A 56,243-nucleotide genomic window follows, 5' to 3' on the forward strand; every position below is an offset into this window, starting at 1 on the left:
TTTTCCAAGTTCTTTTTTCGCTTCTTCCCAAGCTGCAGCCGCTTTTTTAGGATTTGGTTTCAAACCGTTTTTAAACGTTTCTTGGAAATCTTTACCATCCGGTCCAGTTGCTAATCCTTTTGGCACTAAGAAGTCAGCTTCTTTTGATCCATCATTTAAAATTACATTTGCTAAATTCTTTTTATCAATTGATAACGCAATTGCTTCACGTAATTTTTTGCTCTTTAATGGCGTGTCTTGTCCATCACGTTTTTGGTTCATACGAATGAAATACGTACTTACTTGTGAATATGTGCCAAATTCATCTTTCTTGCTTCTATATTTATCAACGAACTCTCCATTTAATAAAGCAAAGTCAACTTGACCGCTATCATATAGATTGACTAAAGTCGCAGCCTCTTTAACAACACTAAAGTTAACTTCTTCCAGTTTCACAGTCTTTTTATCCCAATATTGATCATTTTTCTTTAATTGCCATCCTTGTTCATGCTTCCAATCTTTAAGAACGAACGGTCCGTTATAGACAGTTGTATCAGACTCTAAACCGAACTTCTCGCCCTTTTCTTTAACGAACTTTTCGTTTAATGGATAATATGATGGGAATGCTACTAAGTTTAAGAAGTACGGTACTGCTTGCTCTAACTCAACTTCAAGCGTAAGATCATCTACTGCTTTTACTCCTAATTCAGTTACAGGTTTTTCTCCTTTATTTACTACTTCTGCATTTTTAATCGGGAATGCGATAAATGCATACTCAGCAGCTGTTTTTGGATCTAATAGACGTTGCCAAGCGTATACGAAATCTTTCGCAGTTACTGGATCTCCATTTGACCATTTTGCATCTTTGCGTAGTTTGAACGTATATTTTTTACCATCTTCACTTTTCGTGCTAGATTCTGCTGCTGCTGGAATCGGCTTATTGTCTTTATCAAGACGATATAACCCTTCCATCGTATTACCTAGCATTTGTGAAGATACTGTATCAGTTGATTTTGAAGAGTCCATCGTCGGAATCTCTTGTGTTACTGTTCGATTTAGCACTTGTTTTGCTGCTAATTTTTCCCCTGACTTACTATCTCCACTAGAGCTAGAATTTGTGCTTGTCTTCTTATCTCCACCTGATGTAGAACATGCTGTTAATGCCATGCTCATTGCTAAAACCGGTGCTACAACTGCTGTTAGTTTTTTCATTTGTTTCTTTTTCATTTTGTACCCTCCCTAATTCTTAACGATAGCTATTAAAGAATTTTCTGATAATTCTGTTTTTCTCTATATATTTATCAGACGATTCTTACTAATTCTTATTCTACTAATTTTTTAATTTTTGTAAAGTATTATTATTAAAAATTTTTAAAAAATTATTTTTTTACAGTAATATTCATAAAAATGCCATATGTTGTTCAAACCTTATTTCGCATTCATACACATTTGTTGTTTTAATCACTTTCATCTCATTTACCACTTGAATACTTGTTAATTATTGCTAATAAATAATGCATATATCTAAAAACATCTTTTCTACAAAAATAAAAAAGCAGACATTTCGTCTGCTTTAATTCTCCTCAATTTGCTTTTCACTTAATCCTAGATGTGTTCTAAGAGTATTACTCAAACTCTGTAGATCTTTTTTATTAGGATTATAATAATATACACGTTGCCCGTTTGGGCCATTAGGTAAGTATAAATCATCACCAGCTAATTGTATTTTTTCAACTGAACCGTTTAAACCGTATTTATAAAAAGATAAAATATCATCCATTACTAAATTTGTTTTAAAATCACCATCAACCGCCTCAACTATTTTTTCTAACTTCGTAATCGATCCTACACTTTTTAATTTACTTAAAATCGCTTCAATAACAAGTTGTTGGCGTTGTCCTCTCATTGCATCACTATCAATATGGCGCGTTCTTGCTAGTGCAAGTGCTTCTTCCCCATTTAATTTTTGTAATCCTTTTTTCAAATGAATCGCATCAGGTTCATCTTTACTATTTTGCTCCGTAAATTCAACTGGGACATCCACTTCAATACCATCTAACCCATCAACAATTTTAGTAAAGGAACCAAAATTAAATTTCACAAAATAATCAACAGGCACCTGTAACAATTTTTCTACCGCTTCCACAGAAGCTTGCGGTCCTCCATCTTTACCATTTTTAACGAAACCACTTCCATATGCATGGGTTATTTTATCTTTTTTCTTTTCAACTGGAACATATGTATATGTATCACGCGGTATGCTCGTTAATTTCACTGTTTTATCGTCTTTATTAAAAGTCGCTAACAATAATGCATCTGTATGAAATGCACCATTATATTCCTTTTGTCGTTCTTGATTTTCATCAATTCCCATAATTAAAAGTGAAACATGATTTGCAATTGGCTTTACAGATTTCTCACGTAAATTGGATTTTTCGCCTCGTGCTAAATTCAAATTAGATTTTTGTACGAGACTAGAAGTTTTCATATATACATAGGCTCCATAGCCAATTCCACCAAATAGTAATACCGCCAGTAGTAAACTTACTATCGTTTTCTTTTTATATTTTTGCTTATTTTTCTCTTCTCTTAAAGATGAATGATTCCCCATTTACTCTCCTCCTGTTTCTATTCACCCAATATGTTTTTCATTTTTTCATATTTAGCGCTATCCTTTTGAAACATACTTTCTTTCAATCCCTTATCTATTTGTATCCATTCAGTCGTAACTGAATATTGAATCAAGCCTTCTTGAAAACTAAGAAATTTCAACATAATCCCTGTATTTTTCTCCACAACCATTTCGAATTTCCCTCTTAAATCTTCAGAGGTGCTAACAGGCACCTCTATGTTGATAACTCCTTCAATTTTGTAACAATCTAATCCAAGATATTTCGTTTCTTTATAATTCCAATCTTTATATCGAATTAACAAATCTGCGAATTCTGATTGAATACTATATTTAGCTAGCCCTACATATTCATCATCATATCTCTTTTTCTCATCTGATTTTCTCACTAACCTTTCCGTAGGATTTAATTTTAATAGTTCATTGTTTCTTCCTTTCGGGTTCCATTTTGTCTCTTTATAGGTATACTTCTCATCATCAAACTCTTTTTTCTTGCCCTCGTTATATATAATTGTTCGTTTTTTCGCTAGTTTATCTTCTTTCGAAGAGATACCTCTTTGTTTCTCCGTATCAATCGCATACTTATATGTTGTAGCAATTCTTGATGAGCTAGAATATTCCTCAAATTGTCCTGAAATATTTTTAAAATAATCAATAGAATCTAGCATTTTTTGATGAATCTTTTCTTTATCTGGATAATGTACATTCGATTTTATTTCTTCTTCATTTTCATAATCAGAAAACGCTTTTTTCTTTACATATTCAAATACTCCACCATTTTGCGCAAAACTTTGTATAGAAAACTCAGACATAGATACCACTGAAAGTATACAAACCGCTGCACTAATTATCATCATATGAATTTTGTAACTCTTCTTTTTTACCTTAAGATTATGTAGCGTGCCATTAATTTTTTCATTTAACTCTGGAGGTACTATAACATTTTCATCTTTTATTCTCTTTTTTAATTTCTCATCAAATAATTTTTCATTATCCATCCTTTACACCCCCTATTCCATCTTTAATCGTTTTTGTAGTTGTTCCCTCGCGCGTGACAATCTTGATTTCACTGTTCCTTTCGGTATTTCTAACAGCTTTGCTATACTCTCTTGATTCATGTCTTCATAGTAATAAAGCACCGTAACAGCTCTTAATTCTTCATGTAACGATTGAATCGCATTACACAAATCTATATCTTCATACTGATCACACGCACTCATATTGTAATCATTCTCTTCTGTCACAATTACATTTTTATACGCTCTAATAATATTGTTACACTCATTTATTAGTATTCGAATTAACCAAGTTTGAAAAAATTCTTCTTTTTTTAATTTTTTTATATTTTCATAGGCTTTTAAAATTGTTGTCTGTATCGCATCCTCTATATTTGTCTCATCACGTAACATCGCCTTTGCTATTCGATACATCTTCACTTTTTCTGTATGTATAAGCGCTATAAAGGCTTCATGATCACCTTTTTTCGCTAAAGAAACATCCGTTTCTTCTTTTATAATCATTTTATATAAAGGGATTACTTTCACAATCGCTCCTCCTGTTTCATCCTCACTTCATCACTTCCAATTTAACTTTACATATATTAGACGTATGAACCTAGAAAAAGGTTCACTTTTTTGAATATTTTTTTAATTAAAAAGATAAATATCCTTTATAAGGATGCAATAAACATACTAGTTTAAATTTACAAATAAAAAAAGCCCACTTTCTCAGTGGACTTTCTACTCTATAACGGTAAATCCCTCTTCCTAAATACTACAATCGCTACGATAAAAATACAAAGCGCTACAGCAGTTAAACTTATACTTACCGGCCATATATTATATGATCCTTCAGCAATTTCTTTCGGACGAAACAGCGTGAATAATGATAGGTTTTTCATCCATTCTAACTTATCACTTAACTTCCCTACCATATCCAATACGAAAAATAAGATAGTTAAACTCGCTGAATAACTTAGTGCTTTTCTTTCGTCATTACATATACAAGAAAAGAAAAATGAATAGGCACTAACGACTAAAAATATGAGCCCTCCGACTACATTTATCTTCAAAAATAATTCTTTATTTAAGTTATTATCCTCTAAAAACCATTCAGCACCTACTATACCCGCTACATACGTAACCGCTACAATAATCAGTAGTCCTAATATAAGAATAGCCGCTTGCGTAATTGCGATTCGTACTCTAGATACAGGCGTTGCTAGCAAGTATGCCATTGCTCCTTTATCTACATGACGAGCAATTAAATGTGTCGCAACTGTTACGCAAAAAATTGTTAAAATGATAATAAACAATAGACTATAGTATTCGCCCGCTAGAAAATCCATTACGTTTTGAATCGGACTTTCCATACCAACGATTTTTTTCACACTATCAGGCATGGCACCTATTAATTCATTTAGCCCTTTTGCTGATACCATTGACGGGAATATCCAAATTAATAACCACAGATATAAAGCTGCACCAGACGCATAACTCAAAATACTTTTTTGTGTTTCTTTCAAACTAGCTAAAAATAATTGCTTATTCATGCGTTATCCCTTCTTTCTTATCGTAATAATGCATAAATAAATGTTCTAAATCCATCGCTCTCGTTTGAAGTGCCGTTACATTGTAGTTTGAAAGTGTTTGTAAAACAGTTTGATAGTTTCCTTGTACAATGATAGATGCCTCTCTGCCTTTTACCGCTTCAAATTGCAAATTACACTTTGTAAGAGACTCAATCTCTTCTTGTGATGATACTGTTACATCTATCACCTGTCTTCTCATACTTTGTAAATCGTGAATATTTTCAACCGTTACGAGTCGACCATCTTTAATAATAGCTACTCTGTCACAAGTTCTCTCAATTTCAGTGAAAATATGCGAAGACATAAGAATTGTTTTTCCTCTTTGCTTTTCCTCTAATATTAAATCTATAAACACTTGCTGCATAAGTGGATCAAGTCCAGATGTTGGCTCATCTAAAATTAACACCTCTGGATCGTGCATAAATGCAGCGACTATCCCTACTTTTTGCTTCATTCCTTTAGACATTTTGCGAATCGGTGTTTTCACATCAAATTGCAGACGCTCTATCAGTTCATCTCGTCTTTTCGTATCCTTTAATCCACGCATTCCTTGCATTAATTTTAAAAACTCTAATCCGTTCATTCCTTCAATAAAAGAAATTTCACCCGGTAGATAACCAACTTCCCTTTGAATTTTCGCTGCTTCATTCCAACAATCTAATCCAAAAATTGTCGCTTTACCAGCTGTCGGTTTTATAAATCCCATTAAATTACGAATCGTCGTTGATTTTCCGGCACCATTCGGTCCTAAATAACCAAATACTTCTCCCTCTTTTACATCAAATGTAATATGAAACAAACCTTTTCCATTCGAAAACTGTTTTGTGACATCTTGAACTGAAATCATAATTCCACCTCATTTTTTGAAATATTTAATGTGTGATATTTCAAAATCATTGTACTCCTCATCTTTCATATTCGCAACAACTTTTTGAAATATTTATCAGTCCATATTTCAAAATTATTGTTTTCCATTATTTTTTCTTGTATATTTTAAGTGAGGTGATTGCATTGAACGGCTTTGAAAGAGTAAAAGAAAAGAAAAAGCGTGCCATTAAAGAAGCAGCATTCTTATTATTTTCAGAACGTGGATTTAATGAAGTGAAAATAGAACATATCGCAAAAGAAGCAAACGTTTCTCAAGTTACAATTTATAATCATTTCGGAAGTAAAGATGCGTTATTTAGGGAGCTTATACAAGAATTTATCATATCTGAATTTCAATATTATAAAGAGCTTGCAGAAGAAAAATTACCTTTTCATGATATGATGCAAAAAATGATTGTAAGAAAAATGAATACTGGCGGATTATTTCAACCTGATATGTTACTACAAATGATGCAAAGGGACGAAGAACTCCGTAAGTTTATTTATAGTTATCAAAATGAAAAAATCCTACCCTGGTATTTAGAAATATTAGAACGAGCTCAGCGCAAAAACGAAATTAATCCACACCTTACTAAAGAAATGATGTTACTTTACATTCAAATGTTTACAAAATTAGGTGATGATTTTGGGGCACAACTTCTTGAAGGAAATCGCGAAAAACATATACAAGATATAGTCACTATGTTCTTCTATGGTCTTTCTGTTCCACAAAAATAAAAAAGACACGAATTTCGTGTCTTTTTATTTTATAGAAATGACTCTACCTTTTTCACTGCTTTCAATCGCTAATTGAATCAGTTTAATAACATCTAAACCTTCTTTTGCTGTTACAGGTAGTTTCTCACCATTTAATATACTATCTCGCACACCTTTATAATAATTGTCATAACAACCGACTTCTGTTGGAATACGCTCTAAGTTTTCTTCTGTTTCTAAAGTAGCAAAATTCTCTTCATCGTCTACTCCATAACCGTTATCACCTGGCTTCATTCCATTTTTTAATTGCTCTTCCTGCGAATCCATACCGTACTTCACGATAGAACCTTTCTCTCCATGCACTATAAAATGCGGTCCAGCTTTTTTCACATAACTGCTACTACGTAAAATGACACGTTTAACTCCGTAATGAAGTACTATGTGGAAATAATCATCCACCTCTGCACCTGGTCGTTGTTTTATTACATCTGCACTTATCGCATCTGGTTTCCCGAATATTGATAACGCTTGGTCAATTAAATGCGATCCTAAATCGTATAATATACCGGAGCCTGGTAGATTTTTTTCTCTCCATCGATCACGTACATGTGGACGGAAACGATCAAAATTCGATTCATATGCGTATATATTCCCTACTCTGTTTTCTCCTAACAATTTCTTAATTGTTAAGAAATCATTATCAAAACGACGATTATGATATACGCTTAACATTACATTATGCTGCTCTGCTAATGAAATAAGCTTTTCCCCTTCTTCAATTGAGACAACAAATGGTTTTTCTACAACAACATGCTTACCGTTTAAAATTGCTTCTTTTACATATGGAAAATGAGTTGTATTAGGTGATGTAATAACAACTAAGTCAACATCAGCTCGCTTCACCAATTCATCAATTGTACTAACAACATTAGCATTTGGTAATGTTTCTTTTACTACCTCTTCTTTTGAGGATAATACAGCACGAATATCATATTCTTCTATCGTTTGTAATAGTGGGATATGAAATGTCGTACTAGAAAAACCAAATCCTACAATCCCTACACCTATTTTTTTCATGTTGCCCCTCCATTTGTCCCGCTTTAACAGGCAGTAAGATTCCTAACCAAAAATTCAGCGAAAGCTAAGGAATTAGGTGAGAAATCAACTGCTTGTTAAAGCCCGATTGGTTCAACTAATAATCAGTGTGGATAAAGAAAATCCCCATTGATTAAAGTTTCACTTTATGAGAACGATTTCATTGAGTTATTATAACAAGATTATTATTATTTACATAATAAATTGCCTAGAAAAAAGCATCTTGCTATTATTCATAGCAAGATGCCCTCTTTATTCTGGTCTTTTCTTCGTCCACGTTTCTACTACTTCACCAGTATCATTAACATCTAGCACTAGGCTACCATTACTATACCGGTCTTTATTTCGATACGCTTTCGGATCAATCTCTTCTACAATGTTTTTCTCTGTCTTCATGTAAACTAATTCATCGTCCCGAACAATTTCAATACCGACAATGCGGTACGGATTACGTTTTAATTCTTTGAAAATAACAAGACCTCGTTTCGCCCTCGTTGATTTTTCAATTTCTGATGCTTTTAGACGTTTTACAGCACCGCGCTGTGTTACGAGAATAAGTTGATCTTTGTCACCATTTAACGGTTTACCAGAAGCGACATAGTCATCTTCTTTTAAATTAATTGCTTTCACGCCAGCAGCTCTTACACCGACTGGACTTACTTCATCTTCATGGAAAATAAGTGCATATGCACCGTGTGTAGCAAGAACGATATCACTCGTTCCATCTGTCGCAAATATATCGACAACTTCATCATCTTTTTTCAAGTTTACAGCAACGAATGCCCTTGAATAACGCTGAACTTTATATTGATTTAATTCTGTTTTCTTTATCATACCATTTCTTGTTACAAATACGATAAATCGTTTTTCTTCCTCAAAGTTCTGTACAACCGTTGCCCAAATGATTGTTTCATCCCGGTCGAGTGAAACGATATTAGCAACGTGCTGACCTAAATCTTTCCAACGAATATCTGGCATTTCGTATACTGGCAGATATATATAGTTTCCTTTATTCGTAAATAAGAGGACTGTCTCTGTCGTATTCGTATCGAATCGTTCAAGTAAGATGTCACCCTCTTTCATACCGAAGTCTTTGCCGTTTGAGGCATTGTGTGAGCGCCATCCAGTACGTTTCACATATCCTTCTTTCGTTACAGTAACGATGACATCTTCTTGTGGGATCATAACTTCTACATCGATTTTAATTTCCTCGATTTGATCTTCAATAATCGCGCGTCGATCATCACTATATGTTTTCTTAACTCTCTTTAAATCTGTTTTAATTACTTGAAGTAATCTTTTTTCACTTTGTAAAATTGCCTGTAGCTCAATAATTTTCTTATTAAGCTCATCTGCTTCTTCTTGTAACGCCGTAATGTCTGTATTCGTTAAGCGATATAATTGCAAGGAAACAATTGCTTCTGCCTGTGCTTCTGTAAAGCCAAATTTTGCACTTAAATTATCTTTCGCGTTACGTTTATCTTTTGAAGCTCGAATTGTTTCAATTACTTGGTCTAAAATCGATAATGCTTTCTTTAAACCTTCTACAATATGTTGACGATTTTCTGCTTTTCTTAATTCATATTGCGAACGTCTCGTAATAACCTCTTTTTGATGTCCAATATAAGCATCTAAAATTTTCGGTAATGTCATAAGTGTTGGACGACGATTATTGATCGCTACCATATTAAAGTTATATGGAATTTGCAAATCTGTATTTTTATATAAATAATTTAAAATACCTTCGGCGTTTGCTTCTTTCTTTAATTCAACAACAATCCGTAAACCAGTACGATCTGTCTCATCACGCACTTCAGCAATACCATCTAACTTTTTATCTAGACGTAATTCATCCATTTTCTTCACAAGATTTGCCTTATTCACTTCGTAAGGAATTTCAGTGATTACAATTTGTTGTTTCCCACCGCGCACTGTTTCAACTTCTGCTTTTCCGCGAATAATAATTTTACCTTTACCTGTTTCATACGCCTTTTTAATACCATCAATCCCCTGAATAATACCGCCTGTTGGGAAATCTGGTCCTTTCATAACTGTTAATAAATCATCAACAGTACTATTTGGCTTATCAATACGCATCATTGTAGCATCAATAACTTCTCCAAGATGATGCGGAGGAATTTCTGTTGCATAACCAGCGGAAATCCCTGTAGATCCGTTCACTAATAAATTCGGGAACGCTGCTGGTAATACAACCGGTTCTTCACTCGTATCATCAAAGTTTGACACGAATTCAACTGTTTCTTTATCAAGATCACGTAATAATTCAGATGCGATTGGTGATAAACGAGCTTCCGTATAACGCATCGCTGCCGCTGGGTCCCCATCAACACTACCGTTATTACCATGCATTTCAACTAAAACATTACGTACTTTCCAAGTTTGGCTTAAGCGTACCATTGCTTCATATACAGAGGAATCTCCATGTGGATGATAATTACCGATAACATTACCTACTGTTTTAGCTGATTTACGAAACGCTTTATCATGTACATTACCTTCTACATACATAGAATATAAAATACGTCTTTGTACTGGCTTTAAGCCATCACGTGCATCTGGAAGTGCACGATCTTGAATAATATATTTACTATAACGTGCAAAGCGATCACCTAACACGTCTTCAAGCGGGAGGTCATGAAACTTCTCTGCTTGCATGTTATTCCACCTCCGTCTCCATAATCATTTCATTTTCTAAAATATTTCCTTCTTCTTGCATACCAAACTGTACATTACGTTCAATCCATTTACGGCGCGGTTCTACTTTATCGCCCATTAATGTTGTAACGCGACGCTCTGCTCTTGCTGCATCATCAATTTTCACGCGAATTAATGTACGCGTTTCAGGATTCATTGTTGTTTCCCATAATTGATCCGCATTCATTTCACCAAGTCCTTTATAACGTTGTAACATATAGCCTTTTCCAACTTTTTTCGTTACACCGTCTAATTCCTCATCTGACCAAGCGTATTCAATTACCTCACTCTTACCTTTTCCTTTACTTACTTTGTATAAAGGAGGAAGTGCGATAAACACTTTACCAGCTTCGATAAGTGGCTTCATATATCTGTAGAAGAACGTTAATAACAATACTTGAATATGAGCCCCATCCGTATCGGCATCGGTCATAATTACAACTTTATCGTAGTTAATATCTTCAACATCAAATTCATTTCCTACACCGCCACCAATCGCATAAATGATTGTATTAATCTCTTCATTTTTAAAGATATCAGCAAGCTTTGCTTTTTCTGTATTAATTACTTTACCACGTAACGGTAATACGGCCTGGAAACGTCGGTCTCGTCCTTGTTTCGCAGAACCACCGGCAGAGTCACCCTCTACTAGGTACAGTTCATTTTTTTGCGGGTTACGTGATTGTGCAGGTGTTAATTTCCCGCTTAACGTACCTTCTGATTTTTTCTTTTTCTTACCACTACGCGCTTCTTCTCTTGCTTTACGGGCTGCTTCACGGGCTTGTGCTGCTTTAATTGCTTTTCTCACAAGAAGTGTAGCTACATCAGGATTTTCTTCTAAAAAGTATGCTAAATGCTCAGATACAATGGCATCAATTGAAGAACGCGCTTCACTTGTACCTAGTTTCCCTTTCGTTTGCCCTTCAAACTGAAGCACTTCTTCTGGTACACGTACCGAAACGATAGCCGCTACACCTTCACGAATATCTGTGCCTTCTAAGTTTTTATCTTTTTCTTTTAATAGTGCTACTTTACGAGCATACTCGTTAAACACACGCGTCATCGCTGTTTTAAATCCAGCTTCGTGTGTTCCACCATCTTTTGTACGTACGTTATTTACAAACGATAAAATGTTTTCTGAGTAGCCATCGTTAAATTGAAATGCTAGTTCTGCTTCAATTCCATTTTGTTCACCAGTGAAATATACAACTGGATGAATGGAATCTTTTTCTTCGTTTAAATATGAAACGAAAGCTTCAATTCCCGTTTCATAATGAAATACATCCTCTAAATCATTTCGTTCATCTTTTATTGAGATTTTCATTCCTTTTAATAAGAATGCAGATTCACGTAATCTCTCACATAATGTTTCATAATTATAATTTGTTGTGCTGAAAATCGTTGTATCTGGTTTGAAATGCATCGTAGTACCAGACTCTTTCGTCTTCCCGATTTTCTCAAGCGTCGTTACAGGAACACCGCCATTTTCAAAGCGTTGTTCGTAAATATTTCCGTCACGCTTAATCGTTACGACTAACCATTCTGATAAGGCATTTACAACCGATGCCCCAACACCGTGCAAACCACCACTCGTTTTGTAACCACCTTGACCAAACTTACCACCGGCATGAAGTACAGTTAAAATAACTTCAGGTGTAGGTTTCCCAAGTTTATGCATTCCCGTAGGCATTCCTCGCCCTTTATCTATAACGCTAATACTATTATCTTTATGTATTACGACTGAAATTTCGTCGCCAAATCCCGCTAACGCTTCGTCAACGGAGTTATCTACTATTTCATATACTAAATGATGCAATCCACGGCTGTCCGTGCTCCCGATATACATACCCGGGCGTTTTCGAACGGCTTCAAGTCCTTCTAACACTTGAATCGCATCTTCATTATATTGGAACTGATGCTTCGCCAAACTCCTTGCCCCTTTCCTAATTCAAAATCAGAACATATGTTTCTATTATAGAATAACGCCTCGACTATAGTTTTGGCAAGTTATCTTATCTCTTTTATATACCATTTTCAATAGAAAAATCCTTGTTTTCTCACAAGGATTCCTCTAGGCTACTATTTCAGAAAAATAATCGTTTGTCAACGAGAAATGGATATGTATTCCAAGATTACACATTCCAAACCTTTATTATGATCCAAATGATCAAGATCCAAAATGGGATTACAAATAACAATCCCCAAAAACAGCCTTTAAAAAATCTCATGATGAACACCTCGTTCATCGGCCCTACTTATCTATAATGAGGGCTGAATCAATCTTTCTACCTTTAAATCTATACTATTTTGTCATCGCATGTTCTACTTTAATACAACGATCCATTATTACAGTATAGTCTTTTTCTTTTAAAAGTTTATATGTATCCTCATCTTGTACTCCTAATTGTGCCCAAAAAACATCTGCATCAATCTCTACGAATTCTTTTGCAACATCCATTAAAAACTCTGAGCGACGAAATACATTTACTATGTCAACGTGTTCCTTAATATCCTTTAGTGAAGAAACTGCCTTTTCTCCAAGCACCTCATCTACTGTTGGATTAACTGGAATAATGCGGTATCCAGCATCTTGCATTGCTTTTGAAACCATATACGATGTACGTTCTGGCTTATCTGATAATCCAACAACCGCAATTGTTTTGCTTTTCTTTAACACTTCACCAATTTCCGTACGAGTTGGGTTTTCAATTGTCATAATTAATCCCTCCTATTCCTTTAGTATAGCCGATAAAGAAAGTCTCTTTCAATATGAAAGAGACTTTCTTTTATTTCGATTATTGATTCTTTGTAGCTGAATTATCTGCTAAAGTAGCCGATTTCGTCATTTTTTGACCGTTACGGTAGAATGTAACTTCTACTTTCTCGCCTACTTTTTTCTTTTCATATAAATATTTACGGAATTGAAGAGCATTCTCTACTTTTTGATTATCTAATGCTATTACAATATCATATTGCTCTAAACCAGCTTTTTCAGCCGGTGATATTGGGTAAATTTTACCTAATACAACACCATTAGTTACTTCTTTCGGTACTTTCAATTGATTGACTGCATAAGCTTGCACGTCTTCTAATGAAACGACACCTACTCCAAGGGCTGGACGTTTCACTACTCCGTCTTTTTCAAGTGATTCAATAACTGGCTTTGCGATATTAATTGGAATAGCAAAACCAATTCCTTCAACTTCTTGTTGTGCAATTTTACTTGAGTTAATCCCAATTATTTCACCATTTTGGTTAAATAATGCACCACCACTGTTACCAGGGTTAATCGCTGCATCTGTTTGAATAACTTGTGCTTGCCAATCTGGTCGTTTATCGCCATCAATATCAACTGGAATTTCACGTTCTTTACTACTAATTATACCTTCCGTTACACTTCCATCAAACCCTAGTGGGTTACCGATTGCAATGGCTTTTTCACCCGCACGGATTTTACTAGAATCACCTAAAGTTGCAACTTTATTTACATTAGATCCATCAATTTCAACAACCGCTAAGTCTAACCAAGGGTCCTTACCAACTAATTTCGCATCAACTTGCTTTCCGTCGCTCAGCTTCACAGCAAGTTTATTTGCTCCATCCACTACATGGTTGTTTGTTACGATATATGCTTTATTCCCTGCTTTTTTATAAATAACACCTGATCCTGAACCAGCTTGTTGTTCTTGACCTGTCGGTTGCATTGCAAATGGATCAACACTTTGTTGCATATTAATAACACCTACAACAACATCTTTCGCCCCTTCAATCATACCAGGTAAATCAGTTTCATTTTTCGCTTTATTTACAACAGGAACTACAGTACCTTCTACTTTTGAATCCGAACTAAATGATGATACTGGCGCTCCATTATTTTGAGCCCATGGCATATATGGTGCTGCAAAACTAATCGAAACCGCTCCGACTACAGCCCCCACTAAACCTGTGAAGAAATAGCCTTTTTTACTACCTGATTTTCTCACTTCTCTCGTTTCACTATGCTCTTCATTTAAATTTGGTCCGTCGTAATATCCCATGTTTTATTTCCCCTCTCTGGTGAATTCGTATTTTCAGTATAGTCACGTTTTGTGTCCTTCTTGTGAACTCATCGTGAAATCTAATTAAAAAAATACTCCTATCTAACATTGTAGACAAAAAAAGTATTTTTTGTACATTCTACCTTCAAAAGAGAGTATAAAATCGCCATTTCCCTAGGCTAAATTACACAAATCGTTCTAGATTATTCTTCAAATTTATAACCAACTCGAATAACAGTACCGATATGCTTCGCTTTATCTCCTAGCTTATTTCGAAGTTTTTTAATATGGGTATCAACCGTTCTGTCATCACCGTAATAGTCATATCCCCATAACTGATCTAATAAATGTTGACGTGATAACACGATTCCTTTGTTCTCCATTAAATACACAAGAAGTTCAAATTCTTTATGTGTCAATATAATTTCTTCTCCATCTACTAAAACAGTTCTAGATAGACGATTTACTTCTATTCCAGCTAAAGACATAGCATTTTCTTCCGCTACTCCTACCGCACCATCCGCACGTTTCAATAACGTCTTTGCGCGAGCTACTAATACTTTCGGGCTAAATGGTTTCGTTACATACTCGTCTGCACCTAATTCGAAACCTAGCAATGTATCATCCTCATCCGAACGTGCTGTCAACATAATAATTGGTACTGCTGATTCTTTTCTAATTCTTCTACAAACAGACCATCCATCTATTTCCGGTAACATAATATCTAACATAATTAAATCAATTTCATGCTCTGCAAATAACTCTAACGCTTTTTTTCCATCTTCTGCTTCGATTACTTCAAAGCCTTCATTACGAAAATAATCACTAACAATTTCACGTAATCTTCTTTCATCTTCAACAAGCAATACTGTTTTGTTCATATAATCTATCCCGCCTTTTTACTCTTTCAATCGAATAATACGTTGATTGGAGCTTCCGCGAAATGGAAGTGTTAAATCTTTTTTCTCAATTTCAAACCTTCCATCGACTAAAACATCCCCATAATGTAACAACTCTATCATATCATTATTTTGAGAACTCTGTATCTCTTCTAACGTATAACCTGTATACATCCATAGGTTTTTTTTCAAATCTTTCACGATTTTTGCTACCTTTTTCACTTCAGCAGCTTGAAAAAATGGATCTCCACCTGAAAATGTTACATCAGTTAATGGATTACTTGCAATCTCTTTCACAATTTCTTCTACTGTCATTTCCGTTCCATTGCAAATATTCCACGATTTCGGATTATGGCAACCAACGCAACGATGCGGACAGCCCGCAAAAAACACGACTGTCCGCAATCCTTCTCCATCTACTACACTATCATGAATAATATTCATCACTTTCATTTATGTTTCACCCGATCTATCTCTTCACTACGTTTCGCACTATTCCACTTCGACATATCTCCTACAAGATAGCCTGTTATACGGCGAATTCTTTCTATATTAGCCTCATCTTTATTCCCGCAACTTGGACATTCATTCCCAATAACCCCGTGATAACTACAGCACTTACAACGGTCAACAGGATGATTAATTGAACCGTATCCAATGCCATGTTCTGCCATGGCTTGTACAATTTGTTTTAATGCCTTTTTGTTATGCATTGCTGCTCCATCTAGTTCAATATAAGTAATGTGTCCTCCATTACAGAGAGCATGGAACGGGCCTTCTAAACGGATTTTATTTATCGCTTGAATGTTATAATAAACTGGAATATGGAATGAATTCGTATAGTAATTATGGTTCGTTATACCGCTAATCACGCCAAATTCTTCTCTATCTTTTTTCACAAACTTTCCTGATAATCCTTCTGCTGGAGTTGCAATTACTGAGAAATTCAGTTGATGTTCTTCTGTCGCTTTATCCATTCTATCTCTCATAAAGGAAATAATTTCATACCCAAGTTTCCATGATTCTCCATCTTCCCCATGATGCTTTCCTGTTAAAGCTACTAAACATTCCGCAAGACCGATAAAACCAATACTTAACGTCCCTTGTTTTAAAATCGAGGCTACGGAGTCTTCAGGCTGCAACGTTTCTCCACCACGCCATACACCTTGTGAATATAAAAACTGAAAATCTCTTGCTCGCTTCGTACATTGATACGCATATCTTTCTAATAGCTGCTTAATTCCTAAATCTAAATAATAGTTTAGCGCTTCAAAAAACGCTTCTTTTGAACCACTAATTAACGCTAATTTCACTAAATTAATAGACGTAAATGATAAATTCCCTCTACCAATCGCTGTTTCTTCTCCATGTATATTAGACATAACACGGGTACGACATCCCATGTAACATACTTCACTTTCCGGTCTTCCATCATAATGCACTGCATTAAACGGAGCATCTAAAAATGAAAAGTTAGGGAATAATCGCTCTGCCGTTGTCTCTAATGCTAATTCAAATAAATCGTAGTTCGGATCACTTTCTTCAAAATTCACACCTTTTTTCATCTTGAAAATTTGAATCGGAAAAATCGGTGTCTCTCCTTTACCAAGTCCAGCTTGTGTCGCTTTTAAAAGTTGTTTAATTAACATTCTTCCTTCTTTTGATGTATCGGTTCCATAATTAATAGAAATAAACGGTACTTGTCCTCCGCCCCTACTATGCATACTATTCGAATTATGAACGAAAGCCTCACACGCTTGATACGTATCATTTTCCGTTTCTTTCCATGCAAATTCTTCTATTTGTTCTTTCGTAAGCGGATATGATTGTAATCGTTTTTTATGTCTCTCAATTGTTTTTCGTACATAAGGTGCTAAATCAATATCAAAGAGTGCAAACGATTGACCACCATGCTGCATATTTTGATTCGCTTGAAAAATAATAGACGAAAGAGCCAATGCACTTTTAATGTCTTGCGGTTGTCTCATATGTCCATGTCCAGTATGAAAACCGTTAGCAAGCATTTGTGCTAACGGAATTTGTGAACAAGTCGTCGTTCCTGTCGCATAAAAATCTAAATCATGTGGATATAATATATTTTCATTTATCGCTTTTTTCACTTGATCTGACAATAAATTCTCAACAGCATAATATTTTGCACTCTCAGATGCGAACGTTCCCATTACGCCCATTGGAGAGCGGCCGTCTACATTTGCATTTTCTTGCATTAAATCTTGTTCATTGCCGTGGACTATTGTCTCGAACACTTTCATTAATTCTTCTTCTCCACGTGTATTATTTTGTAACATTTATAACCCTCCACCAATATGTTGTTATCTTTTGATTAAAATGTTACTACATATAGTCTTACTGTTTCTGTGAGAAATGTAACATTACTGTGAAATTTTTTTCACGAAATAATGAATTTTTCATTTACAAAAAAGAAATGTGCTCTTTACAAATGTATGGTACAATATACGGGAAAAACTCTTTTTACCCTTTATCAACACATTTGAATAAAGGAGACTGAACTTATGGTTACTACATATCTTTTATTTATCGTTGCCTACTTACTTGGCTCGATTCCATTTGCACTAGTTGTTGGAAAAATCGGCTACGGAATCGATATTCGTGAGCACGGAAGCGGTAATCTAGGCGGAACAAACACATTCCGCACATTAGGGAAAAAAGCAGGTTTTACCGTTACAATTGCTGACATTTTAAAAGGGACATTAGCAACAAGTCTACCAATGATTTTCGGATTAGATATTCATCCACTATGGTTCGGGTTAGCGGCTGTTCTTGGACATGTCTATCCAATCTTCGCGAAATTCCGCGGTGGTAAAGCAGTTGCAACTTCTGCTGGGGTGCTATTATGCTATTCACCAGTTGTTTTTGCAATATTGGCTGTTGTATTTTTCACCCTTTTATTTACAACAAGATACGTATCACTTTCTTCTATGGTAACAGCAGTTGTTGCTGTTATTGCATCCATTGTTAGCGGGGATAAAATCTTCATTATTGCGATGTGTTTATTAGCAGGTATGGTTATTTATAAACACCGTGCAAATATCGGACGAATTATAAATAAAACTGAACCAAAAGCAAACTTTTCAAAAAAGCAAAAATAAGATCGTAACCCACATAACGCAAAAAGAAAACGTGAAGCATATTAATAGCGTCTTTTTGCGTTATTTTTTATACTAAAGAAAAAGCAACATAATTTGGAGGAACTATACATGAATCTTTCCGTAACAAAAGAAGCAGCACAATGGTATAAAAATGAATTAAACTTACAATCAAATGAAACACTACGCTTTTTCGTACAATACGGTGGTTGCAGTACTGTGCAAAAAGGACTTTCTTTAGGGATTCGTAAAGATGATCCTGCACATCCTGCTGTTCAAATTCAAGAAGAAGGTATTAACTTCTTTATTGAAGGCGATGATGAATGGTTCTTCGATGGACATAATTTATCTGTTACACTTAACGAAGGTGACGACTTCCCACAATTTAATTATGAAAAATAAAAAAACGTGGCTTCTGCCACGCTTTTTTATTTTTTCTTAATTTCCTCATATTTCGCATACCACTCAGGATATAACTTTTTAAATGATACAGGGCGGAACCCTTCTTTTTTCGCACAAATATTCGTCGTACTTGCAGTAATACAAAGTTCACCATCACCATTATATATTTCATATCCATATACAACGCGAAGTGGGCTCACAGTATCTACCCATGTTTTTACGATTGCTTTTTCTCCGTAACGCATCGCTTTACGGTATGAAATTTGTAAATCTAACACAGGAGAAATAATTCCTTCTTTCTCCATTTCAACATATGAAAAACCTAAATCTTGTATAAGTTTCGTGCGACCTAACTCAAGCCACACTAAGTAGTTTGAATGGTAAACAACACCCATTTGATCTGTTTCCGCATAACGGATTTCAACTTCATGTTCTGCTACAAACATATGTATATTCGCCTTCTTTCACTTCTGCTACCTTGCATACATTTAATCATAATACAGTGACATCAAAAATAAAATAAAAATAGTGAATCTTTTCCCGAAAGGAGCAAGCATATGATTCAAATTGTAACGGTTCGTAGCGGTGATAGCGTATATAGCTTGGCATCAAAATATGGATCAACACCTGACGAAATAGTAAAAGACAATGGACTAAATCCCGCTGAAACGCTCGTTGTTGGTCAGGCACTTATCGTTAATACGAAAGGAAATAATTATTATGTACAGCCTGGTGACAGCCTCTATCGGATTTCTCAAACATATAATGTCCCCCTCGCTAGTTTAGCTAAAGTTAATAATTTATCTTTAAAATCTATTCTCCATGTCGGACAACAATTATATGTACCAAAAGGCACAAAACGAGCTGTAGAATCCATCGCTTATTTACAACCTTCCACTATACCGATTAAAGAGAGTTTAGTTAATGCTACACGTGCCATCAATCCATTTTTAACATATTTAGCTTATTTTAGTTTTGAGGCAAAAAGAGATGGCACATTAAAAGAACCTACTGAAACAGCTAAAATTGCTAATATTGCAACGCAAGGACAAACAATCCCTATGCTCGTTATTACAAATATTGAAAATGGTAATTTCAGTGCCGATCTAACATCGGTTATTTTACGCGATGCAACGATTCAAAACAAATTTATTACTAACATTTTGCAAACAGCTGAAAAATATGGCATGCGAGACATTCATTTCGATTTCGAGAGTGTAGCACCCGAAGACCGCGAGGCGTATAATCGCTTTTTACGAAATGTAAAAACACGCTTACCTAGCGGGTACACATTAAGCACAACTCTCGTACCGAAAACAAGTTCAAATCAAAAGGGAAAATTTTTCGAAGCCCATGATTATAAAGCGCAAGGGCAAATTGTTGATTTCGTCGTCATTATGACATATGACTGGGGTTGGCAGGGCGGGCCACCAATGGCAATCTCTCCTATCGGTCCTGTAAAAGAAGTACTTCAATACGCAAAATCTCAAATGCCTCCCCAAAAAATTATGATGGGGCAAAACTTATACGGATTCGATTGGAAACTTCCGTTCAAACAAGGGAATCCACCAGCAAAAGCAGTTAGCTCTGTCGCAGCTGTTGCACTTGCTCGTAAATATAATGTTCCTATCCGCTATGATTTCACAGCTCAAGCTCCACATTTTAATTACTTTGACGAAAATGGCGTACAACATGAAGTTTGGTTTGAAGATGCGAGGTCTATTCAAAGTAAATTCAATTTAATGAAAGAGCAGGGCATTGGCGGTATTAGTTATTGGAAGATTGGCTTGCCATTTCCACAAAATTGGCGTTTACTTGTTGAAAACTTTACGATTACGAAAAAGGGCTGACAAAAGTCAGCCCTTTTTGTACATTTTGTTAAGATTCATCTTTGATTTCACTTTTTAATGAGTCAATACTTTCTAAACGTCTTTGATTTTTTGCTTCAATAGCAGCACGATCTTTTTCATTAGAAAGTTCCGCTGTTTCTTTTGCTTCATTAAAGTTATCAACTGTATTTTGCACCATTTCTTGTAACTTTTCAGCGTTGTCACTTCGATTATCTGGATTTGGCATGTACTTCCCTCCTAATATTGTATATACACACCATCTTAAATTACCTATCTTTCCTCAAATTTATACATAAAAAAGGAGAATGTAATATTCTCCTTTTCTTTAACCATTATCAACAATCGGTTGTTTACCTGTTTGATCTTGCATTTGCTTTCCTTTATTTCCACCAGCTTTTTTTGATTGTGTTCCAATATGATTCGGTGCAAAGTCTTTTGAATTTTTTTTCGGATTACCCATTACTATCGCCTCCTTAACACTAGTATCGTACTAGTGTTAAGAATTATTCAGCTTGCTTAAAAAGTTTCATTTCATAACGTTTTTCAATGCGCTCTTCAATGCGATCAATTGCCTCACGATCGCTTAATAATTGTTGTTTATTTTCATTTACAAGTTCTTCAAACGATTTACGGCGACTTCTTCTCATGTTGTTCACCCTCTCTCCTTCGCTTTCTTATTACATAGTATGAGCAAACAAAAAACTCTTTAATCAGATTTGCAAGAAAATTTTATGTTTTAGTACTCCTAAAAAACTCCGTGTACAATATATTGCACACGGAGTTTTTTATACCATAATATTTAAATACTCTTTCAACTTTTCATCTGCATTCATTTCATTTTCTTTATAATCATGAAGCGCCTGTAATACAAAATCATACTGCTCTAAAATATAACTTTCTAATTTCATAACATCCTCTAAGCTATTAAGCATAATTCTCGTATTACCAACTTCACTTTTTAACGCCGGTTCACATTTTAAACTTGTACATATTTCTTTCACATCTTCTTCTAATATCTCTGTTAATACATATTTCTTTCGCCCTTTTACCTTTAATCTCATAACTGGATAAAAAGCTTTTATATCTAAATAACTTCCTACGTTCATACAACGTAGCCATTCTACATTACGTTTATTACATGCAAGTATTTCTTTCACCGCTTCATATACCGCAGTTTCATCAAGCATAGCCTTATTTACTTTTCGTTTCCCTTCTTCTTCAATAGCTGCACACTTTTGATAAACAGCAGCACACGTAATGCAATCGTCAAATGCATTATGAGAGCTTAAACGAATTCCAAGCATTCGTTTTAACGTTTCAAGTTTATGATTAGGCGCATGCTTCATGTATTTCTTTGCTAAAAATACAGTATCAATTACTTTATTTTTAGGTTCAAGCAATCCAAGCATATTTACATTACTTTTCAAAAAGCGCATATCAAAAGAAGCATTATGGGCCACAATAACATTTGTATGTAAAAATGCTAAAAATAAAGGTAACACTTCTTCAATCGTCGGTGCATCTGAAACGCGATAATTAGTAATACCTGTTAAACTCGTTATTCGGTCCGGAATTGGCCGCTCTGGATTCACGTATGAAACAAATTGATCTACTAATTCATGATTACGATATTTCACTGCTGCAACTTGAATAATTTTATCATTATAAGGGTTAAATCCTGTTGTTTCAAAATCAATTACAACATAATCTAACGGTAAGGATACATTCCCCACTCCATACACTCCTTTATCTCTAAACGGTTATATTTCTTACATCATATCATGAAGTGATTACTACTTGAAAAAGAAAAGGCAGAAATGGGAACTCTCCATCTCTACCTTTTCACCATTATTTTAATTTAGCAACTCTTTTCTCCATCTCTTTTTGTGTCATCGGCCCAATAAACTTATCTTGAATGACACCTTTTGTATCTATAAAATACGAAGTTGGAATCGTAATTACTTTATAAGCTGTTGTCACATCAATGTTCTTGTCCAATAAAATAGGAAAAGTAATTCCTTTTTCTTTAGCAAAATTGCTTACCTTCTCTTCCCCCCCACCTTTTTCTGAAGGCGTATAATTGACCGCTAAAATTTCTACGTTCTCTTTATGTTCTTTATAGAAAGCCTCCATATCAGGCATTTCTTGCTGACATGGTCCACACCACGTAGCCCAAAAGTTTAAAATTACTTTCTTTCCTTTTAAATCCGATAACTTTACATTTGTCCCATCTAACTTCGTTAATGTAAAGTCCGGTGCACTCTTCCCTATCTCAATACCATTCCTTGCGATAATCTCTTTCATCGCAGCTTCACTTTTTTCTTGCTTCACTTTTACCGCCTGCTCTTTATGACCAAACTGTTCATAAGCTGCATATCCCGCTAAACAAAGTAACACTACAATAATCGTAAGCTTCCGCCACATTTTATATCACCCTAACGTATTATCTTCTTTTAACACATTCATCAAAATACTATATACCTTATTTTAGCTTATACGGACAAGCTTGGAAATATTCACATTCTAAATAATCAGAATTTTTATAACTAAGATGAAATATTTACCTTTTAATCATATAATTAGAAATACATAGAACATTTTACAATGAAAGGAGCTCTCATGAATTTATTTAAAAAAATACTTCTATATATTCTTAGTTTTATATTTTCCCCAATCGGAATTATCACATGGATTATCTCACTATTTAGTAAAGATCCTGAAAAAAAACAAGTTGGACATATTTGTCTCTATATCGCATTAATCTCATTTATCCTTTTGGCAGGCCTCGGCATTATTACTTTTTTCACGATGACTACCATTACTACTATAGAATAGCTATAGAAAGGATGATTGTTTTGGGAGAACACCCTATCACCAAAGAGCTACGCTATATACGAATATGCTTAGTTATTTTAGTAATCGTTCTTTTATTTTTCAACAGTGAAAAAGTCGTTGAAATTTCTACAAATCATGATTCCATAGAAAATGTTCCCACCAGTAATATGACACAAATCGCGGAAAATACATTCGCTATTCAAGAATATAATCCATTACTAAGTAGCGAACATACAATTAAGATTTTCAAATATAATCCAGATACAAATCAACTTACTCTCGTCAAAGAAGTTAATTCTAGTGATTCGAATTCTTATACTTATCAACTTAATGAGACCGAATAAAGTGAAACTTTAATCAGCCCTCACCAATCGGGCTGCCCGGCAAATAGCGGAATAAAGATAAGAGCATTACATATCTCTTATCTTTTTGTTTGCAACTCTTTGTACAATGAGTTGCAATTTAATAATTCTCTAGGATTCCCCCATTCCACAATAGTCCCATTCTTTATGACAACAACACAATCTGCTATCATCACTCTCTCTACATCATGTGTTGCCACAATTCTCGTTACATCTCTTCCTATCCCTTCAATCATATTCCAAACCAGTTCTTGATTGCCCGGATCTAACCCAGCCGTCGGTTCATCTAAAATAATAAGAGTTGGATTTGATACAATCGCGCGCAATAATGCAAGACGTTTTCTTTCGCCTCCCGAAAACTCTTCACCGCTTTTATGTAGCACAGTTTGACTCCCTTCAGGTAACCCTCTAATAATCGGCGTTGCATTTATAAGTTCACTATTTTTTTCTAACTGATTTTCTAAACCCTCTTCCCCGAAATACATATTCTCTGTTACCGTCGTTCGGAAAAAACGTGGTTCTTGCCACACTGTAGTCATACGAGCTTCATTACCATAATAAGCAATGCTACCGTTAGATGGTTTATACAAGCCCGTTATTAACTTTAAAAGCGTTGTTTTTCCTGCACCGCTTTCTCCCACAATCATAACGAGTTCACCAGGACGAATTTGCAAATCAATATTATGAATTCTGCATTTCTCTTCGTCATTCTCCTGAAATGAAACATTTGTTATCCTGATCCCCATCGCTCTTTCTACATTGCTATCTGCTGCTCGTTTATTTAAAAAGCAAAAAGCTCTATTTGCCGAAGCGACTGCAACTTGTGTCATTATTAATAAATCGCCCACATAACGGACAGGGAAAAAGAGCATCTCAATTGTCGCTAACACTGCAATGAGTGAACCAACTTCTATTTCTCCCCTCATTATTTTTTGTGCACCTATAATGAGAACAACAATATATGCTCCTGTTTCAATCACCGTTCCAACTACTCCAATGCAATGTTGCATCATCGTCTTCTTTACTTCTGATTTATACGATTGTGCCGTTACTTCTTTAAATAAGCGAATTGCCCATTTTTCTTTTTGTAAACTCCGCAAATCTTGTATCCCCTTTACAAACTGTGACACCATCTCTACAACACTTGAGTGATTTTTTTGAGAAACGCTTGCAATATCTCTTACCTTTTCTCCCATCAGTATTGGAACAATTGTACTTAAAAATAAAAACGGAGTTACCCACAATATAAACTGTATATCTATATGTTGTAGTGCTATGAAAGCTCCAATAAATTGGGCAATAGCGTGTATATATTCTATTAATATAGAGCCATATAATCTGACCCAGTTCGGAATATCAGACACGACCAAAGTTTCTAACTCTCCTTGCTTAATCTTCTCACTCTCTTCAAACGGTAATGAGAAATAGTGACGCAATAATTCTATACGTTTCGTTTGTAATATACGTTGACTCGCTTTTGAACTTATATAATCAAATAAAAGATTGTTCGCCCACATTAAAAAGTGACTACCCGCAAACAAAGCTATATATACATACGCACCTTTTAGCTCCCTTTGAATAAGATTGTCTACAATTAATCCCATGAAAATTGGGCGAGATAAATTTAAAATGGCAGCAATTATCCCACTACATACAGCTGCTATTACTAATATTTTTTCTTTCTGTAACGGTAACAGAATTCTTTTATATTCTTTCATGACGTTTCCTCCATTTTTCGTAGTAAAAAAGAAAGGGATGAAACCATATGGTTTCATCCCTTTCCATAAAATAAGGAAGCTAACTATTGTTAGCTTCCTTATTATTCATTTCAATTATTTAGTTCGACACTTTAGACTCTTCAATTTTCTCACGAAGAACCATTTGCAGAATACCACCGTGACGGTAGTAGTCAATTTCTACTTCACTATCGAAACGAGCTACTACTTCAAATTGTTTTTCATTGCCATCTGCATCAGTTGCAACTACTTTCACAAGATCGCGTGGTCTAACTGTTTTGTCGATTTGAATTTCAAATGACTCGTTACCAACAAGACCTAACGTTTCAGCACTTTCGCCATCTTTAAATTGAAGTGGTAGTACACCCATTAACACTAAGTTACTGCGGTGAATACGCTCAAAGCTTTCTGCAATTACTGCTTTAATACCTAGTAAGTTTGTTCCTTTCGCAGCCCAGTCACGAGAACTTCCCATACCGTAATCTTTACCAGCAACAACTAGAAGGCCTGTGCCATCTTCTTTATATTTCATAGCAGCATCATAGATAGACGTTACTTCACCTGTTGGCCAATATGTTGTATATCCGCCTTCTGTTCCTGGTGCGATTTGGTTTTTAATACGGATGTTCGCGAATGTACCACGCATCATAACTTCATGGTTACCACGACGAGAACCGTAAGAATTGAAGTCAACTGGTTGTACGCCGTTTTCTAATAAGTAGCGTCCAGCTGGTGTATGCTTACCGATTGAACCTGCTGGTGAAATGTGGTCTGTCGTTACAGAGTCACCAAATTTACCAACTACGCGTAGGCCTGATAATGTTTCAACTTCACCTGGCTCTTTAGATAATCCTTCAAAGAATGGTGGGTTTTGAATGTATGTTGAATCATTATCCCAAGTATATAACGCTTCATTTGAAGTTTGGATTTCATTCCAACGCTCATTGCTGTTAAATACTTGTGCATATTCTTTCTTGAACAGTTCAGATGTAACAACACTTTGAACTACATCTTCAATTTCTTTAGCTGATGGCCAAATATCGTTGAAGTAAACAGCATTGCCATTTGCATCTTTACCGATTTCATCATTTTTCAGGTCAATATCAACAGTACCTGCAAGTGCATATGCCACAACTAGTGGTGGTGATGCTAAGTAGTTTGCTTTTACAAGTGGGTGGATACGCCCTTCAAAGTTACGGTTACCAGATAAAACAGATGTTACTAGTAAGTCGTTTGCTGCGATTGCTTCTTCTAATTCTGGCGCTAATGGACCAGAGTTACCGATACAAGTCGTACAACCGTAACCAACTGTTTGGAAACCTAATTGATCTAAATATGTTGTTAAACCAGACTTATCTAAGTACTCTGTAACAACTTTAGATCCTGGTGCTAATGATGTTTTTACATACTCAGGTACTACAAGTCCTTTTTCAATTGCTTTCTTCGCAACTAGACCTGCTCCAATTAATACGTATGGGTTTGATGTGTTTGTACAGCTTGTAATTGCTGCGATTGCAATTGCACCTGTTTTCATCGTTACTTCTTTATCTTCTAATGTAACCTTCACTTCTTTATCGAACTCTTGCTCATTAAATCCAAGTCCTTGTGTTCCAACTGGTGCTATAACAGCTTCGTGGAACGCATCTTTCATATCTGAAAGTGGAATTAAATCTTGTGGGCGTTTCGGTCCAGAAAGGTTAGATTCGATTGTATTTAAATCAATTTCTACAAGATCAGTATAGATTGGATCTTTACTGTCTGCTGTATAGAATAAACCGTTCGCTTTACAGTATTCTTCAACAACGCGAATTTGTTCTTCATCTCTACCTGTTAAACGTAAGTATTCTAATGAAATATCATCGATTGGGAAGAATCCACAAGTTGCGCCGTATTCTGGTGCCATGTTTGAAATTGTTGCACGGTCAGCTAAAGGCATGCTCTTTAGTCCATTACCGAAGAACTCAACGAATTTACCAACTACACCTTTTTGACGTAATACTTGCGTTACTTTTAAGGCAACGTCAGTTGCTGTAGTACCACTTGGAAGTGTACCTGTTAATTTCACACCGATTACTTCAGGTACTGGGAAGTATGAAGGCTGTCCAAGCATTCCTGCTTCTGCTTCAATACCACCAACACCCCATCCAAGAACGCCGATACCGTTAATCATTGTTGTATGTGAGTCTGTTCCAACTAATGAATCTGGGTATGCAACTAAGTCACCTTCAGCATTTTTCACAGCATGAACAACTGGTGCTAAATATTCAAGGTTTACTTGGTGTACAATACCTGTAGCTGGTGGAACTGCACGATAGTTATCAAATGATTTTTGTGCCCAGCTTAAAAATTTATAACGTTCTTCATTACGTTTAAACTCTAAGTCCATGTTGAATGCAAGCGCGTCTGCCGTACCCGCTCTATCAACCTGTACAGAGTGATCAATTACAAGATCTACAGTAATTTCTGGATTGATTTTATCAGGATCTCCACCCATGTCTGCCATTGCTTTACGAAGCGAAGCCAAATCAACAACAGCTGGTACACCAGTGAAATCTTGTAAAATTACACGAGATGGTTTAAATGGAACATCGATATCTTGCACATCTTTCGTTCCCCATTTCGCTAAATTTGTAACATGCTCTTCTGTAATTACACGTCCGTCTACTTGACGAAGTACCGATTCAAGTAAAACTTTCACGGAATATGGTAATTGAGATACGTTGCCAACCCCTGCATTTTCAAGCGCTTTCAAATCATAATAATGATACGTTTTTCCATCTACTTCAAAAGTTGCACGTGATTGAAATGGATTATGTTTGACCATTATGTTTCCCCCCTGTTAAACGTGACTAAGTTGTCTGAATATAAAATGTAGACAAACTTTTCAATACCTTACGATAATATCTTATTACAACTTTCTAAATAAGTAAATAATAAGAAACTTATAGATTATCATAAGTTTTCTTTATGTTTCTAAATTTGAATAGTGTTTATGCTCCTTATGAATACTATTACCATAAAGTAAAGTGCTCTATTAGCGCTTTACTTATAGTTCATACACACTATGAACTGCTCATCATTCAACATACAAAAAAATGTTATAGAGGTGAAATAAAATGGGTAAAAGAAAAGCAAATCATACTATTTCAGGAATGAATGCAGCATCCGCACAAGGACAAGGTGCTGGTTATAACGAAGAGTTTGCAAATGAGCCTTTAACTCCGGCAGAGCGACAAAATAATAAGAAACGTAAAAAGAATCAGTAACGAAAAATCCCAAAAGGTTCATTTTCCTTTTGGGATTTTTTCTAATGTTTATAACGTAGTAATTCCGAAACCGTTACAAATCGATATCCTTGTTTTTTTAGCTCAGGTAAAATTTTTGCTAGCGCTGCTACTGTTTGACTACGATCATTTCCTCCATCATGTAACAATACGATATCGCCACTTTTAGCATTTTTCACTACATGATTTACGATAGATTCAACCCCTGGATTTGCCCAATCACGCGGGTCTTGATGCCACGACCATAGAACGGTTTGATAACCAGCTTCTTTCGCTGTTTTAAATACAGCATCGTTAATATATCCGCCAGGAGGACGGAATAGCAAAGGTTCTTTCACCCATTTTTCGAAAAATTTCTTTCCATCTAAAATATCATTTTCTAATTTTTCATCTGATGAATTACTCGCATACAAATGATTCATCGTATGATTTCCAATTTCATGTCCCTCTTTTAATACCTGTTTCACTAAATATGGATTGCGCTGCACTCGAAATCCAATCATAAAAAATGTTGCTTCTGCTTTATATTGACGTAATAAATGTAAAACTTGCGGTGTATAAGTTGGATCTGGGCCATCATCAAATGTAATGGCAATAATCTTTTCATTATTAGGTACTTCCCACGTTACATAGCCAGTTGGTTCTAGCTCTTTTCTGAGCAACATTTTCGCTTCCACTTTTTCAACTTGAAATATATGTACTGCGCATAATAAAGAAAAAACGAATAGAAAAATTTTCTGTTTTCGCATAATGTTCATTAAAGTAAGAGGTTGTCAAATACACAACAACCTCATTTACTTTTCTAATTGATCTACATGTTGCATAATATTTTGGAGATTATTTTCGTATTGCTCAAGTTGTGGGCGTTGTGTTTCCGAAGCTACTTCTAACGCATTTTGAATCTGTTCATACGCCTCCTGAACCTCTTGGCGTAACTCTTTTAAATCATGACCGTAGTTTGGATCATTTTTCACAATGTTGTTATATGCATGTTCTGCTTGTGTAACTCCTTGCTGCGCTGCTTGAAAAGCTTGCTGTTTATCTTTATGATATGGCATTATATAATCCCCTTTCCATAATAGTTAGTCCCAATTATCTTTACCTTTTTTTCTAAAAACATTCTCGTATAAATTTGCAAACTTCTCTCATTCTAAAGAGAAAGAGGAGGTGTCACATACAATGAGCAAAAACAATCGTGAAGCAAAAGAAAAAAAGGGACAACCTGAACCATTAAGCGGATCTCATAAAGTAAAAAACCGTAACCATTCACGCCAAAAACATCATGCACATCATGATATGTAAAACAAAAGGTTCACAATAGCTGCCTTTACCACATACAATGTTTATATTTTTCCATTTATTCTTCACCCCTACTTCATTCATGCATAACATAGTATGAATTGAGATTTTACGGAGGGTGTCTTACATGGGCAAGAAAAAGAAGGATTGTCTTTTTCATGTTGATGGTTTCGAAGAATGGATGGATCAGTTTTGTTCTGACTCTTGTAGTAACTTTAGTTTTCCAAATCAAATTCATATTGACCTTTGCGAAACTGAACAAGAATACATTTTGGAAACAGATGTACCAAATGCCAATGAACAAAATGTAGTCATTAAAAAGATGGAGACAGGCCTAAACATTTGCATACTTCATAAAAACATTTCTTTGCAGCGAACTATTCCTTTACCCGCTAATGTTATTTATAAGAAGATGCTAGCCTGCTTAGAGAATGGTTTTTTGGCCATTCATATTTCCAAAAATGAAGTTGCTGATAAACATGAAAAGAAAGTTCTTTTTTCAAATTAAGAGTTAATATAATACAAACATAAGCCCCAGTTGGTACTGGGGCTTATGTTATTCCGCATGCATCTCTATATTAGAATTTCTATCATATCTTTTTTTCGATAAACCTTTTGTAACTAAAAGCACAGGAAATGCCACAGTTGAAAATATAGCTAGTGCTGAAAATACTGCAAACCCATTTTGGTACCCGTAGTAATCGAGAAGTACTCCTCCAAACCACGGACCTATTACTGCTCCAATTCCCGAAAAACCCATCGCACCGAAGTATGTTCCTTTTAGATGCGCAACAGCAATATCATCAATAAATACATCCGTCATTGAAAACATTAAGACTTCTCCAATTGTAAAAATAATTGTACAAACGGCAGCACCTAGCAGAGATTCTACTACTCCAAATCCAAATAATCCTCCGCTCACAAATAAAGTTCCCACCATAATGGATACTAACGGTGTATACTTTTTACAAATTTGAATAACAGGGTATTGAATTACGACTACAACAATCGCATTTAAAGCTAGCATATATGAAAATAATTTCACTCCATCCTGAAATATATGTGCATTTGCAAAATATTGAGATACTGTTGTCGTTAAATGAGAAAAACCACAATTACTCAAAATAATACCAACTAGTGCAACTAAAAATACGACATCCTTTCGCAAAATACGAATTGCCTTTAACATTGTGACAGGCTTTTCTGTATTTACTTTCTTTTTTTCAATCGGATACTTCTTAAATTGGAACGCTAATATAGCTGTATATAAAATGTATACTCCAGCTGCTACTAAAAACGGAATTGTTGATTTTGCGCTTCCAATCTGTAACCCGACAAGTGGGCCAATCGCTACTCCAACATTGATTGCACCGTAACGCAAATTATATACGAGTAAACGATACCCAGGTTTCGTTAAATCTGATAATAACGCTCTTGATGTTGGCTCAAAAAATGACCTACATAATCCATTCAAAGCATTTAATAAAAAGAAACTTAAAACATGATCTGCAAGTGAAAAACCAATGAATACAAAGACCCAAACGATCATGGACCATATTATAATCATATTTCGACCGAATCGATCTGATAAATTCCCTCCGATAAAACTAGCAAACACTCCAACAAGTGCACTCGTTCCGATAATAGCACCTGTCATTCCAGCTGATACACCTTTCACAGTCGTTAAATAAATTGCTAAAAAAGGAATACTCATTGACGTGGCGAACCTCGCAAATAAAGTCCCTATTATAATTGTCATTCCTAACGGATGAATATTTTGCAACTTCCCCTTCATCTTAAAAACCTACTCTCCCTGTTCTTACATAAAAAAAGAAAGCAAAGGATCTGCTTTCTTTTCCCTTTTTATACTTGCGCTGTTGATACCCGCGCTGTTCTCGTTATATCCATATCTATGCCATATGTAAACTGTAATTCTTTACAAACATCTTTAATTAATATTGCAACATTATACTTCTCATTAAATTGTAAAACGATGTTCTCCACTTCTTCATATGTATACTTATATTCGCCTGTAATGACACTTTTTAGATCAAAGCATTCGTTAATACAAAGTTGTACAAGTAGCTGGTCATATTTCTCTATTACATCTTCTTTCTTCCAAAGTAACTCTTTTACATATAACCGATCAAACTTCACACTTTCTCGATTACAATCCGTTAAAATCCGGGTCATTTCATTTAATTCTCGATACAATTCAGAAATATTTTTGCTTAAACTAAGCAGTTTATCTACGCCATTTTCATATAACATATTTATTCCACCCCCGCATTTTCTTCTTATTATAGCAAGAAAATTCTAAAAATAGTTTCTTTCTTCTGAAATATTAGGAAACTAATTTCAATTGCTTTACAATGAAACTAGTTAATGCGAGAGGAGAAAGAAAATTGGAGCACAAATTATATTACACTGACGCTTATAAGCAAGAATTTACTACTAAAATTATAAAGCAAGATTATGATAAAGACGGTAACTTATACGTTGTTTTAAACGAAACCGCATTTTATCCGACTGGTGGCGGACAACCACATGACACTGGAACTTTAAATGGTATTGCTGTACTTGATGTTGAAGAAGTCGACGAAGAAATCCGCCACTTCATTGCAGAACAATTACACACAGAAGACGTAGAAGGTAAAATCAATTGGGAGCGCCGGTTTGATCATATGCAGCAACATGCAGCTCAGCACATTTTATCTGCTGTTTTTTGGGACTATTTCAACATACCTACGATTGGATTCCATCTTGGAAAAGAAACGATAACAATTGATTTAGAAACAGAAAATCTGCATGCAGAAACGGTTGAAAAGGCAGTACAAATTGCCAATAAAATCGTTTTTGAAAACCACCCAATCCGTATAGAGTGGATGAACTTAGAAGAAGCAAAAACATTACCTCTTCGTAAAGAACCAACTATGACAGAGAATATACGTGTTGTTATTATCGAAAATTACGACTACAATGGCTGTGGTGGAACCCATCCGAAATGCACTGGTGAAGTTGGTCCTATTCAAGTACTAGGATGGGAGCGCAATAAAGGTGGTATACGCTTAACCTTTATCGCTGGTTGGCGTACACTTAAATTAATGGGGCAACAGCAACAAATTATGAAAGATGTTTCCAAACAATTAAACAGTAGCGAAACTGATATCCCAGCAAAAGTAGCACAGCTTCTTACCTCTCAAAAGGAAAACGAAAAAACAATACAAACAATGAATGAAAAATTATTATTTGCAGAGGCAAATGAATTACTGCAACAGCCCACCGAAATACATGCTGGGTTACTTATTTCTAAAGCATTTACAGATCGTTCTATGCAAGAAATTGCAAAACTATCAGCTATCATTACAGAACAACAAGAGCATGCAATTACGTATTTCGTCATCGAAAATGATGACAAACTACAATGTATTCTCGCTTGCGGAAAAACAGTAACGCTCGATATGAATGCTCTTTTAAAAGATGCTCTTCCTGCAATTGAAGGAAAAGGTGGCGGAAATAAAAAGAGTGCACGCGGCGGCGGAAAAGCGGTGATGAACGGGGACGAGTTTTTAAATCAGCTTGTCTCTTCTTTACAGTCAGCAGTGTAAAACATGTTTATGAAGGATAGCTAACGGCTATCCTTCAACTATATTTACAGGCCTATATGTTGTTTCAACCCTTGATAACTTCCTGCATTTGCAAAACCGCCACTTATAAGATTGATAAAAGTTTCCGAAAAACCATAATAACTTAATTCGTTAATCGGTACCATTTGCACATCATGAATCGGATTATGATCGAACTCGTTAGAAGGTAGTTTAATTTCACCTTCAATCCTTTCAAGCAGAAACGTAATATGTAACAAAGATGGACTAGCATCTGGTTTATCGCAAACATAGAGTAGCTTCTTAATTTTAACTTCTAATCCCGTTTCTTCTCTCATTTCTCGAATCATCGCTTCTTCTAACATTTCACCATTCTCTACCCTTCCTCCAGGTAAAGACCAATCGCGATTAGCCACTTTTTGCTTTACTAGCAATACTTTTTCATCTTCAATTAAAATTCCCGTAACACGAACTTGCATTACATTTTCCATATGTAATCTCCTCTTCCTGTTATATTTACAAATTAATCCTTCCACAAAGAGAACGTACGTTTTATAATTAAAGAAAATTATGGAAGAAAGAAGTTGTTATATTCATGCGTCCACCTTTAACAAAATCTATATCACTTGAAGATTTTCAAAACTATTATTGGTTAAAAGCAGAACTGCAAACATTTTGTCGCGAGCATGGTTTGCCAGCTAGTGGCTCTAAGACCGAAATAACCGAGCGTATCTCACATTATTTAACTACGGGGAAAGTCTTAAAAACAGCTCTGTGCAAAAAGTGAGCAAAGCTCCCCTCTCTTATAAAGACCTTTCTCTTCAAACGATTATTACTAAAAATCACCGCTGTAGCGAAGATGTTCGTGCTTTTTTCAAAGAAAAAATCGGAACAAACTTCCGCTTTACAGTAGCTCTTCAAAAGTTTTTTAAAGAGAATGTTGGAAAAACATATGAAGACGCGGTAGCTTTTTGGTATGAAGAAAACGAACGAAAAAAAGATCCTACTTATAAAACAACGATCAGCGCGCAATTTGAATACAATCGCTTTACTCGGGACTTTTTCGAAGATCCAAATAATAAAGGAAAAGCAAAAGCTGATGCGATTGCTGCTTGGAACGAAATGAAAGCGAAGCCTGGCAGCAATGTTTATGTTCCTCAAAAAGTAGAAAACTAGTTACCTCACTAGTCTTCTACTTTCTCAAATAATAGCGCAATCCCTATCCCGCCTCCAATTCCTAATGTAGCAATTCCATATTTCATAGACTCTCTTTGTGCCTGATAAAACAAACGTGTTACAAGCATAGCCCCAGATGCACCGTACGGATGACCGAGCGCAATTGCCCCACCATTTACATTTAATTTTTCATACGGAATTTGTAACTCTTTTGCGCAAGCAACAACTTTTGAGGCGAATGCTTCATTTATTTCAAAATAATCGATGTCCTCTATTTTTACATTCATTTCATTTAATAATTTGTTCACCGCAAATATCGGACCAGTTCCTGGAAGATTTGGATTCACTCCCACTACAGCACTACGAACGAAACGAAGGACAGGTTTATAACCTAACTTTAGGGCTTGTCCCTCTTCCATTACAAGAACAGCACATGCCCCATCATTTACACCACATGAATTACCTGCCGTCACTGTTCCATTTTGTAAAAATGCGGGTTTTGTTCTTTTAATGATTCGTTCATAATTCATTTCTAGCTTTATAGATTCATCTAATAATCCATTAAAAGAAAATATTTCATCATGTATATAGCCTTTTTCTAACGCTTGCAGTGTCCGCTTATAACTAAGACAAGCGTACTCGTCTTGCATTTCTCTCGTTATGTTATAACGCTCCGCAACATATTCAGCCGCTACTCCCATGTCAGGATCACCAATTGTTTCAGGTGAAAATCGTGCTCTTTTTTGAAAAGGTGACGTACTTGTACTCTCTACTCCTCCGGCGATATAGCACTTACCTGCCCCTCCTTGAATGAGATGACACGCAGTTCGAATTGCTTCTAAACCAGCACCACATTGCCGATCAATCGTTACACCAGGAATATGATAGCCAAGTCCTGCCGCTAAAGCAGATAGTCTCGCAACATTCCCTCCTGGCCCAACAACATTACCTAATATAACATCGTCTATCTCTCTCTCAATTCCTCTACTTAAAAACGTAAGAAGCGGCGTTGCTAATTGCTGAACTTCATACTCTTTTAACATCCCATTCTTCTTACCGATAGGTGTTCTTTTCGCCTCTACAATAACTGCTCTATTCATATATTTTCTCCCTGTTTTCAATCATACTTTTTGCTTCCATACGAGCGATTTTCCCACTATTTGTATAAGGTATTCTATCTACAAAATGCCATTCTTTCGGTATTTTAAACGAGGATAATCGTTGTAAGCAAAAACTCTTTAATTGTTGTTTCGTAGCACTTCCTTTTACGATCGCGACGGGCTTTTCACCCCAGTAACTATCTTTCACACCAATTACAACTATTTCATCAACAGCTGGGTGTTCATGTAATACACTTTCTATTTCTTCTGGATAAATATTGATTCCTCCAAATAAAATCATATTCTTCTCTCTACCAACAATATATATAAAGCCTTCTTCATCTTCATAGCCTACATCTCGCACTGTCATCCAGCCTTCTGCATTCAACTCCTGTGTTAAAACCCCATCTATTATGTATCCCATAAAAAACTGATCACTTTTCACATAAACAGTTCCTATCTCGCCTTTTTGTACTTCTTCGCCTGCTTCATTACATATTCGAACTTGCACATTATGACAAGGTTTTCCTACTGAATTTAGCCTTCTTTCGCTTTCTGCATCGACTAGTGCTGTTACAAAACTTAACTCTGATGCACCATAAAATTCATATCTTTTCGCATAAGGAAATATATTCTTTATTTTTTCTTTCGCTTCAGCTTCCCATTTCGCTCCTGATGAAATAATTTTCATTTTATTTTCTATTAATCTATTTTCTTTATATAAAGATTCAAGCATTGTCGGAACTGTATACATAACCGATATATTTTCAGTTTCTAACTTATCTAATACTTGATTCGGAATGAACTTTCTCATAATGTGCACCGTTTGTCCTACATATAATGCACTTATTGCCCCGTATAAGAAAAGAGAATGAACGAGCGTCCCAGCTATTAAAATTGAATCCTCCATTTTCATATGAAAATCATGTACATTACAATCAAAACTATGAACCCACGATTGCTGTGCGCGTAAAAATGCTTTTGCTTTTCCAGTTGATCCTGATGTAAATCCCATATAAAAGGGAGCATTTCGTAAACTTTCTACAGTGGAATGTGTAGGAAGATATTTCTCCATCATTCTTTTCCACTCATCAATTTCAATTACTCTTCCTTCTTCATGCGGTAAATCATTTACCTTATATCTTTCTGTCACAATCATATCCGGATTACTGATTTCAATTCTTTCTCTGAGCTCATCTTGTTTCCACTTTATATCTAACGGAACACAAACCCACCCGGCCATAGCAGCACCAGCAAATAGTTGTAAAAACTCTATATGATTTTCTAATAGGATTGCTATTGTTTTATTTTTTGATTCTGTTGCATGCAACCAGTTGGCTACTTTACAAACTGATTCGAACCACTCTTTATATGTTAAAACTCTATCATTTTCCTTTATCGCTATTTTATTTGGTTGTAAAGAGGCTTGCTTTTTGTATTTTTTTGTAACACCCATATGAGACGTCCTTTCTTTACAAAAATAATAAAAAGAAACACGCAATGTACGTGTTTCTTCCCTTTATCATCCCGCATTTGTATATTTTCCATTCTTTAAAGCGGGTGTAATAATATGTTTCAATGAACGATGTAATTTTGTTACGAGAACTGCCGCAATAATTGCTTTTATACAATCCCCTGGTAAAAACACAGCACTCACTTTCATTGTCTCCCATACAGAAACATCCATTAAAAACGCTTGTACAATAATACCAAATACATAAACTACGAAAATACCACCAATTATATTAATACATAATACTTTTATAATAGAAACTTCACGTAAACGCTCAATTAAATAACCAATAACAAACGCTCCAATGATGTAACCAAGTAAATATCCTGCACTTGGCCCAACAAATACACCAAGGCCACCGCGGCCACCAGCAAGTAATGGTGCTCCAACTCCTACAATAAGTAAGAAAATAAGCTGACTTAATGCACCAAGGCGTGACCCTAACAACCCACCCGCAAGCATAACACCGAGTGATTGCAATGTAATCGGAACTGGTGTAATAGAAAGAGCAATCGGAGGTATTAACCCTAACACTCCCATAATAGAACTAAATAAAGCGACGAAAACTAAATTTTTTGTATTCATATTTGCTTCTCCTATTTGTAAACTTAAAATCGCTTTTAGATAACATATCATAAAAATTATATTATCTTTCCACTCCTCTTTTGTCAACCGTTAACGTATTAGAGTTTACAAATAGGAGTTCACTTATTTCTCTCTATGCAAATGCTCCAGTTCTTTCCGAAGCGCCTGTTTTAAAAACTTCCCAACAGATGTTTTCGGTATTTCTTCCATAAAGACAATATCGTCTGGCAACCACCACTTCGCAAACTGTGGTTTTAAAAACTCATATATTTCTTCTTTTGTAACCGTACTATTTTTCTTTTGAACAACGCAGGCAATTGGTCGCTCTTGCCACTGAGGGTGAGGAACTGCAACGACAGCCGCTTCAAATATAGCATCATGTGCCATTAAAGCATTTTCAAGATCGACCGAAGAAATCCATTCTCCCCCGCTTTTAATAACATCCTTCGTACGGTCAACAATTTTCACGCAACCTTCCTCATCCACTGTGACAACATCACCAGTATATAACCATCCATCGCGAAAACCTTCAACAGTACGATCATCGTTATAATAGCTTTCAGCGATCCAAGGTGCTCGTAAACATAATTCTCCCATCTCAGTACCATCCCACTTCACTTCACCATTTGTACCGACTACTTTCATCTCGACACCAGGTACAAGATATCCTTGTTTGGAGCGAATTTCTAGTTGCTCTTCATACGATAATTCCGTTTCATAACTTTTTAAACGTGCAAGTGTTACGAGTGGACTCGTTTCAGTCATACCATATGCATGTATGAACGGAACATTATGTTTCTGTTCAAATGCTTTAATAACACTTTTCGGCGCCGCTGCACCTCCGCATAGTATTCTCGTCATACTAGATAAATCGTAACTATTATTTTCTAACTCTTGTAATACGCCGAGCCAAATTGTCGGCACACCCGCAGCTAACGTCACTTTTTCTGATTGAATCATTTCTAATAAAATTTTCGGAGTAAACATCGGTCCAGGAAGAACTTGTTTTGATCCAAACCAAGTAGCCGCAAAAGGAAGTCCCCAAGCGTTCACATGAAACATCGGGACGATTGCCATTGCTGCATCACTTTCCGATAAAGCAGCTGTATCAGCTAAACCGAGTGCCATACAGTGTAATACAGTACTACGATGCGTATATACAACACCTTTCGGATTTCCTGTAGTCGCTGACGTATAACACATACCAGCTGGTGTATTTTCATCAATATCTTTTACAAATTGGAAATTTGGATCGCCTTCTTCTAATAGCTTTTCATAATGATATACAGGCTTCAGCGTAGTATTTGGGAGTTCATCTTTATCAGTCATAATAATGTAAGCTTGTACAGTTGATAATTGTGATTGAATATTTTCAACAAGCGGTACGAGATCTTCATCTATAAGTAGAATTCGGTCTTCTGCGTGCTGAATAATGTATGAAATATGTTGAGGAGATAAACGAATGTTAATTGTGTGCAAAACAGAAGCAATACCTGGAATAGCAAAATACGCTTCCACATGCCGATGATGGTTCCACGCTAATGTTCCTACACGTTCACCTACTTTAATTCCAAGCCTTTTCAACGCACTGGAAAGTCTTCTCGTCCTTTCCCCTAATTGCTTATACGTTAACGTTGTAACTGTATCATGCGTCCGTGAAACAATTTCTTTCTTCGAAAACAGTTTCTCTGCTCTTTCCATCATAGAACTAATTGTTAGCGGTACATTCATCATCATATTGGTTATGTCCCCCTTTAAAACGTTTTCATTTTCCGTTTATTATAACAGACTTCTACAAATGATTACGATATTTTTCTGTATTTTCTGAATTATTTCTTTGGAAATAATTCAGAACGATAAAAAACATGTTTTGAATACATTGATTCGAAACATGTTTTTTATTTTTTATAAACTATCTACCTTTTTCCTTACTTTCTTTTTCAATTTAAAAATAAAACGATTACTGTATTCCTTATTTTCTACTAAAATCCGATACGTCTCTAACACCCCTAACACACGAACAAAAAGATAAACTCCGATAGCAATAAGTACAACACAATAAGGATAATACTGTACGAGTTCTCCTGAGGTAATTCGTTTTTTCTCAAATAAAAACGGTATCGCTCCTGCTGCAATAAAACAAAATCCAACGATCACTACTGCCGTATACTTCTTCTTAATAGTCGCATATCTTTTGGTCAATTCTTTTAGAAAGTTTTGATCAAATAGTAGTTCTTCCTTTTTCAATACATTGTATCGACTCTCTTCTATCGTTACAGATGCCATCATTGCTCCAATCCCAAGCACTGCAATGATAATGACAAGAAACGTAGACATTGTCGCATTTTCTTTAAATAATAAGTACGGTATTGTAGATAAAATAAGCAAACTAAATCCTAACGCAATATATTTAGAAATTTTTTGTCCATACACTACATACCCTTCTGCCATTTCCTTACTTACATAGTAACCATTTTCCTTTTCGTTACTTTGCTCTGCAGTTTCTTTTAATAAATAGTCGAGTGATACTTCAAATACATTTCCAATCATTATTAATTTTTCAGTTTCAGGAAAACCTTGACCGTTTTCCCATTTACTAACTGCTTGCCTTGTGGTATTTAATTTTTCAGCTAATGCTTCTTGAGAAAGGCCCTTTTCCTTTCTTAATCTAAAAAGCTTTTCACCAAATCCCATATGTGTGTCCCCCTTTGTTTTCTTACCTAAATTGTATGTAAACATTGCCCTTATCTCTATCTTCCTGCGGTTGCACTTTGTCAACTCGCGGTTGCGATTGTGTTATATAGCGTTTTTTTTCTATACTTAGAACGTTAATAAAAATAGCGCTTCCTAATAGTCCATTTGTTGTTATCAAAATAAAAAAACTCCTTAATTCATTTAAAGGAGTTTTCAATGTAAGATATTTCATTGATTCATATATCTTTCTCTAGATATAAAATACCTTTTTGTATCACGATTCTTACCTTTAATAAACATATCCTTCTGAATTGTATATTTGTACTCCATATTCAAACGTTTCATTAATTTTTCAGATGCTTCATTTTCTGAATCACATCCCGCTTCAATACTATTAAGATGCAATTCATGAAAACCATAGTAGAAAAAAGCTAACACAGCCTCCGTAGCTAATCCTCTTCCCCAATATTTTCGAGATAAGGCGTATGCAATTTCTGCTGTATGTGTGACCAAATCATATTTTATAAATCCACACGTGCCTATAAGTTTTTTTCCTCTTTTAATACAATTCCAAGAGGTGCTACTTGCCCTCCATTGTACTGACCCACAATTTCTTCTATATAGTTATATGTGTCACATAACGATCGATGAGCATCCCATACAGTAAAAGTTGTCATCTCTTTATCTGTAGCATACTCATATATATGTAAACTATCACTCATATTCATTTTCCTTAACATAAGTCGTTTCGTATACAAAGTTGGATATGACCACTTCTCAATAATCATAACGGTTTCTGTTTAAACCTTTCATAATTCCTTACCTTTAATAAAAGGATATTCCCACAATCTGTACAAATATAAGCATCCACCGGCGAAGATGTGAACATCGTTTCCTTTTTCCGTATTTGTGCATATCCGACAAACTCACCTTCTCCTATATTTTGAGAACCACAATTAGAGCATGTCTGCACGGCTTTTTGTTTCATGAGAGCACCACCTTTAATCTATTTCTACTCCCTTCGACAGTTCACTTCCATTTCCCTTCCAAAAAACCTCTTATTCTCTCACATTTCAACAGGAATCTCAAAACAAAAATCGTATATGTACTATGAAATATATTTATTAACGGAGGAATTTTATGACTACTGTTATGACACTCGATATGGCAACAGAAATTGAAAATGCAGAAATTGATATGCTCTCTTCTAAATTAGAGAGACTACAAACAATGAGCGGAAACCCAATGCAAGTGCAAATGAAAAAATTCGGTAGTGCCACTGCCTTTTCATCAAAAATAATTGCTGGTCCTGCTTTTAATACGGTAAAAGGTATTACATTTACAAATACAGATGAGTTAGATGAAATTATCTCTTATTATCAATCACTACAAATCACTTGTCGTTTTGAAATTACCCCAGCACAAGGTACAACTGAATTATTTCAATACTTATCTCAAAAAGGGTTTTATCAATCTAGCTTCCATACTGCTTTGTATAGTATACCGAGAGAGGGTTCATCACTTCTTCCTTCTAATATTACAATACGAAAACTAAAAGAAAATGATTTTGATATTTTTGCAGACATTTATGTACGTGGATTTAATATGCCATCCTTTACAACAGATGGTGTGCGCCAAAATAATGAAATTCTTTACAATGAACCAGGATGGCATTTTTTCATAGCTGAAGTTCAAAATATCCCTGCTAGTATTGGTGTCCTGTATATAAATAAGGGTGTCGCATCATTAGCTGCTTCTGCTACTTTGCCAGAATTTCAACGTAACGGCTGTCATACTGCATTAATTCAAAAAAGAATAGAAAAAGCTATAGCGACAAATTGTCATTTAATAGTTGGCCAAGCCCGCTTTGGTAGCGGCAGTCAAAATAACATGGAACGTGCCCACATGAAAATTGCTTATACAAAATCAATATGGACCGCAAAAGACATATTATAATTTACTTTCTTTCTCCTTCCGTTACATTTTTAAACATTTTATGACAATTCCTTTTCTATCCTATTAATCATTTGAATATTCCAACTAGATTTGTTACGCTATTACTAGATACATCATTCAACTTGCAATATGAAAAGAGAATTCTAATCAAACTACAAGGAGGAGAAATGTATGACTAAACATGATCATGGTTTAAAAGAAAAAGTAGAAGGTGCCATTGATAAGGTAAAAGGTGAAGTAAAAGAAGTTGTCGGGAAAGTAACTGACAATAAGAAATTACAAGCTGAAGGAAAATGGGATAAGGTGAAAGGCACTGCTAAAGATACAGTTGGTAATGTGAAAGAAAAAGTACATGAATATAAAGAACATAAGAAAGAAAAATAAAAAAGAGCCCATCGGCTCTTTTTTTATTTTCCTTCATTCTTCTCTAACACGTATAAATCTTCTTCGATATTCGTTAATTTCTCACTTACAAGCTTTCTTGCATCTCCAATTGCTTGATTGTATGCAAATGGTCCAACTAATTTAACCATTTCTTCTATTAAACGCTCTGCTTGGAAACGTCCAATTTCATCTAAATCTTCTTCAACGAAAAATTGCTGAATTTGCGCTACAAGTTCTTCTTTTTTATCATTTGGTATTTTTATATTCATCATCGTTGTTACTCCTCTATATTTAAGATAATATCTTCCTTAACTCTACCATAGAAAAACGATTACCAGGACAGCTTTTTGTAACTCCTTCTAACTCCCTATGACCTAGTATATTTTCTTTCTTTATAGCAAATTGCTTCATAAACATTTTGCATAAAGAATATAATGCATTCACTTGTGCAGGAGTTGGATCGTATTTATCGAAATTTCCCGTCATACATATTCCAATTGTATGGCGGTTATGGTCTTTCGCGTGCGCTCCAATATGTAAACCTCGCCCTTCCACTACAGTTCCGTCCTTTTCGATAAAATAGTTGTAACCAATCCCGCTCCACCCTCTTACAGTTTGATGAAATTCATGCGTTTTATACACGTCCCATCCATCTTCAGCTGTATGGTGGATAATCAGTTGATTTACTTTTTCTAAAGGAACTAATTCATCTTGAAATGTTAGATTGACATATTTAATTTCCATTTGAACTGCCTCCTCTTAAAAATCAATCATAATAATCGTTTTATCATCTGGTTTTATTCTCTTTTCCCCTTCCAGCTTTTCAATGATTGCTACATATTCGTTTATACTATTCTTTCTTATATATGCAACAGTTTGTTCTAATGACCAATCTGGGTGGAATAACCCGTCTGAACAAATAAAAATTCCACTCACTTCATCTATATGTAATTCACCATGTTGTAAATAATGTATCGCTTCTTTCATTCCATTTGCAACTGAATAACCATTTGGCATATTTGCAAGATAACGATTGTATTTTAACTGTTCTCGCACATCTTGAAAAACATATTCTTCTGGTACAGATAACCCTTTTTTACGATCTTCTTCCCTCTTCCTTTTTGCTCGTTTACTAATTCCTTCAACTGTGTCTTTCGTTAATACTTGCATCGTTCCATTTTGAAAAGTTGCGACAATCATACAGTCCCCAAGCTGCGCATATTCAATTTTCTCACCAACTATTTGAACTGCCGCGATACATGTGCACCACAAATGCTCTTTTTTTCTCGTGTCTACTTCATATTCTAACATTTTGCTTTGTAATGCTTCATTTGCTTTGGCAACTGCAAATTGTAAACTATGATTCTCTCGTAATGCAGTAAAATAATTTGCAAATAAATGCGAAGCGATGTATGCTCCATTATGTCCATTTTCATCACGAAACGGGACAAGTGGTGTTGCACCGTCACATACACCATAAATCTTTTTATCTTTATTACAAAAATAAGAATCCTCACATTCTTGCTTCAACGGGCTTTTCTGTTGATATGTTTTTATCTTCACAACTGTATCCCCTTTCAAATGATAAAATACTCAAATTCTTTCGATTAATCTAATTTACCAAAATAAACTGTTTTTACCCAAAACTTTCAATATCATATATAATCTTGAAATAATATGAATTTTTCAGTGAAGGACGGGAAAGAAATGGTCAGATTCCTTGGTGTTATTATCGGTTCTATTATTATTGCGGTTGCCTTTAATCTTTTCCTTATCCCCCACAAAATTTTAAGTAGTGGAATTGGCGGAATTGCTATTATTTTAGGGATTGTAACCCCTGTAAACACAGGTATTATTAACTTTGTATTAAACTTACCTATCCTTATTTTAGGGTACATAGGTCTTGGAAAAAAAGTAATTTTTAACACAGTTGTCTCTGTAGTTGTATTATCTGTTGCATTATACTACGTTCCAGTAAAAGTCGTAGCAACAGATCCATTGTTATCTTCTATCTTCGGAGGTGTCATCGCCGGAGCTGGTATTGGTCTTGTTTTTAACTGTAATGGATCCACTGGTGGATTTGATATTATCGGTATGCTTTTATCCCGCAAGCGAGACATTAAACTTGGCGGATTCCTTATTATTTTAAATGCAGTCGTTGTAATAATCGCAGGATTCTTCTTCACCTGGGATGTTGCACTTACAAGCTTACTTTCAATTTATGTAACTGGTAAAGTAATTGATGCTGTTCATACAAAACATCGTAAAGTTACACTTATGATTGTAACAAATGAAGCAGAAAAAATGAAAAAACAGCTTCTTTCAACTGTTGTACGTGGAATAACGTTACTTGATGGCGAAGGCGCTTATTCAAGCGAGAAAAAGCGTGTACTTATGACGGTCGTTTCTCGTGAAGAATTAGCAAGTATGAAACTTACAATTTCTGAAATTGACCCGAATGCATTCGTTAATATTACAGAAACTGTAGAAGTGTTAGGACTTTTCAGAAGAAGTTAAAGACTAGGTGGGAATACACCTAGTCTTTATTTTGCATAAATTCAATTCTGTTTCCAAACGGGTCTGATACGTAAAATCGAATTACATCTGGCCGTGCATAATCATCAATCACTTTTACACCTTGCTCTATAAGTGTTTGCTTAAATTCATTAATTTCATTCACATAAAAAGCTGGATGAGCCTTTTTAGCTGGTGTAAAGTTCCGCTCGACACCAATATGGATTTCTTGATTTCCACATTTAAACCAACATCCACCTCGTTTTTTCAACTCTTCTGGCTTTGGAATTTCTACCATACCAATTTTATTCCCATAAAAATCACGCGCCTCTTCTTCACACTCTACAGGTGCAGCTACTTGCACGTGATCAATCCCTTGAATATAATTTTTCATTTTCTCTCCCCCTCCTCTACCCTAATGTTATACGGAAAACAGCCGTCTGTAACTTACAAAAGGTTTATAAAACAATATAAGCTCCCCTTATTACCATCCTGCATTCACTTTGCAAAAAAAATAAAAAAACAAAATTTATTCTATAACTTCCATTTTTTATAGAAATACACATCACATCTATATTATAGTTATGAATAGACAAATCTTTTTAGATGCTATTTGTACGGAGGAACTATTATGAGTCGTAAAAAATATTCACCAACTCAAAAAAAACGTCATCCGAACATTTCTAGACGTTTGCGAAACCATATACAAGATCGTTCATTAACAGAAATGTACGCATCTCTGTTCGAACATAATCCTGATAGTATTATTTCATTAAACTTAGAAGGAGTTATTCTACATATAAATCCTTCTGCCGAAAGAATATTAGGTTACACTTCTTTAGAATTAGAACAGAAAAATATTACCTCCATTTTAGGAGCCCATATTTCTGAGCAAGTATTACAAAATATAAAGAATACTGAAGCGGATAATCAACAAGAGTATATCTTATCTATTTATCATAAAAATGGATTCTTATTAGATGTTGTGACAAAACTAGTTCCTATTTTTGTTCAAAATCGTCTTACTGGTGTATACGCTATTATGAAGCCACTTGAAAAATCAGAAAGAATTGAGAATATGCTAAAAGAAAGTGAGAAGAGATTACGTACATTAGTAAACTCCATGCCTGCGTTTGTTATATTTAAAGATCATGAAGGGCGCTGGCTTGAGGCAAATGACTACGCACTTTCTTGCTTCAACTTCCATCATGTACCTTACCACGGGAAAAAAGATAGCGAACTCATTCAATATAATGAAGCATACCGAGAAGCTTTTTTACATTGTGAAGAAGTCGATGAACTAGCATGGCAACAAAGACAAATTCTTCATGGCGAGGAATTTATTATACATAGAGATGATTTCGATTTAATCTTAAGTATATCAAAAGTTCCGCTTTATCATCCTGATGGTTCTCGCAAAGGTCTTATCGTGATGGGGAGAGATGTTACTGAGCTAAAAGAAACTGAAAAGTTACTACGAAAATCTGAGAAGCTCGCAGTAGTCGGACAACTGACAGCTGGAATTGCCCATGAAATTCGAAATCCACTCACTTCCCTAAAGGGTTTTCTAACATTGCTCCTCCCTGAAATAAATGAGGAGCAAAAATGGTATATCGATGTTATGTTAAGTGAGATTTCACAAATGGAATCCATCACGAGTCAATTTATGGCGATGTCTAAGCCACAAGTATTATCTATCCAAACTTGTAACATACAAACTTTAATTGAAGAGGTAGTTACATTTATTTTACCGACTGCAATTATGCATAGCGTTCATATCATCATGGATCATTTTGATTACGTATATGATATTCAATGTGACGGCAACCAATTAAAACAAGTTTTTATAAACATATTAAAAAATGCGATAGAAGCGATGCCAAATGGCGGAAATATTTTCATCCAAACAAAACCATTAGAGGATAATTTCATCTTAATACGAATTATCGATGAAGGTTGTGGCATTCCAGAAGATCGTATCTCCCGTCTAGGCGAACCTTTTTATAGTTTAAAAGAAAAAGGCACAGGACTAGGATTAATGATGTGTTACAAAATAATTGAAGAACATCATGGTAAATTACACATTTCAAGCGAATTAAATGAAGGTACAATTGTTGATATTGAGCTACCACTTTCTTCATCTCATCTTGCAATCCAGTCTTAAATAAAAAAGAAGCATCTGCTAATCGTTAGCAGATGCTTCTTTTTTAAAATGCTTTGTCATACCACTCTTTTGCTTTTTCTACTTCACCCATCGTTAATTGATGCCCTCGATTTTCCCAATGCATTGTTACATTCGCGTTTGCATTTTCTAATAGTATCTTCAATTCCTCTGACTCTGCTGATGAACAAATTGGGTCATTTGTCCCAGCAGCAATAAACACAGATTTCCCTGCTAAATTTGCTAATTGCATTCCTCTTCTTGGTACCATTGGGTGATGAAGCACAGCACCTTTCAATGCATTTTCGTAATGGAATAATAAACTTGCTGCGATATTTGCCCCATTCGAATAACCGATAGCTACAATGTTATTTCTATCGAATTTATATTCTTTAGCCGCTTCATCTAAAAATTCATTTAATTCCTTCGTACGGAAAATTAAATCCTCTTCATCAAAAATGCCCTCTGCTAATCGGCGGAAGAAACGCGGCATCCCATTCTCTAACACATTTCCCCTAACGCTTAATACCGACGCTTCCGGATCAACTATTTCTGCAAGTGGTAGTAAATCTAATTCATTACCACCTGTGCCATGAAGTAATAACAACTCTGGTTTTGACGTATCTTTTCCTTTTTGAAAAACATGTTTCATCATAATCCTGTTCCCCCTTCAATCACTTTAATCTAAATTTCTCACTTCAAATGGTAAAAGCGTTTGTTCAATCTGTTTTCTATGTTGTTCATATTGTTCCGGTAACTTTAATTCCTCACCCATCGTCTCTAACGATTCATCATGAGCGAAACCAGGAGGATCTGTTGCAATTTCAAATAAGATTTCACCATGTTCTCTAAAATAAATCGCGTTAAAATAATTTCGATCTTGTACAGGAGTTACGTGATATCCAAAACGCGACACATGCTCTTTCCAGTCTAGCTGATCAGCATCGTCACTCGCTCTCCAGGCAATATGATGAACTGTGCCAACGCCCATTTGGCCACGACCGATTGTTGATAATTTCAAATCAATAATATTTCCAATGTCAGCAGAAGAACGGAATCGAACAAATTCACCCTCTTCTCCAATTTTTTCAAGACCCATAATATGTTCTAACAATTCAGCTGTTTTTTGAGGCTGTGTAGATAAAAGAACAGCACCTCCAAACCCTTTAATTGCTACTTCTGGTGTAACTTCTCCAAAACTCCAATTATTTAATTCGCCTTTTTCTCTTTCAACTAATTCTATATGCAAACCATGCGGATCATCAAATTCTAAATACTGCTCTCCAAAACGAGTCATTTTTGTATACGAAACATCGAATTTTTCTAATCTATTTTCCCAAAACTCCATTGCACCTTTTGGTACAACGTAAGACGTAATTCCTACTTGACCATCTCCAATAATACCTTGACGAGCACCTGCCCATGGGAAAAACGTAATAATTGTTCCAGGCTTTCCTCCTTCATTTCCAAAATAAAGATGGTACGTACCTGGATCATCAAAATTCACTGTTTGTTTCACTAAACGTAACCCCAATACACCAGCATAAAAGTCTACATTTTCTTGTGGATGCCCTACAATCGCTGTAATATGATGGATTCCCATTGTTTTCTTTTCCATTTCTTCCACTCCTTTTTTATTTCATTATAAAAATTCTTTTACATTTAAGTTCATTATTAATTTTGTCCATGCTACAAAGTAAAATCCGTCATTATAATTTTATCTCGAATTCGAGATATTAATTACAAAATTACGTATCGGTGTCTAATCTATTGAATTATCTTGAATTCAAGATAATTCGTAAAAAATATTTGTTCGATTTATAACCATAATAAATTTTTATTATGAACATTATTTATCTCGAACTTAAGATTTATTATAAGTTACTTATTTTTTATTGTCAATAAGTCCTTACTTTCATTTTACATGTAAAAAGAGTAAACGCTATTCACCGTTTACTCTTTTTGCAAATCATTTCTTTTCTTCTTCCAGTACTGCTTCCATCTCATTAAATTCACGATGAACTGCCTTAACGGGTTCTTTCGTTAATAAACTTACAACAATAACAGTTAATAAACTACAGAAGAATCCAGGTACCATTTCATACATAATTGCTTTTAAACTTGGAATTTGTACCCATGCTATAACAACTACTGCACCAACAATCATACCTGCAAGAACGCCCCATTTATTCGTCCTTTTCCAATATAAACTTAATAAAATGGCTGGTCCGAACGCTGAACCAAATCCAGCCCAAGCATAACCGACAAGTGTTAAAATTGTATCACTTGGATGATACGCTAAAACAACTGCGATCATAGCTACTACTAATACTGACAATCTACCGATAAATACAAGTTCTTTGTCACTTGCATTACGACGGAAAAATGTTTTATAGAAGTCTTCCGTTACTGCACTTGAAATAACAAGTAATTGTGAGGAAATACTACTCATAATCGAAGCCAAAATAGCTGATAATAAAAATCCTGTAATGTACGGATGGAATAAAATATTGGAGAATGTTACAAAGACCATTTCTGGGTCTTGTAATGTCGTATTATTTTTAGCATAATAGGCGATACCAATTAGACCAGTAAGCATTGCACCTATAATTGAAATCGTCATCCAACCGATACCGATTCTACGAGAAGTTTTTAAATCTTTAATAGAGGTAATTGCCATAAAGCGGACAATAATATGTGGTTGACCAAAATATCCAAGGCCCCATGCTAAAAATGAAATAATACCAAGTATTGTGTTTCCTTTAAACATATCTAAATGCGATGCATCGACTTGCTTAATGGTATTAAATGTTTCTGTTATACCACCGACATCCGTAAAGGCAACAATTGGCACTAGTACAAGCGCAATAAACATAATACAACCTTGCACAAAGTCCGTCCAACTTACGGCTAGAAAGCCACCAAATAGTGTATACGCAACAACGACACCCACTGTTACAAATAAACCAATTTTATAATCAAGGTTAAAAGAATTTTCAAACAAACGTCCACCCGAAACTAAACCAGCCGACGCATAAAATGTGAAAAATACTAAAATGACGACAGCGGAGACAAAACGAAGTATTTTCGTACGATCTTTAAACCGATTCTCTAAAAAGTCTGGAATCGTAATTGAATCATTTGCCACTTCTGTATACGTTCGTAAACGCGGGGCAATGATTAAATAGTTTGCATACGCACCTATTAATAAACCTATCGCAATCCATACACTTGATAATCCTGTTGCATACATCGCACCAGGTAATCCCATTAACATCCAACCACTCATGTCAGAAGCACCAGCTGATAAAGCTGTAACTGCTGGACCGAGTCCCCTCCCGCCTAACATATAATCTGATAAATCGGATGTCTTCTTATAAGACCAATATCCGATATACAAAATACCTGCCATATAAATAGCAAGCGAAACCATAATTTCAATCTTCACCAAATCTCTCCCTTAGTCCATAAGCCATTCAAAATTTCGAAAAATGACTTTTTCTATTTTCTTGTTTTCGCTTATGGTTCCCTACCTTAACAAACATTTTTTGTTCTTTCAAGTGAATGAGCACTTTTCATTACACGTGAAAACCTTTATAAACGCCTTTATCCCAGTGGATTACAATGATTTTTCAAGAAATTAAGGTAATAATATTCAGAAAATTAAAGAGGGTTTTTTCACACCTTATTTTCATTCCATTACCCGATAAATTTTAAAAACTAAAAGCCATACAAATGTATGACTTTTAGCTTATTGATGTCTCAAATTTCGCTTTCTCTACATATACTTTACGAAATTTCATATAGCATCCAATACGCCAAGGTACTATATAACAAACCGCAAGAGTGTAGAAAAGAATGCCGATTGACTTTGGATCTAGACCTTGTAAATGTCTTCTAAAATAAGCACGTAAAAGAACGATAACTAAAAATGTAGCAATAAAAGCGATACTTTTTTTTGTATAAATTTGACCATCTTCTCTGACTTCATACCCACTTAAAATAATAAGTGGAATTGATAATAACAGTCCGATCCCAGCAGCTATACCAATTTGCCAACCAGCAAGTTGTATCGGTGCTGCGTATAAAGAAAAACCTGGTAATAAAAAGAATAATGGCAATAGTAGTCGTCTTCCTTTATTATTAATTGGTCGATTCATAGAGCGCATGCGTCTAAATATAACGAGCCCTATGACGAGTAAAAAAATTGTAATACTGTACGAACCTTGCTGCAAGTGAATCTCTCCCTAAAAATAGTCATTTTCAAAAATACTTCCCTATTATACTCCTAATTTTTCCAAAAATATGATTATTCCTCTAAAAAATCTTACATATCAAATATACTTTTAGGTTTGATTTACTATAGGAAACAATTCCGAAAGTGGAACTACTCTCCCCACCTCGTCTTTAAACACAATATGCTCTCTAGTTAAATGGCGCGGGCTCTTCACTCCCGCCGCTGCCGCTAATGAAAATAAACTATATCTCATACTAATAATATAATTCATGACTCGCCACTTCTTCTCATACGGATCTAACGCTTTTTGATAATGCGGATTCGTCGTGGCTACACCAGATGGACATTGGCCAGAATTACATTGAAGGGCCATAATACAGCCGCTTGCCATCATAAATCCGCGGGCTGAACTTACAGCATCCGCCCCAATCGCTAAAGCAATCGCCACTTTATCTGGTGTGATTAATTTACCCGATGCAAATACTTTAAACTTGTTACGGACACCATAATGGTTTGCTGTATCAATAAATGTAAGTAATGCTGGAATAAGCGGCAGTCCCATACAATCTGCCATCGATTTATACGTTGCCCCTGACCCGCCTTCTGAACCGTCGATTGTAATAAAATCTGGGTAAATGTTTAGTTCTTTCATTGTTTTTATTAAATCTTCCAAAGGCTCCTGCTGACCAATTACAATTTTCATTCCAACTGGTTTACCGCTGTTTTCTTGCAACTGTTGAATAAAACAAAGTGTATCCGCTGCATTCTTTAAAAATGAAAATCGATTCGGTGAATTAATCGTCTCTCCCTTTCGGACGTTGCGAACAAAAGCAATTTTCTCATTTACTTTTTGTCCCTCTAAATGACCACCACGTATTTTAGCACCTTGCCCAAATTTCAATTCGAATGCTCTAATATTACTTTCTTTCGCTTTCTCCATGAATTTTCCCATTGAAAAATTACCGTCTTCATCACGGTATCCAAATAACCCTGGACCAATTTGCGCAACGATATTCGCTCCTGTATGTAAATGTTCTGGAATAACGCCACCTTCACCCGTATTAATCCACGATCCGCCTGCCATTTTTGCTCCAAAACCACTCGCTAAAATATAATTTTCTCCAATCGCACCGTAAGAAGTCGCAGATGCACCAAACATGCCATGTAGCTTCCACGGATATTTACGGTTCTCACCGACTATAATTGCATCATCTTCTTCGTACAGCCAAAGATTCGTTGTATCCGCTGTCAATTTTTCTCTTCTTGAAAATAACCCTTCTTTATGAATCACGTACTTTTTACCTTCCCGCTCTTGCGTGAGATTCACACTTAATTCCTCAGTTAATATCGGAAATAATGTATTAGCAATATAATATCCAGAAGCTTCAAAATCTCGTTTTGATCCAAAACCAAGTATTTCAGAGCGATATTTCGCTAAAAACATAACACTTTGAAAATCATAACGTGAGAAAGGCTTTCCATCCGTATCATGATCAAACCAATATTGTCGAAATTCAGGCCCTATCTTTTCCAGTAAGTAGCGCATTCTTCCTAAGTACGGATGTAATTTTAAAATAGAATGGTGTGTTCGTTTTTTTATAAAAAATGTAATGATAAAAAAGACGATTAAAAGCAACATTAAAAATAGTAATATACTAATAATAACGAGTAGCGTTTCACTCATCCCGCTTCCCCCTATGAAGTTCCATAATAAAAGGAGAACACTCGACGTGCTCTCCTTTTATCTTTATTCATACTAACGTAGCAAGATGCTCTTTCGCGTCATATTCAACTAAACTTTCAGCGTGTTTAATTCGATGAACAAAGTCTGGATTAGCAATTAACGGTCTTCCGAATGCCGCTACATCAATCGTTCCTTCTTGCAACGCTTCTTCGGCCTCTTTCGGATTTAAATTACCAACCCCAACAATCGTACCATCCCAATATTTTCTTACTAGTTGATGAAAATTCTTTCCATCAGCAATCTCTTGCGTATAATTCATCGTTGAAGGATGGATTATCGTTAACCCAACCTCTTTAAACATATTTATGAACGTTTCAATTGCAAACTCAGGATTTTCCCACATATAAGTAGGATTATCACCTTTGAAAGCAGAGAAACGAAGAAGTGTTTTATTAGCTCCAACAGCTTCTATTACAGCCGCCGTTACTTCTTTCATAAACGTTAACCTTTGTTTTAAATCACCACCATATTTATCTGTTCGCTTATTCGCAAACTCATACGTAAATTGATCGATTAAATATCCGTGTGCACCGTGAATTTCTACTCCATCAAATCCAGCTTCGATCGCATTTTTCGCAGCTTGTGCGTATTGACCGATCACTTCTTGTATTTCTTCTAACGTCATTGCTTCTGGCGTATCAAACGGTTTACGAAAGCGTGGAACATTTCCCTCTGCAGCGATAGCCGATGGTGCTTGTGGCATTTGACCACCAATTATTTCATGATGACTCATACGCCCAACATGCCATATTTGAGCAATAATCGTCCCGCCTTCTTTATGTACTGCCTCTGTAACAGGTTTCCAAGAATCGATTTGTTCTTGTGTATAAATACCTGGTACTCCTGGGTTTCCTTTTGCTCTCGGACTAATGACAATTCCTTCTGTAATAATTAGTCCAATTCCATCCGCAGCACGTTTTCTGTAGTACTCCACTACATCAGCACCAACTGCTCCAGTCTCATTATCTGCAAAGCATCTTGTCATCGGTGCCATCGCTATACGATTACGAAGAGACCAAGTTCCAACTTGAATTGGATCAAACAACTTTGTTTCTTCAACGTTTTCAAAAAATCCCCCAGCATTTACATTTGTTCCTTCATAAATACTCGCTGCTTTATTACTTGAACTTGTCATTTTTCTTCCCCCTAAAAAATCTTACTATAATCGCATCATACTTACTTTTAGATAGTAACGTCAATTTTTACGACTTTACAATAAAAAATTCGAATATCCAAAAAACAAAATGCTATAAATAATATTAAAAAGGTTTCCTTAGGAGGAAACCTTTTTTGTTGACCATATATGGCTGTCAATTCGTTTATCTCTTTAATAAAAAACACCTTATCAATAGAAGTGAAAATGGTTCGGTATTCTTCTAAAAATAATAACTTATATACCTAAAACAATGAAAGCCCTACCTCTCTTTCATCCTTACGGCTCCTCGTCCGTGCCAGTGTGAATCAGGATTGCAAAAATCAAGTAACTATTTTATCGAAGTATTCAATTAAACTTCGAACATTCATAAATGAAATTAAAAAATAAAAATGGATTTGATTGTAGTAATAACAATAGAGGTAATGCTCTAAAAGTGGTTTGAAAGAGTTGAATGTCTTTGAAATGATAAATTTTCTATAATTATGTTCCCAAAAAATTCAAGATCTTTTTTGGGATATAATACATTATTTGTAATGAACCTTAACAAAAGCTTTTTATCTGATTTTCTGTGATACCTTCAATTAATCCCAGTTCACTAATCAAAAATTCATATGCGTTATCTAACATCTTCTTTTCGCTTGCATTAAGTGCTTTTTCTTTCTGTATACGCATTAAATCACGTACAACTTCAGCACCTTCTTGCATTTTACCCGTCTTTATTTTATCAGTGTTCAATTTATACCTTTGTTTCCACGTAAGTAATCTATCTGATTCCCCATGTTGAAAAATATCCATTATGTGTGCTAATGCGGTTATATCCGTAACTGGTCGTATATTCGAATTCAATATTCTCCCTGCTGGAATCATTAGTTCCATATTACTAGCCGACATTTTTATAACATAATACTGTTGTTTTTCTCCTGAGATTTCCTTCTCTTCTATGGCTTTAATTATACCTGCTCCCTGCATTGGATAAACAATGTTATCGCCAATT

Annotated in this window: 58 protein-coding genes and 2 pseudogenes; 15 read left to right on the forward strand and 45 right to left on the reverse strand. The window is 35.2% G+C overall.

The genetic code is table 11. From position 1 onward, the window contains the following. The 6 genes from HMPREF2590_RS20530 to HMPREF2590_RS20555 all read right to left on the reverse strand — a co-directional run. Positions 1 to 1,206 (reverse strand): peptide ABC transporter substrate-binding protein (locus tag HMPREF2590_RS20530; RefSeq protein WP_070861505.1); only part of this gene is annotated, 1,206 nt, incomplete at its 3' end. Positions 1,207 to 1,552: 346 nt separating this feature from the next. Then, positions 1,553 to 2,590 (reverse strand): LCP family protein, encoded by a 1,038-nt coding sequence (locus HMPREF2590_RS20535; protein ID WP_000526734.1) that lies wholly within the window; start codon positions 2,588 to 2,590, stop codon positions 1,553 to 1,555. Between the two features lie 17 nt (positions 2,591 to 2,607). Further along, positions 2,608 to 3,606 (reverse strand): hypothetical protein, encoded by a 999-nt coding sequence (locus tag HMPREF2590_RS20540; RefSeq protein WP_000368244.1) that lies wholly within the window; start codon positions 3,604 to 3,606, stop codon positions 2,608 to 2,610. Between the two features lie 12 nt (positions 3,607 to 3,618). After that, entirely contained in the window at positions 3,619 to 4,152 is a 534-nt protein-coding gene (locus HMPREF2590_RS20545) for an RNA polymerase sigma factor (protein ID WP_000864723.1), read from the reverse strand. A gap of 200 nt (positions 4,153 to 4,352) precedes the next feature. Next, a complete protein-coding gene (locus HMPREF2590_RS20550; RefSeq protein ID WP_001041436.1) occupies positions 4,353 to 5,159 on the reverse strand; it encodes an ABC transporter permease subunit in 807 nt (268 codons plus the stop codon). After that, positions 5,152 to 6,045: an ABC transporter ATP-binding protein gene (locus HMPREF2590_RS20555; RefSeq protein WP_000626568.1), complete on the reverse strand. Its 894-nt coding sequence runs from the start codon at positions 6,043 to 6,045 to the stop codon at positions 5,152 to 5,154. The genes HMPREF2590_RS20550 and HMPREF2590_RS20555 overlap by 8 nt, the downstream gene beginning before the upstream one ends. A gap of 155 nt (positions 6,046 to 6,200) precedes the next feature. Here HMPREF2590_RS20555 and HMPREF2590_RS20560 point away from each other — a divergent pair, with 155 nt between their 5' ends. Then, the gene (locus HMPREF2590_RS20560) at positions 6,201 to 6,803 is read left to right on the forward strand and encodes a TetR/AcrR family transcriptional regulator (RefSeq protein ID WP_141520204.1); all 603 of its coding nucleotides are present in this window, start codon (positions 6,201 to 6,203) and stop codon (positions 6,801 to 6,803) included. A gap of 24 nt (positions 6,804 to 6,827) precedes the next feature. Here HMPREF2590_RS20560 and HMPREF2590_RS20565 read toward each other — a convergent pair whose 3' ends face one another. The 8 genes from HMPREF2590_RS20565 to HMPREF2590_RS20605 all read right to left on the reverse strand — a co-directional run bounded on the left by HMPREF2590_RS20565 (position 6,828) and on the right by HMPREF2590_RS20605 (position 17,837). After that, positions 6,828 to 7,859, reverse strand: a complete 1,032-nt coding sequence (locus tag HMPREF2590_RS20565) for an oxidoreductase (RefSeq protein WP_000719772.1) — start codon at positions 7,857 to 7,859, stop codon at positions 6,828 to 6,830. Between the two features lie 270 nt (positions 7,860 to 8,129). Beyond that, entirely contained in the window at positions 8,130 to 10,553 is a 2,424-nt protein-coding gene (gene parC / locus HMPREF2590_RS20570) for a DNA topoisomerase IV subunit A (RefSeq protein ID WP_001147465.1), read from the reverse strand. 1 nt (position 10,554) lies between these two features. Further along, positions 10,555 to 12,519, reverse strand: a complete 1,965-nt coding sequence (parE, locus tag HMPREF2590_RS20575; protein ID WP_001062202.1) for a DNA topoisomerase IV subunit B — start codon at positions 12,517 to 12,519, stop codon at positions 10,555 to 10,557. Positions 12,520 to 12,894: 375 nt separating this feature from the next. Next, positions 12,895 to 13,308, reverse strand: a complete 414-nt coding sequence (locus tag HMPREF2590_RS20585) for a CoA-binding protein (RefSeq protein ID WP_000151390.1) — start codon at positions 13,306 to 13,308, stop codon at positions 12,895 to 12,897. Positions 13,309 to 13,387: 79 nt separating this feature from the next. Next, positions 13,388 to 14,629, reverse strand: a complete 1,242-nt coding sequence (locus HMPREF2590_RS20590) for a S1C family serine protease (RefSeq protein WP_050822049.1) — start codon at positions 14,627 to 14,629, stop codon at positions 13,388 to 13,390. Positions 14,630 to 14,832: 203 nt separating this feature from the next. Further along, positions 14,833 to 15,510 (reverse strand): response regulator transcription factor, encoded by a 678-nt coding sequence (locus HMPREF2590_RS20595; RefSeq protein ID WP_001044679.1) that lies wholly within the window; start codon positions 15,508 to 15,510, stop codon positions 14,833 to 14,835. A gap of 18 nt (positions 15,511 to 15,528) precedes the next feature. Further along, entirely contained in the window at positions 15,529 to 15,981 is a 453-nt protein-coding gene (gene nrdG, locus HMPREF2590_RS20600) for an anaerobic ribonucleoside-triphosphate reductase activating protein (RefSeq protein WP_000867078.1), read from the reverse strand. Then, positions 15,978 to 17,837: an anaerobic ribonucleoside triphosphate reductase gene (locus HMPREF2590_RS20605; protein ID WP_030027129.1), complete on the reverse strand. Its 1,860-nt coding sequence runs from the start codon at positions 17,835 to 17,837 to the stop codon at positions 15,978 to 15,980. The genes nrdG and HMPREF2590_RS20605 overlap by 4 nt, the downstream gene beginning before the upstream one ends. 225 nt (positions 17,838 to 18,062) lie before the next feature. Here HMPREF2590_RS20605 and plsY point away from each other — a divergent pair, with 225 nt between their 5' ends. Together plsY and HMPREF2590_RS20615 are read left to right on the forward strand one after the other, a co-directional pair. Continuing rightward, entirely contained in the window at positions 18,063 to 18,659 is a 597-nt protein-coding gene (gene plsY, locus HMPREF2590_RS20610) for a glycerol-3-phosphate 1-O-acyltransferase PlsY (protein ID WP_000258974.1), read from the forward strand. A 108-nt stretch (positions 18,660 to 18,767) separates the two neighbouring features. Continuing rightward, a complete protein-coding gene (locus HMPREF2590_RS20615; RefSeq protein WP_001054453.1) occupies positions 18,768 to 19,058 on the forward strand; it encodes a HesB/YadR/YfhF family protein in 291 nt (96 codons plus the stop codon). A 26-nt stretch (positions 19,059 to 19,084) separates the two neighbouring features. Here the strand turns inward: HMPREF2590_RS20615 and HMPREF2590_RS20620 are convergent, their stop codons facing one another. Further along, entirely contained in the window at positions 19,085 to 19,504 is a 420-nt protein-coding gene (locus tag HMPREF2590_RS20620; RefSeq protein WP_000495812.1) for an acyl-CoA thioesterase, read from the reverse strand. A 111-nt stretch (positions 19,505 to 19,615) separates the two neighbouring features. Here HMPREF2590_RS20620 and HMPREF2590_RS20625 point away from each other — a divergent pair, with 111 nt between their 5' ends. Then, on the forward strand, positions 19,616 to 20,908 hold the full coding sequence (locus HMPREF2590_RS20625; RefSeq protein ID WP_000614862.1) for a glycoside hydrolase family 18 protein: 1,293 nt from the start codon (positions 19,616 to 19,618) through the stop codon (positions 20,906 to 20,908). Between the two features lie 28 nt (positions 20,909 to 20,936). On the opposite strand, the gene tlp is transcribed toward HMPREF2590_RS20625, so the two are convergent. From tlp to HMPREF2590_RS20650, 5 genes are all read right to left on the reverse strand, one after another. Next, complete coding sequence (tlp, locus tag HMPREF2590_RS20630; protein WP_001133511.1) at positions 20,937 to 21,134, reverse strand: small acid-soluble spore protein Tlp; 198 nt, start codon at positions 21,132 to 21,134, stop codon at positions 20,937 to 20,939. Between the two features lie 99 nt (positions 21,135 to 21,233). Next, positions 21,234 to 21,368 carry an acid-soluble spore protein SspN gene (gene sspN / locus HMPREF2590_RS20635; protein WP_000527987.1) on the reverse strand — a complete coding sequence of 45 codons (135 nt, stop codon included), beginning with the start codon at positions 21,366 to 21,368 and terminating at the stop codon, positions 21,234 to 21,236. A gap of 43 nt (positions 21,369 to 21,411) precedes the next feature. Beyond that, complete coding sequence (locus tag HMPREF2590_RS20640) at positions 21,412 to 21,555, reverse strand: FbpB family small basic protein (RefSeq protein WP_001254703.1); 144 nt, start codon at positions 21,553 to 21,555, stop codon at positions 21,412 to 21,414. 138 nt (positions 21,556 to 21,693) lie between these two features. Beyond that, on the reverse strand, positions 21,694 to 22,641 hold the full coding sequence (locus tag HMPREF2590_RS20645) for a 3'-5' exonuclease (protein ID WP_000528750.1): 948 nt from the start codon (positions 22,639 to 22,641) through the stop codon (positions 21,694 to 21,696). Between the two features lie 115 nt (positions 22,642 to 22,756). After that, positions 22,757 to 23,332 (reverse strand): redoxin domain-containing protein, encoded by a 576-nt coding sequence (locus HMPREF2590_RS20650; RefSeq protein WP_000269054.1) that lies wholly within the window; start codon positions 23,330 to 23,332, stop codon positions 22,757 to 22,759. Between the two features lie 195 nt (positions 23,333 to 23,527). Here HMPREF2590_RS20650 and HMPREF2590_RS20655 point away from each other — a divergent pair, with 195 nt between their 5' ends. Further along, positions 23,528 to 23,743, forward strand: coding sequence for a hypothetical protein (locus HMPREF2590_RS20655; RefSeq protein WP_001048152.1), 216 nt, complete (start codon positions 23,528 to 23,530; stop codon positions 23,741 to 23,743). Positions 23,744 to 23,754: 11 nt separating this feature from the next. After that, positions 23,755 to 24,087, forward strand: coding sequence for a YmzC family protein (locus HMPREF2590_RS31160; protein ID WP_074595727.1), 333 nt, complete (start codon positions 23,755 to 23,757; stop codon positions 24,085 to 24,087). Positions 24,088 to 24,164: 77 nt separating this feature from the next. Here the strand turns inward: HMPREF2590_RS31160 and HMPREF2590_RS20665 are convergent, their stop codons facing one another. Continuing rightward, positions 24,165 to 25,823, reverse strand: a complete 1,659-nt coding sequence (locus HMPREF2590_RS20665; protein WP_000666361.1) for an ABC transporter ATP-binding protein — start codon at positions 25,821 to 25,823, stop codon at positions 24,165 to 24,167. A gap of 118 nt (positions 25,824 to 25,941) precedes the next feature. After that, complete coding sequence (gene acnA, locus HMPREF2590_RS20670) at positions 25,942 to 28,665, reverse strand: aconitate hydratase AcnA (protein ID WP_003315645.1); 2,724 nt, start codon at positions 28,663 to 28,665, stop codon at positions 25,942 to 25,944. A gap of 292 nt (positions 28,666 to 28,957) precedes the next feature. Here acnA and sspO point away from each other — a divergent pair, with 292 nt between their 5' ends. After that, positions 28,958 to 29,107: an acid-soluble spore protein SspO gene (sspO, locus tag HMPREF2590_RS20675; protein ID WP_000518053.1), complete on the forward strand. Its 150-nt coding sequence runs from the start codon at positions 28,958 to 28,960 to the stop codon at positions 29,105 to 29,107. Between the two features lie 41 nt (positions 29,108 to 29,148). Here the strand turns inward: sspO and pdaB are convergent, their stop codons facing one another. Both pdaB and HMPREF2590_RS20685 read right to left on the reverse strand, forming a co-directional pair. After that, entirely contained in the window at positions 29,149 to 29,874 is a 726-nt protein-coding gene (pdaB, locus tag HMPREF2590_RS20680) for a polysaccharide deacetylase family sporulation protein PdaB (RefSeq protein WP_030027157.1), read from the reverse strand. A 45-nt stretch (positions 29,875 to 29,919) separates the two neighbouring features. Beyond that, positions 29,920 to 30,183 (reverse strand): hypothetical protein, encoded by a 264-nt coding sequence (locus HMPREF2590_RS20685; protein WP_001146293.1) that lies wholly within the window; start codon positions 30,181 to 30,183, stop codon positions 29,920 to 29,922. 121 nt (positions 30,184 to 30,304) lie between these two features. Here HMPREF2590_RS20685 and HMPREF2590_RS20690 point away from each other — a divergent pair, with 121 nt between their 5' ends. Both HMPREF2590_RS20690 and HMPREF2590_RS20695 read left to right on the forward strand, forming a co-directional pair. Further along, entirely contained in the window at positions 30,305 to 30,427 is a 123-nt protein-coding gene (locus tag HMPREF2590_RS20690; protein WP_000042141.1) for a small acid-soluble spore protein P, read from the forward strand. A 124-nt stretch (positions 30,428 to 30,551) separates the two neighbouring features. Beyond that, positions 30,552 to 30,932, forward strand: a complete 381-nt coding sequence (locus HMPREF2590_RS20695; protein ID WP_000516730.1) for an Hsp20/alpha crystallin family protein — start codon at positions 30,552 to 30,554, stop codon at positions 30,930 to 30,932. A 48-nt stretch (positions 30,933 to 30,980) separates the two neighbouring features. On the opposite strand, the gene HMPREF2590_RS20700 is transcribed toward HMPREF2590_RS20695, so the two are convergent. Together HMPREF2590_RS20700 and HMPREF2590_RS20705 are read right to left on the reverse strand one after the other, a co-directional pair. Further along, positions 30,981 to 32,219: an MDR family MFS transporter gene (locus HMPREF2590_RS20700; protein ID WP_000676831.1), complete on the reverse strand. Its 1,239-nt coding sequence runs from the start codon at positions 32,217 to 32,219 to the stop codon at positions 30,981 to 30,983. Between the two features lie 68 nt (positions 32,220 to 32,287). Continuing rightward, complete coding sequence (locus HMPREF2590_RS20705; protein WP_000965133.1) at positions 32,288 to 32,695, reverse strand: hypothetical protein; 408 nt, start codon at positions 32,693 to 32,695, stop codon at positions 32,288 to 32,290. A gap of 134 nt (positions 32,696 to 32,829) precedes the next feature. Here HMPREF2590_RS20705 and HMPREF2590_RS20710 point away from each other — a divergent pair, with 134 nt between their 5' ends. Then, positions 32,830 to 34,032: a serine-tRNA(Ala) deacylase AlaX gene (locus tag HMPREF2590_RS20710; protein ID WP_000400390.1), complete on the forward strand. Its 1,203-nt coding sequence runs from the start codon at positions 32,830 to 32,832 to the stop codon at positions 34,030 to 34,032. Between the two features lie 44 nt (positions 34,033 to 34,076). Here HMPREF2590_RS20710 and HMPREF2590_RS20715 read toward each other — a convergent pair whose 3' ends face one another. Further along, positions 34,077 to 34,520 carry an NUDIX domain-containing protein gene (locus HMPREF2590_RS20715; protein ID WP_003315587.1) on the reverse strand — a complete coding sequence of 148 codons (444 nt, stop codon included), beginning with the start codon at positions 34,518 to 34,520 and terminating at the stop codon, positions 34,077 to 34,079. A 104-nt stretch (positions 34,521 to 34,624) separates the two neighbouring features. On the opposite strand from HMPREF2590_RS20715, the pseudogene HMPREF2590_RS20720 reads away from it, so the two are divergent. Continuing rightward, positions 34,625 to 35,205 (forward strand): annotated as a pseudogene (locus HMPREF2590_RS20720) (DUF6434 domain-containing protein). Between the two features lie 8 nt (positions 35,206 to 35,213). Here the strand turns inward: HMPREF2590_RS20720 and HMPREF2590_RS20725 are convergent. From HMPREF2590_RS20725 to HMPREF2590_RS20765, 7 genes and pseudogenes are all read right to left on the reverse strand, one after another. Then, positions 35,214 to 36,305, reverse strand: a complete 1,092-nt coding sequence (locus tag HMPREF2590_RS20725; RefSeq protein ID WP_003315584.1) for an acetyl-CoA C-acyltransferase — start codon at positions 36,303 to 36,305, stop codon at positions 35,214 to 35,216. After that, positions 36,298 to 37,761: an acyl-CoA synthetase gene (locus HMPREF2590_RS20730; RefSeq protein ID WP_000539233.1), complete on the reverse strand. Its 1,464-nt coding sequence runs from the start codon at positions 37,759 to 37,761 to the stop codon at positions 36,298 to 36,300. The genes HMPREF2590_RS20725 and HMPREF2590_RS20730 overlap by 8 nt, the downstream gene beginning before the upstream one ends. A gap of 66 nt (positions 37,762 to 37,827) precedes the next feature. After that, a complete protein-coding gene (locus HMPREF2590_RS20735; RefSeq protein ID WP_001093332.1) occupies positions 37,828 to 38,403 on the reverse strand; it encodes a biotin transporter BioY in 576 nt (191 codons plus the stop codon). 123 nt (positions 38,404 to 38,526) lie between these two features. Continuing rightward, complete coding sequence (locus HMPREF2590_RS20740; RefSeq protein WP_000980211.1) at positions 38,527 to 40,140, reverse strand: long-chain fatty acid--CoA ligase; 1,614 nt, start codon at positions 40,138 to 40,140, stop codon at positions 38,527 to 38,529. A gap of 168 nt (positions 40,141 to 40,308) precedes the next feature. Further along, complete coding sequence (locus HMPREF2590_RS20745) at positions 40,309 to 41,097, reverse strand: helix-turn-helix domain-containing protein (RefSeq protein WP_000505637.1); 789 nt, start codon at positions 41,095 to 41,097, stop codon at positions 40,309 to 40,311. A 228-nt stretch (positions 41,098 to 41,325) separates the two neighbouring features. Beyond that, positions 41,326 to 41,885: pseudogene (locus tag HMPREF2590_RS30055) on the reverse strand (GNAT family N-acetyltransferase). Next, the gene (locus HMPREF2590_RS20765; RefSeq protein ID WP_000810193.1) at positions 41,882 to 42,085 is read right to left on the reverse strand and encodes a hypothetical protein; all 204 of its coding nucleotides are present in this window, start codon (positions 42,083 to 42,085) and stop codon (positions 41,882 to 41,884) included. The pseudogene HMPREF2590_RS30055 and the gene HMPREF2590_RS20765 overlap by 4 nt, the downstream one beginning before the upstream one ends. Before the next feature lie 152 nt (positions 42,086 to 42,237). Here HMPREF2590_RS20765 and HMPREF2590_RS20770 point away from each other — a divergent pair, with 152 nt between their 5' ends. After that, positions 42,238 to 43,053 carry a GNAT family N-acetyltransferase gene (locus HMPREF2590_RS20770; RefSeq protein WP_000214348.1) on the forward strand — a complete coding sequence of 272 codons (816 nt, stop codon included), beginning with the start codon at positions 42,238 to 42,240 and terminating at the stop codon, positions 43,051 to 43,053. A gap of 171 nt (positions 43,054 to 43,224) precedes the next feature. Continuing rightward, positions 43,225 to 43,437 carry a CsbD family protein gene (locus tag HMPREF2590_RS20775; RefSeq protein ID WP_000160410.1) on the forward strand — a complete coding sequence of 71 codons (213 nt, stop codon included), beginning with the start codon at positions 43,225 to 43,227 and terminating at the stop codon, positions 43,435 to 43,437. Positions 43,438 to 43,460: 23 nt separating this feature from the next. Here HMPREF2590_RS20775 and HMPREF2590_RS20780 read toward each other — a convergent pair whose 3' ends face one another. From HMPREF2590_RS20780 to HMPREF2590_RS20790, 3 genes are read right to left on the reverse strand one after another with little or no spacing between them, the layout of a single operon-like run. After that, positions 43,461 to 43,709 (reverse strand): DUF2164 domain-containing protein, encoded by a 249-nt coding sequence (locus HMPREF2590_RS20780; protein ID WP_000981075.1) that lies wholly within the window; start codon positions 43,707 to 43,709, stop codon positions 43,461 to 43,463. Between the two features lie 19 nt (positions 43,710 to 43,728). Next, positions 43,729 to 44,181: a peptidoglycan recognition protein family protein gene (locus HMPREF2590_RS20785; protein WP_000404192.1), complete on the reverse strand. Its 453-nt coding sequence runs from the start codon at positions 44,179 to 44,181 to the stop codon at positions 43,729 to 43,731. A gap of 15 nt (positions 44,182 to 44,196) precedes the next feature. Then, complete coding sequence (locus tag HMPREF2590_RS20790) at positions 44,197 to 45,018, reverse strand: protein phosphatase 2C domain-containing protein (RefSeq protein WP_002098150.1); 822 nt, start codon at positions 45,016 to 45,018, stop codon at positions 44,197 to 44,199. A gap of 126 nt (positions 45,019 to 45,144) precedes the next feature. On the opposite strand from HMPREF2590_RS20790, the gene HMPREF2590_RS20795 reads away from it, so the two are divergent. After that, the gene (locus HMPREF2590_RS20795) at positions 45,145 to 45,954 is read left to right on the forward strand and encodes a YitT family protein (RefSeq protein ID WP_000251344.1); all 810 of its coding nucleotides are present in this window, start codon (positions 45,145 to 45,147) and stop codon (positions 45,952 to 45,954) included. A 19-nt stretch (positions 45,955 to 45,973) separates the two neighbouring features. Here the strand turns inward: HMPREF2590_RS20795 and HMPREF2590_RS20800 are convergent, their stop codons facing one another. Beyond that, the gene (locus tag HMPREF2590_RS20800; RefSeq protein WP_000800767.1) at positions 45,974 to 46,345 is read right to left on the reverse strand and encodes a VOC family protein; all 372 of its coding nucleotides are present in this window, start codon (positions 46,343 to 46,345) and stop codon (positions 45,974 to 45,976) included. Positions 46,346 to 46,582: 237 nt separating this feature from the next. On the opposite strand from HMPREF2590_RS20800, the gene HMPREF2590_RS20805 reads away from it, so the two are divergent. Continuing rightward, positions 46,583 to 48,115 (forward strand): BA3702 family sensor histidine kinase, encoded by a 1,533-nt coding sequence (locus HMPREF2590_RS20805; protein WP_000087657.1) that lies wholly within the window; start codon positions 46,583 to 46,585, stop codon positions 48,113 to 48,115. A 43-nt stretch (positions 48,116 to 48,158) separates the two neighbouring features. Here the strand turns inward: HMPREF2590_RS20805 and HMPREF2590_RS20810 are convergent, their stop codons facing one another. The 7 genes from HMPREF2590_RS20810 to HMPREF2590_RS20840 form a co-directional block, all read right to left on the reverse strand. Next, on the reverse strand, positions 48,159 to 48,767 hold the full coding sequence (locus tag HMPREF2590_RS20810) for an alpha/beta hydrolase (RefSeq protein WP_070861506.1): 609 nt from the start codon (positions 48,765 to 48,767) through the stop codon (positions 48,159 to 48,161). Between the two features lie 24 nt (positions 48,768 to 48,791). After that, complete coding sequence (locus HMPREF2590_RS20815) at positions 48,792 to 49,730, reverse strand: ring-cleaving dioxygenase (protein WP_000412731.1); 939 nt, start codon at positions 49,728 to 49,730, stop codon at positions 48,792 to 48,794. A gap of 351 nt (positions 49,731 to 50,081) precedes the next feature. Continuing rightward, complete coding sequence (gene putP / locus HMPREF2590_RS20820; protein ID WP_050822050.1) at positions 50,082 to 51,560, reverse strand: sodium/proline symporter PutP; 1,479 nt, start codon at positions 51,558 to 51,560, stop codon at positions 50,082 to 50,084. A 298-nt stretch (positions 51,561 to 51,858) separates the two neighbouring features. Then, positions 51,859 to 52,347, reverse strand: coding sequence for a cytochrome c biogenesis protein CcdC (locus HMPREF2590_RS20825; protein WP_002098148.1), 489 nt, complete (start codon positions 52,345 to 52,347; stop codon positions 51,859 to 51,861). A 111-nt stretch (positions 52,348 to 52,458) separates the two neighbouring features. Next, positions 52,459 to 54,033: an FMN-binding glutamate synthase family protein gene (locus tag HMPREF2590_RS20830; protein ID WP_000005161.1), complete on the reverse strand. Its 1,575-nt coding sequence runs from the start codon at positions 54,031 to 54,033 to the stop codon at positions 52,459 to 52,461. Positions 54,034 to 54,100: 67 nt separating this feature from the next. Next, positions 54,101 to 55,228 carry an alkene reductase gene (locus tag HMPREF2590_RS20835; RefSeq protein WP_000204589.1) on the reverse strand — a complete coding sequence of 376 codons (1,128 nt, stop codon included), beginning with the start codon at positions 55,226 to 55,228 and terminating at the stop codon, positions 54,101 to 54,103. A 561-nt stretch (positions 55,229 to 55,789) separates the two neighbouring features. Further along, positions 55,790 to 56,242, reverse strand: a complete 453-nt coding sequence (locus HMPREF2590_RS20840; RefSeq protein ID WP_256325170.1) for a CarD family transcriptional regulator — start codon at positions 56,240 to 56,242, stop codon at positions 55,790 to 55,792. Position 56,243 lies beyond the last annotated feature (1 nt).

It is taken from the genome of Bacillus sp. HMSC036E02, assembly GCF_001836235.1.
GTDB lineage: Bacteria > Bacillota > Bacilli > Bacillales > Bacillaceae_G > Bacillus_A > Bacillus_A cereus.

Coding starts and splice junctions, on each gene's coding strand:
- HMPREF2590_RS20555 (WP_000626568.1), bottom strand. CDS start 6,045: ATGATTTCAGTTCAAGATGTCACAAAACAGTTTTCGAATGGAAAAGGT.
- HMPREF2590_RS20640 (WP_001254703.1), bottom strand. CDS start 21,555: ATGAGAAGAAGTCGCCGTAAATCGTTTGAAGAACTTGTAAATGAAAAT.
- HMPREF2590_RS20795 (WP_000251344.1), top strand. CDS start 45,145: ATGGTCAGATTCCTTGGTGTTATTATCGGTTCTATTATTATTGCGGTT.
- HMPREF2590_RS20830 (WP_000005161.1), bottom strand. CDS start 54,033: ATGAGTGAAACGCTACTCGTTATTATTAGTATATTACTATTTTTAATG.
- HMPREF2590_RS20535 (WP_000526734.1), bottom strand. CDS start 2,590: ATGGGGAATCATTCATCTTTAAGAGAAGAGAAAAATAAGCAAAAATAT.
- HMPREF2590_RS20685 (WP_001146293.1), bottom strand. CDS start 30,183: ATGCCATATCATAAAGATAAACAGCAAGCTTTTCAAGCAGCGCAGCAA.
- pdaB (WP_030027157.1), bottom strand. CDS start 29,874: ATGCGAAAACAGAAAATTTTTCTATTCGTTTTTTCTTTATTATGCGCA.
- HMPREF2590_RS31160 (WP_074595727.1), top strand. CDS start 23,755: ATGATTGTTTTGGGAGAACACCCTATCACCAAAGAGCTACGCTATATA.
- HMPREF2590_RS20775 (WP_000160410.1), top strand. CDS start 43,225: ATGACTAAACATGATCATGGTTTAAAAGAAAAAGTAGAAGGTGCCATT.
- HMPREF2590_RS20615 (WP_001054453.1), top strand. CDS start 18,768: ATGAATCTTTCCGTAACAAAAGAAGCAGCACAATGGTATAAAAATGAA.
- HMPREF2590_RS20745 (WP_000505637.1), bottom strand. CDS start 41,097: ATGGGATTTGGTGAAAAGCTTTTTAGATTAAGAAAGGAAAAGGGCCTT.
- HMPREF2590_RS20785 (WP_000404192.1), bottom strand. CDS start 44,181: ATGGAAATTAAATATGTCAATCTAACATTTCAAGATGAATTAGTTCCT.
- nrdG (WP_000867078.1), bottom strand. CDS start 15,981: ATGAAAGTGATGAATATTATTCATGATAGTGTAGTAGATGGAGAAGGA.
- HMPREF2590_RS20695 (WP_000516730.1), top strand. CDS start 30,552: ATGGGCAAGAAAAAGAAGGATTGTCTTTTTCATGTTGATGGTTTCGAA.
- sspO (WP_000518053.1), top strand. CDS start 28,958: ATGGGTAAAAGAAAAGCAAATCATACTATTTCAGGAATGAATGCAGCA.
- HMPREF2590_RS20770 (WP_000214348.1), top strand. CDS start 42,238: ATGACTACTGTTATGACACTCGATATGGCAACAGAAATTGAAAATGCA.
- HMPREF2590_RS20540 (WP_000368244.1), bottom strand. CDS start 3,606: ATGGATAATGAAAAATTATTTGATGAGAAATTAAAAAAGAGAATAAAA.
- HMPREF2590_RS20730 (WP_000539233.1), bottom strand. CDS start 37,761: ATGGGTGTTACAAAAAAATACAAAAAGCAAGCCTCTTTACAACCAAAT.
- HMPREF2590_RS20655 (WP_001048152.1), top strand. CDS start 23,528: ATGAATTTATTTAAAAAAATACTTCTATATATTCTTAGTTTTATATTT.
- HMPREF2590_RS20590 (WP_050822049.1), bottom strand. CDS start 14,629: ATGGGATATTACGACGGACCAAATTTAAATGAAGAGCATAGTGAAACG.
- HMPREF2590_RS20805 (WP_000087657.1), top strand. CDS start 46,583: ATGAGTCGTAAAAAATATTCACCAACTCAAAAAAAACGTCATCCGAAC.
- HMPREF2590_RS20550 (WP_001041436.1), bottom strand. CDS start 5,159: ATGAATAAGCAATTATTTTTAGCTAGTTTGAAAGAAACACAAAAAAGT.
- HMPREF2590_RS20585 (WP_000151390.1), bottom strand. CDS start 13,308: ATGACAATTGAAAACCCAACTCGTACGGAAATTGGTGAAGTGTTAAAG.
- HMPREF2590_RS20690 (WP_000042141.1), top strand. CDS start 30,305: ATGAGCAAAAACAATCGTGAAGCAAAAGAAAAAAAGGGACAACCTGAA.
- plsY (WP_000258974.1), top strand. CDS start 18,063: ATGGTTACTACATATCTTTTATTTATCGTTGCCTACTTACTTGGCTCG.
- parC (WP_001147465.1), bottom strand. CDS start 10,553: ATGCAAGCAGAGAAGTTTCATGACCTCCCGCTTGAAGACGTGTTAGGT.
- HMPREF2590_RS20620 (WP_000495812.1), bottom strand. CDS start 19,504: ATGTTTGTAGCAGAACATGAAGTTGAAATCCGTTATGCGGAAACAGAT.
- HMPREF2590_RS20810 (WP_070861506.1), bottom strand. CDS start 48,767: ATGATGAAACATGTTTTTCAAAAAGGAAAAGATACGTCAAAACCAGAG.
- HMPREF2590_RS20650 (WP_000269054.1), bottom strand. CDS start 23,332: ATGTGGCGGAAGCTTACGATTATTGTAGTGTTACTTTGTTTAGCGGGA.
- HMPREF2590_RS20625 (WP_000614862.1), top strand. CDS start 19,616: ATGATTCAAATTGTAACGGTTCGTAGCGGTGATAGCGTATATAGCTTG.
- HMPREF2590_RS20705 (WP_000965133.1), bottom strand. CDS start 32,695: ATGTTATATGAAAATGGCGTAGATAAACTGCTTAGTTTAAGCAAAAAT.
- HMPREF2590_RS20605 (WP_030027129.1), bottom strand. CDS start 17,837: ATGTTACAAAATAATACACGTGGAGAAGAAGAATTAATGAAAGTGTTC.
- HMPREF2590_RS20815 (WP_000412731.1), bottom strand. CDS start 49,730: ATGGAAAAGAAAACAATGGGAATCCATCATATTACAGCGATTGTAGGG.
- HMPREF2590_RS20715 (WP_003315587.1), bottom strand. CDS start 34,520: ATGGAAAATGTAATGCAAGTTCGTGTTACGGGAATTTTAATTGAAGAT.
- HMPREF2590_RS20665 (WP_000666361.1), bottom strand. CDS start 25,823: ATGAAAGAATATAAAAGAATTCTGTTACCGTTACAGAAAGAAAAAATA.
- HMPREF2590_RS20735 (WP_001093332.1), bottom strand. CDS start 38,403: ATGAATACAAAAAATTTAGTTTTCGTCGCTTTATTTAGTTCTATTATG.
- acnA (WP_003315645.1), bottom strand. CDS start 28,665: ATGGTCAAACATAATCCATTTCAATCACGTGCAACTTTTGAAGTAGAT.
- tlp (WP_001133511.1), bottom strand. CDS start 21,134: ATGCCAAATCCAGATAATCGAAGTGACAACGCTGAAAAGTTACAAGAA.
- HMPREF2590_RS20800 (WP_000800767.1), bottom strand. CDS start 46,345: ATGAAAAATTATATTCAAGGGATTGATCACGTGCAAGTAGCTGCACCT.
- HMPREF2590_RS20700 (WP_000676831.1), bottom strand. CDS start 32,219: ATGAAGGGGAAGTTGCAAAATATTCATCCGTTAGGAATGACAATTATA.
- HMPREF2590_RS20595 (WP_001044679.1), bottom strand. CDS start 15,510: ATGAACAAAACAGTATTGCTTGTTGAAGATGAAAGAAGATTACGTGAA.
- sspN (WP_000527987.1), bottom strand. CDS start 21,368: ATGGGTAATCCGAAAAAAAATTCAAAAGACTTTGCACCGAATCATATT.
- HMPREF2590_RS20835 (WP_000204589.1), bottom strand. CDS start 55,228: ATGACAAGTTCAAGTAATAAAGCAGCGAGTATTTATGAAGGAACAAAT.
- HMPREF2590_RS20740 (WP_000980211.1), bottom strand. CDS start 40,140: ATGATGATGAATGTACCGCTAACAATTAGTTCTATGATGGAAAGAGCA.
- HMPREF2590_RS20565 (WP_000719772.1), bottom strand. CDS start 7,859: ATGAAAAAAATAGGTGTAGGGATTGTAGGATTTGGTTTTTCTAGTACG.
- HMPREF2590_RS20780 (WP_000981075.1), bottom strand. CDS start 43,709: ATGATGAATATAAAAATACCAAATGATAAAAAAGAAGAACTTGTAGCG.
- HMPREF2590_RS20765 (WP_000810193.1), bottom strand. CDS start 42,085: ATGAAACAAAAAGCCGTGCAGACATGCTCTAATTGTGGTTCTCAAAAT.
- HMPREF2590_RS20725 (WP_003315584.1), bottom strand. CDS start 36,305: ATGAATAGAGCAGTTATTGTAGAGGCGAAAAGAACACCTATCGGTAAG.